Here is a 56,093-nt window from a genome sequence, read left to right as displayed (position 1 = left end):
CTCCCCTTAAAATTTAAACCCCAACCCCTTTAAATAACCTAGCCACCATGTTAGAACCCTACGCGTATTCTCAACATTCGTAGCTTTGTTATAAATCTTTTGTATCTCTCTTTGTGCATGAAAAAGGGTGCGTTCAATGCTATAAGGATCCAGCTTGTTCTCATGGATTTTTTCATAAGCGAAGGTTTCTAGTATCTTTCTAAAAGAGTGAAAAACTAGTCTATTCTTAGCTATTACGGGAGCATAGGTTTTAAGCGCTTTAACTAGAGTCATATCGCTTAGTACCTCTCCTTGCGTATTAGCAAAGCATAGCAAGCAGCTGCTATTATGAGCGTGTAACCTTTGCAGCCATTGCCCTACTTCTCTAGGAAGTCCTAGATGTTCATCTCCATTGCTTTTTACTTTATTCTCATCTTGCGGGAATAGTAAGTAGTATTCTCCGTCATCGCCTACTTTTAAATGCTCATGGGTTAAATTTCTTACGTTTGAGCTTCTTAGCCCCGTAAGCAGTCCAAAGATCAAAGCATTCTTGACGCCTATTTGGTGAGGATAGTTTATGATAAATTTAATAAGTACGGTTAAATCCAAGTCATCTTTTATATATGGGTATTCGCTACGGCGAGGTATATTATAAAAGTCCTTAAATACCTCTTCTGCAAATAATGGATTTTTAGAAATATCTCTTATACGAGCATATCTGAATAGTCTTTTAATAAGTTTGAATAAAATTTCTAAGGAAGCGTACTTCTCATTATCGTAATAATAATCCAGTATCGGCATAATATCCTTTTTGCTTATCTTGTTTATATCTTTGTCACAAATATCCCTTAAGGCCTTAAAGCTCATATCTCGTCTTTTAGAGGTTGCTAATGCAACATTGCCGTTATGTCTGCGAAACTGTCTATAAACGCTTGCTAGAGTATTTTTAGCAGGGATCAGCTTAGCAGAATCATCTATCATTAAACCTTTAAGAGTTTCTTTGGCTTCATTAAGACTTATCTCGTCTGCATTGCCTAAAGACTTAATCAGCTTTCCTCCCAAAGAATAGTGATAGTGCCTATGGATTGTTTGCTCTCCCTTTTTAGTAGATGAGCGGTAAAGTCTAACTGCTATATGCTCATCGATCATTTCTACCATAGTGTTTTTGCGATGAGGCAGGGAGAAATTTCTGATCACTTTATCGGGGTCCGTTTTAAAAGCCGGATCGTCTTTAATTTTAGAAAAAACTTTCATAACTACTTATCCTTTAAAAATTTAATATAGTTTCATAGGACAAATTATAAAAGCTTCCAAAGAGTTTAACAAGCTTAAGAGCTACTATACATTTTTTAATATATAGTAGTTTCTCTTAAACCGCCTGTATAATCTAGCGTTTTTAGTATTTGAAATTTTTTTGAAAAAATTTGAAAAAGCCGTAAAACAGGGCTTTCAAAAAAATCAAAAAACTAAAATTAGGGGGGAAATTTGGTGGATGGTGTCCTGCGTTGGATTCGAACCAACGACCCCCTCATTAAAAGTGAGATGCTCTACCTACTGAGCTAGCAAGACATCGTAAGAAGTGGCGCGACGAATGGGGCTCGAACCCACGACCTCCGCCGTGACAGGGCGGCATTCTAACCAGCTGAACTACCGTCGCACCAAAAATCGCACTCGCAGTGCAAGTGCCAAAGAAGTATGAAATCCAAGGATTTCAAAATGGTGGTCGCTGTAGGGATCGAACCTGCGACATCCACCTTGTAAGGGTGGCGCTCTACCAGCTGAGCTAAGCGACCGTTTGGGTTTAAAAAAGAAATGTAATTATATATCCAATACGATTAATTTTCACTTAAACAATGATGAAAAGACTGAAATTGTGCTATACTTGCGACATAAAATTTTATCAAAGGCTCGGTAAATTTAGATGAAAAAGTTGGTTTTCGCCCTGTTTTTAGCGCTTCAAGCCCCCGCCTACTCGCCGAACGAGATCGTAAACGCCATCGCCGCAGTAGCGCAAAACGAAGGTGTAAAGCCTGAAATTTTATACACTATCGTCAAAATCGAAAGCGACTTCGAGCCCTACACGATCTCCTTTTTGACGAACAAAGCAAACGCCGATTATTTCGCGAGCCTGCGCAATCAAAATATCCGCATCAAGACGAGCAACTACAGCCTAAATTCCAGCAAATGGGTCGTTACGATCATACCGGCAAACGAAATTTACGCCGTGCAGATCGCCAAGTACCTGTACGAGGACGGATTTAGCATAGACGTAGGGCTCGGGCAGCTAAACGCCGTAAATTTCAGCCAAAATGAGATCGATTATATATTCAACCCAATGTACAACCTCACCAAATGCGCCAAGATCCTGCGCAAATGCTGGAACGCCAAAAATAAAAATATAAAAGATACGATCGAGTGCTACAACTACGGCATGCGAAAACGCTACTCAAACCCTTACTACAAACGCTTTTACGAGCATTACGAGAAATTTTTCGGCAAGCCCTATTAAGAGTTAGTAAAATTTCGCTAAAATCGCGCAAATTTTAAAAAAGGATATTTCATGATACTGATCGCAGGACCCTGCGTGATCGAAAGCCGCGAGCTAATAATGCAAGTCGCGGAAAGTTTGCGCAAATTTAACGAAATGAGCGGGGTGGAATTTTACTTCAAAAGCAGCTTCGATAAAGCCAACCGCACCAGCATCTCAAGCTTCCGCGGCCCGGGGCTTGAGCGCGGCTGCGAAATTTTAGCCGAGGTAAAGGAAAAATTCGGCTATAAAATTTTAACCGATATCCACGAAAGCTACCAGGCAGAGCCCGTCGCGCGCGTCGCTGACGTGCTGCAGATACCCGCGTTTTTGTGCCGCCAAACCGATCTGCTCGTCGCCGCAGCCAGCACGCAAGCGGTAGTAAATATCAAAAAAGGTCAGTTTCTATCGCCGCAGGCGATGAAACACAGCGTCGAAAAGGTGCTGCAAACCCGCAGCGCGCGGGTTTATACTCCGCAAAGCGGCGCGGCATCTAGCGATACAAAGGCCGCTCAAAACAGCGCCTGCTCCGACGATGCCGAAATTCGCTGCGCGCAAAGCGGCGCCGAAAATGCAGCTAAAGGTATGGCGATGCCTTGTGCCGCACAAAGCGATAACAAAAGCGAAGCGCAAAGCGCCTTGCAGCCAAACCTCTCTCATGCTTTCAACGCGCAAGACGGCTCGATAAGTGCCTCGCAGCCGAGCGGCGAAGGGATGCACGATCTGGCGCGCCGCCACGGCGTTTGGCTTACCGAGCGCGGCAGTACCTTCGGCTACGGAAATTTGATCGTCGATATGCGCTCACTGCCGATTATGCGCGAGTTTGCGCCGGTCATTTTCGACGCGACGCACAGCGTGCAGATGCCTAGTATCGGCGCTACGAGCGGCGGCGACTCGCGCTTCGTGCCGTATCTCGCGCGAGCGGCGGCGGCCGTGGGCGTGGACGGCTTTTTTTACGAAACGCACCCTGATCCAGCCCACGCACTTTCGGATGGACCGAATATGCTAAATTTGCAGCAGCTAGAGCGCGTCGTAGCCCAGACGCTTGCAATTCAAAAAGCGCTCGGATTTTAAAATTTTAATATATTGGCAAAATTTGCTTTTTCTTGATGCCTATTGAAAGGCGGTTTGAAATTTTAACGCTCGCCGGACGAGGGTTAAAATTTTTATAATACACGCATGGTTCGCACCTAAAAATGTAAAAACATCTAAGCATAAATCGATAACTTATCGTGGCGCTTGATCATTGTCTGTTTTTGTCAAAGAATTCAAACTTTCAAGCTTATAAATTTTTAAGCCTTAAATTTAAAAATTTCATCCACCTCGATGCCTAAAATTTTTGAAATTTTATAAATATGCTCAAGGTTAAAATGCTTGTCGTAGCGGCAACTCTCGCAGTTTGAGTAAAACGCGACTGACTTTATATCCATACTTAGCGCCATATCCAGCTGGCTCATACCCTTGCTTTCGCGTAGTTTGCGGACGTTGGAGGAGATTTGCAGATAAAAATTTCGTATCTCGTCGCCGTCAAAAAAAGCTAAATTTTCACTCATTTTTTATCCTATGGGTAAAGTAAAAATTAAACTTTATTTGGATAAAATCCGCAAATCTATATCCTATAGGATAAGCAATTAGTAAATTTCTAGAGAAAGGAGAAGAAATGAGCGCCACTATAAATCAATATGAAAAGCTATTCGGCAAAATTGTTGAAGCTGTCGCAGGCCGAACTTGCGCTTGCTTTTGCTCATGCAGTTGTGGCATGTGCGTATGCTCGTGCCGCGGTCGCAGAAGTGAAAACGACAAAATTGCATGGGAAATATGCTAAAAATTTATCGGCGGACCAAAATCCGCCGATACTATTTCAAGGATTTTTATGATTTTTTCAAAATATGGCTTCGCCTTTCATGTAGGTAATGATGTAGCATTATATAACTCTTTAAGGATGAAGCCGATCTATTTAAGCGATAACAAATTTAAGAAAATAAAAGAGACCGTTGACAAAAACGTGAAATTATCACAAGATTTAAAATGCGAAATCGATGAATTGATAAAGTATAAAATTTTAGTCAAAGAGGGCGATGATGAAAAAATTTTAAATTTTGTAAAATCGGTTATTCCTCAGCCGCAAATAAACGTATGCTATTTTATTTTAAGCGAACAATGTAATCTGGCCTGTAAATATTGCTTTTTAGGCAACAATAATCAGGAAAAGAGAAAGCGCTTCAAAAAAGAAAATATGAGTAAGCAAACGGCAATGGATGGAATTTTATTTTTCATAAAACAGCTCGAAAGTGCAAATTTCGATGAAAATTCCAAGCCTACCATTTTATTTTACGGTGGCGAACCACTTTTAAATTTCGAAACACTTGTTTTTATAGTAAATAAAATTAACGAGCTTAAAAAGAGTTGTAAAGTTTTAGAAAAAGTTGAATTCGATTTGATTACAAACGGGCTCTTATTAAACAAACAAAGGCTTTTAAAGCTAAACGAACTTGGCGTAAATATCGGTATTTCGATAGACGGTTGTAATGACGAAACAAATAAAATGCGCGTGGATGTCGGCGGAAATTTTGTATTTGAAAAAATTATACAAAAACTTGATTTGGCAAAGTCGCTTGGGGTTCCAATTTCGCTTTCCATAACGCTTACGCAAGATAGTATCAAAAATAAAAACGATATGCTTGAGCTTGTCAAAAAATACAATATAAAAGGCTTTGGTTTTAATATTTTAATGTCGGATAAGAATATCTCGGATTTGCATTATCAAAAAACGAGTGAGTTTTTAATCGAAATGTTTAAAGAACTGCGCAAGCTTGGAATTTATGAAGATAGAATGATGAGAAAGGTAAAATCCTTTGCAAAATCAAGCGTTTATTTTTCAGATTGTGCAGCCACAAGCGGTGGACAGATTGTAATTGCGGCAAACGGAGATGTGGGAATTTGCCAAGGCTGTTTGTATGATAGAAAATATTTTGTAACGAATGTCTTGGATGAAAATTTTAATCCGACGACCAATGAAATTTGGCAAAGATTTCGCCATCTCTCGCCACCTGAAAAGGATGAATGTCAAGAATGTGAAGCTCTTGGCATTTGTGGTGGCGGCTGTCCGATAAGTGCGGCAAACGAAAAAGCAGGCAATACGATTGATTCTTTGGATAGGAGATTTTGTATTCACGCAAAAGAGAGTTTAAAATTTCTGATCTCAGACCTGCATAGGATCATAACAAAAGGCGAAAATAGCGAAATTTATGAAAAATGCGAAGTTGAGAAATTAACGAAATAGTGTTTTGCAAATAGTGAATATTTTATATATTTTAGCATTATGACGTCATTAATAACCTTTAAGAGCTTATAACAATTTAGGCATTTTATCTAAAATTTTGTTTTTGTCGCTATAATGCGGCTTCTTGACCTTTTCGTCTAGTGGCTCAGGACGTTGCATTCTCAGTGCGAAAACGCGTGGTTCAAATCCCGCAAGGGTCGCCATTATGGACTTTTATACAAGCCTCTTGATTTTAAACGATAAATTTATCTATGATTTTATCATGGACTTTCATACAGCCCATCAGATTTTAAATAATAAATTTTATCTGCGATTTTATCGATGAAGCTTTTATCGTGCGAGACGATGATCTCGCTTACGTCAAGCTCCGCCAAAATCCCCGCCACGCGCTCCTGCATCGCCTCATCAAGCGCCGTCGTAGGCTCGTCCAGTAGCAGTATCCTAGGCTCGCACACCAGCGCGCCCGCAAGCGCCACCAGCTTTTTCTCGCCGCCGCTTAGATGAAAGGGCACTCGCTCGCGCAGATGCTCTATTCCCAAGCGTCGCAGCGTCTCCAACGCCTTGCGCTCGATCTGCTCTTCGCTTAAAATTTCAAGCTTTTTTAGATGGTCGTTTTCGTTGCCCTGCCTTAAAATTTGCGCCTTACGACCAAAAAATTTAGAAAGAATTCCACGTCTTTGCTCCGCATTTTGTGCTCGTTTTAACCGCTCATTTTGCGCACGCAGGCTAAATGCGACGTCCTCAAACACGCTCGCGCACAAAAATTGATCGTCGCTGTTTTGAAATAAAAACCCGATCTCGTGGCGAAATTTTGCAAAATCCTCCACACACTCAAGCTTCTCGCCGAAAAGCTCGATCTCGCCCTCGCCCCATTGCCTTAGGCCGCCTAAAATTTGAAGCAGGCTCGTCTTGCCCTGCCCGTTCGCGCCCAAAATCGCCACTTTTTCCTTATGCCCTACGCTCAAATTTACGCCGCGAAAAATTTCTCGCTCGCCGTTTTTAGCGCTTATCCCATACGCCTTAAGCGAGCAGCTCATAAGATCGCTCCGATTTTAACAGATACGCACGCCAGCAAGAACGCCAAAAACGAGGCCTCCAAGACGCTCAAGCCCTCGCAACGTTCGTAAAATAGCCTACCGCAAAATCCTCGCGCGCTCATCACCAAGCTTAAATTTCTTGCTTGCTCAAGCGCCGAAATCGCTAAAATCCCGACTAAATTCGCATAAATTTTATAGGTGAAAATTCCGCTCGTCCCTACAAATCCGCGCATCCGCAAAAGAGCTTGCAGCCTCGCTAAATCCGAGCGTAAAAAATTTACGAATCGCCCGCAGCAATACACCAAAGAACTTAGCTTTTCGCCGAGCCCCAGCCCGTAAAATCCGCGCGCGAAAAAATATTCATCCTTGCCGTAAAATAGCAAAATCGCAAACGCCATTATCAAATTCGCGCGCAAAAATATCACGCCCGCAAGCTCGTAGTTGCCGACTATGGCGGGGCTTAACGCGCTTAAAATAGCAAAGATATTTAATACCGCAAGCCTTGTGCAGACCGTGCGCGCAATCGAAATTTTAAGCGCAAAAAGAAGTAGCGGCGGGGCAAAAAACGCTGCGTAAAGCTGTCCGCTAAGTCCGACGCCGAAGCTGAAGATGAAAAACGCGAGCAGTGATACGGCGGGACTCATTTGCGCGCTCTTTTCGCTAGCCACATTAAGCCAAAAAAGCCGAAAATCAAGGCCAAACAAAGCGCGATTTTAGGCGCCTCGGCGGACTGGCTTTGAAACGCCAGGCTCCTAATATCGCCCTTAGGACTTTCTTTTGGCAAGATGCTTCGCGAGACGGAATTTTCCAAAGGCTTTGAAGCGCTTGAAATTTTATCTTTAGATACACTGCCTTTCGGCGCAATATTTTCGGACGCGGAATTTTTAGCGGCGTTCGAATTTTGCGGCATAGGGTTTTTAGAAACGTCAGAATTTTGCGGCGTGGAATTTTCGGAGTCGCCGGAATTCTGTGGCGCAAAGTCCTCGGCGCTAAATTCCATCTGCGCGCCGTGCCCTGCACCTCCGTAAATTTGAATAGTAAAATTTTTAGCGGGTATTCGTATGCTCGCAAGTCCCTCTTTATCGGTCTTAGTCCGCAAAATTTCGCGCCCGTCCGCGCTAATTAAAACTTCACACTCCATGCAGGGAGAATTTTTATAAAAATAGCTATAAATCGCCACTCTATCGCCCTCTTGAGTCGCAAAAAGATGAAGCGCATGCGAAAATGCGAAGGAGCTCAAAACCGCTAAGAAAAATAGCGCTCTCATCGCCTCTGTCCGCCGTAAAATTTCGCAATAAAGCTAAGCGCAAAAAGAGTGATGATCCCTTCCAAAACAGCTAGGATCGCACCTTCGAGCGAGATGAGCGTCGCGATAGCAAAAAACTCCCGCCCGCTAATGAAAAGCACGAGATCAAGAAGCAGCATCGAGCAGACGATCGGCACGAAACCCGCTAAAAATAGATAAATTTTTTGCGTGCGCACTTTTAGCTCTTGCGCTTTTGCGGCGGCGGCAAAGAGCCCGCCCAAAACCGCCGGAAAGCCGATGACTGCGGTATTTACACCGAGCACGCTAAGCCCTCCGAAGCCGAAAAACACCCCTTGCAAAAACAGCGCGACGAAAATCGCCAAGATCGCGCGCGAGCCCAAAAACGCGCCCACGAGCCCGCTTAGCATCAGGTGCATGGAGCTGACGCCCACAGGCAGGTGTACAAAAGATGCGACGAAAAACAGCGCGCTAAAACATGCGATCCTAGGGATTTCAGCCTGCTTTACGCGCCATAAAATCGCCGCTACCGCAGGCGCCGTAACCGCCCAGCCGGCAAGCAGCACGGGCGCGCTCAAAACTCCTTCGCTAATGTGCACGGCTCGCCTCCTTTAAATCGCTCCCGCTTTTTAGACGCGCAAAAACGCGCGAGCTAGCTAAATTTAAGGCATTTGCGACCTTTGCGATAATCGCTTTGATTGCTATGGATCTTGCCTTTACAGCTTTAATCGCGGCAAAATTTGCGGCTTGCGTCCTGTTTGCGGCGGCTGTCAGCGCAAGACTCGGAGCGGCCTCGGAGCTGCTTGCAGAACCAGTAAATTTGATAAATTTTACAGCTCGCATGGCGCAAGAATTTTCGCTCGCTACTTTTGTAAGAGCGACAAGCGGATTTCGCGACGCAAAATTTAAGGCTCCGAGCAATCTCGGCGCGGTGCTTGCGCGGCAAAATAGGACCTGCGAAATTTTAAAAGGCAGGGCTTGCAAAATTTCAAAAAACGAAATTTTACGCGCCGATATTTTACGCTCGTAAATCCACGGGTATGGAATTTTACGTACCAAAGCTACTAAGAGCGGATTCCTACCGAGCAAAATTTTACACAGCAGAGCTTCGTTACTTAAAATTTTACTCGGCGGAATTTTGCCATTTAAAATTTTAACTGCAGAATTCGCTGGAAATTTTACACCCAAAAGCAAAACGCGCGAAAATAAAATTTCAAAGCCCTGCCAAAGCGTAAATTTAAATTTATCCGCAGCCGCGCAAATTTCGCCAGAAAAAAGAGATCTCACCGAGCCGCTCCCCTATTTTTTCAGCTCGTCCGCCTTGATCCAAAGCACGGCTCCCAGCTCATTTACGGGCTGCTCGCTTCCTTTGGCGGCTTCCTCCTCGCTAAGAGCCGCAAAGCCCCACCAACCGGCAACCGGCATCACAAAGCTAAACTCGCCCGCGCCGTTGGTTTTAACGACCTGCGTGACATGCGCCTCGCTAGGGGCTTTGTAGCCCTTATCGTTATATAGCTCGATCTCCACGTCCGCGCCTGGGACGGGCCTTCCGTGCAATAAAAAAACTCCGCTAAATATCTCGCCCGCATACAGCGCATAAGGCCGCACGAGCGGTACGATCTCCGCCTCTAGCCCGAGCGGCTTATCCCAGCCTTCGCCCGCGCCATAAGCATCGACGTAGGTTTTGGTGATATGGCGAATCATCTTGCGCTCGGCCGGCTCGGCATAGGGTTTCGGATCGAAATAAAACGCTAAAAGCGATGGCTTGTCAGCTTTAAATTCCGCCGCGAAATAGGAATTTTCACTCTTTTTCTGCTCTTTTAGGCTACCTAGGAGCGATTTTTTCTCGTCGTCAATAAAAACGCCGAATTCTGCGGGCTTTTGTAGATTCATAGACTCCTGTAAAAACGGATGGGAGAATTCCAAATTTAGCTTTAAAGTAGCATCTTTTTGATCCTCTACGATATTTTTATCCGTCGTAAGAACGCCGAAATGCGCGAACGCAAGGCTCGCCGCGAAAATTTCTAAAAAAGCAAATTTTGCCTTCATGTAATACCTTTCATAATAAAATATTACGGAATTGTATCACTTTTTTTCATCCGTATTGCTTAAATGTGGGTTTATTTTGAGTATTTAAAGCAAACTTTGGTTAAAATGTCGCAATTTAAATTACCAAAAAGAGGCAGAAAATGATAAATTTAAAACTTATCGAGACGAATTTCGACGAATTTAATAAAAAACTCATCGCCAAAAAAGTCCCGCCGCAAACCCTGCAATCGCTACTGGATGCCTACAACGAACTAAAATCCAAAAAGACGGAGTTAGAGAATCTTCAAGCCGTGCAAAATGCAAAGAGTAAGGAGCTCGGTCTCGCCGCGCGCGAAGGCAGGGACGTAGGCGCGCTAAAATCGCAGCTTGAGGAAAACAAGCAAAAGATCCAAAGCCTAAGCGAGCTCGTAAATGAGCGCGAGCAGAGCCTAGAAGCGATCGCCGCGTGCGTGCCGAATATCATCGACGACGACGTGCCGATCGGTGCGGACGAGAACGAAAACGTCTGTATCAAAAAGGTGCTGCAGCCGCGCACGTTCGACTTCGCGCCCAAGCAGCACTTCGAGCTCGGCGAGGCGCTGGGATGGCTTGATTTCGAGCGCGGCGTCAAACTTAGCGGTAGCCGCTTTACCGCGATCCGAGGTCTTGGCGCGAAACTGAATATGGCTCTCATCAATTACATGATCGAATTTAACAACTCACGCGGCTTCGAGCTCGTAAATATGCCGTTTTTGGTGCGTGATCAGATCCTCTACGGCACGGGTCAGCTGCCTAAATTTAAAGACGACCTCTACCGCGTAGACGACGAGGAGCAAAACCTCTACCTAATCCCTACGAGCGAGGTTACGGCGACGAATCTCTTTAATGATGAAATTCTGCGCAGCGAGGAGCTGCCGATCAAGCTCACCAGCTACAGCCACTGCTTTCGCAAGGAGGCGGGCTCGGCGGGACGCGATACGCGCGGCATGATCCGCCAGCACCAGTTCGAAAAAGTCGAGCTCGTCGCCATCACGCACCCAGAGGATAGCGCAAAGATGCTTGAGGAGATGATTTCATGCGCGAGCGATCTGCTAGCTAGCCTTGGCCTTCCGCACAGACACATGCTGCTTTGCAGCGGCGATCTTGGCTTTAGCGCCGCAAAGACCGTGGATTTGGAGGTTTGGCTACCGGGACAGAACCAATACAGAGAGATCAGCTCGATCAGCAACTGTCGCGATTTTCAGGCGCGCAGAGCCAAGATCCGCTTCAAAGACGGCAAGAAAAACAGCCTCGTTCACACGCTAAACGGCTCCTCGCTCGCGGTCGGCCGCACGCTGATCGCGGTGATGGAAAACTACCAGCGCAAGGACGGTAGCATCGAAATTCCGCGCGTTTTAGAAAAATATATGTAGGCGGCCCGTGCGAGAGCCTTACAAAAATCCAAATTCTAACGCCCGCTTCGCAGCCGCTGGATTTTGCGCGGAAAAATTTAGAAAGCGCGGCGTTGAATTTTTTGCGCTGCAAAACGCAGGATTTTTCGCAACAAAATTTGGTAGCACGAAATTTTGCAGCGCAGAGCCTAGGGCGCGCGATGCCAAGCTTCGCGATTTTAAATTTTGCAATGAAACGCTTCGTCATACGCGACAAATTCGGCAATCACGGCACTCGCATTTTAAATTTCACGACGAGAAATTTGATGGCGCAAAATTTGCAACCTGCGGAACAGGATTTTTAGGAGCGAACTTTCGCCGTATGGAATTCTGCAAATCAAAATTTAGGGCACGCGGCGTTAAATTTTATAAAGCTAGATTGCGCGAGACAGGTTTTTTAACTCGCGCTGCAGAATTGTACGGCACGAAATTTCACGAGATAAAGCTCCAGACGCCAAATTCAGAGCTTAAAATGAAATTTGGCGAAGTGAAATTTGGCGGGGTAAAATTCCGCGGCGGCGCGCTTTTTAAATTTATCGCCGCAAAAGGGCTGCGACGCAGTCCTAGCCTTTGTGCCGCACCGCAAAACGCGGGATTTTTTGAAATAAAATTTGGCGAAGCGAGATTTTGCGACGTGAAATTTCATAAAGCAAGATCGCGCCGCGCAAAATTTTATGCCGCGGAATTTACGGCGAAGAGCGAGAAATTTTACGGCGCGAAACGGCGCGGAGCGGGCGCGTGAAGATCGCGCTTTTCGGCGGCAGTTTCGATCCGCCGCACGCAGGACACGACGCCGCGGTAAGGGCGATTTTATCAAGCCTAAAGCCCGATTTGCTGGTCATAATGCCGTCGTTTCTAAACCCGTTTAAAAAGAGCTTTTCGGCGGCGCCGCAGCTGCGGCTAAAATGGTGCCGCACGCTGTGGGGCGACGCCCCGCACGTGGAGGTGAGCGATTATGAAATTTCGCAAAACCGCCCGGTACCCACGATACAAAGCGTGAAATTTCTGCTCGAAAAATACGGCGGAAACGACAAAATCACGTCCGAGACGGCAGTCGCGGCAAGCGAAACCCAAAGCACAGATAAAATTTCAAGCGCCGCCTCAAGCAGAGCGTCCGGCGCCGTCATGAGTGAAATTTCAAACTCCATAGGGGATAAAATTTCGAGCGCGAGCAAAATTCCGAGCGCTGCCCGAAATGAAATTTCAAGCGCCGCCACAGGCAAATTTTCAAGCGCAAGCGAAATTCCAAACGGCAATGCGAATTGTATGGCTGACGCAGGTAGCGCAAATTTCATGGGTAGCGCATATAATACAGGCGACACAGGCGATGCAAATTGCATGAATGTCGCAAATGACGTGCATGACGCGAGCGATGTGAGCAATGCAGATGAAGCAAGCAAAGCAAATAGTGCTAGCGACACGGATACAACACCAAAGCTCTACATCGTCGTGGGCGCCGACAACCTATCGGAGCTTCATAAATGGCGCGACTTTAGCGAGCTGCAGAAATTAGCGGAGTTTGCGGTGCTTACGAGGCCCGGTTATGAGATCCCGCGGCAATGGGCGAGCCTAAGGCGGATCGAGATTACCGTAGATGCAAGCTCAAGCGGTTTTAGGCGAGATTTCAAAGGCGAAATCCCGCCCAAGATCGCAGCAGAGGTCATAAAATTTTATAAAAGGAAAGATATGCAAGATCCAAAGCAAAGGGCGGAAAAGATCGCCGAAATTTTAAACGAAAAGAAAGCCGAAGACGTCCAGATCATCGATATGGAGGGGCGCGAATACATCGCAAAGCTCGTAGTTATCGCCACTATGCTGACCGCCCGCCACGCAGCCTCACTCATCGAGGAGCTAAAAAGCGTGCTCAAGCCGCTCGGCGAGGAGTTTTTGGCTATCGAAAGCGGCGATGAGTGGAGCGTCGTCGATCTCGGCGACATCATAGTCCATCTCATCAGCGAGACTTACCGCGCCAAATACAATATCGAGGACTTCCTCGACAAGCTCAAAAAAGAGCAATTTTAAGGAGGGAGCGTGCCGAGACAGACCTGGAGCAGCAAGCTCACATATATCTTAACCGTCGCAGGCGCCACGATCGGCTTTGGCTGCACGTGGCGGTTTCCGTATTTAGTCGGCGAAAATGGTGGTGGCGCCTATGTGCTCATATTTTGCATCGCGATGATCGTGCTTGGCATCCCGATGATCTTGGTAGAAAACGTCATCGGACGCCGTGCGCTAAGAAACTGCGTCGATGCCTTCACGGCGCCTAAAAAGGACGGCTCGCGCATAAAGCCGGCATGGAAAATCGTAGGCATCATGGGCGTAATCGGCGCGTTTGGAATTTTAGCCTACTATATGGTTCTCGGAGGCTGGGTGCTAACCTATATCGTAAACATCGTAAGCGGCAACTTCGACCTCTCCGCGCGGATCACAGACCCCGCATTTACGCAGAAATTCTACGCAGAGCATATCGAAAATAGCCCGCTTGGCGTCGGAGCTTACACGCTCGTTTTCATAGCGATCAACTGGTACATTTTGAAAAGCGGCATCATCGAGGGAATCGAAAAATTTGTAAAATTTCTAATGCCTGCGCTATTTTTGTGCTTCATCGCGGTAATCCTTACAAATTTAACGCTTGAGGGGGCAAAGGAAGGCGTGAAATTTTATCTCGGCGTCGATTTTGCCAAGATTACGCCCAAGCTTTTGATCGACGTTTTGGGTCAGGTCTTTTTCGCGCTCTCGCTCGGTTTCGGCGTGATGATCACGCTGTCGAGCTTTTTAAACAAAGACGAGAAGCTGATGCAAACAGCCACCATCACCGCAGTCGTAAACACGCTCATCGCCGTGCTTGCGGGCTTTATGATCTTCCCGTCGCTCTTTAGCGCGGGGCTTGAGCCGAGCAGCGGCTCGTCGCTGGTTTTCAAGAGCCTGCCGATTGCGTTTTCGCACATGCCGTTCGGCAACGCCGTTGCGGTGGTCTTTCTCTCGATCCTGCTCATCGCCGCGCTTACGACGTCGATCACGATCTATCAGGTAATCATAAATTTCGTCGAGGAGCGCTTCGGCTTTTCAACGTTAAAGGCGGTAAATTTAACGCTCGGCGGCGTCTTCGTGCTCGGCAACCTGCCCTGCATCCTCTCAAGCAGCGTGCTTGCGAACGTCAAAATTCTGGGGCGCTCGGTTTTTGACGCCTTCGACTTCGTAAGCGCGAACGTATTTTTCGTGCTAACGGCGCTTCTATGCTGCATCTACGTGGGCTGGGTGCTAAAAAAGGACGCGATCTACGAGCTCACCAACGAAGGCGATCTAAGCGCGCGGCTCGCAGGAGTTTGGTTTTTGTATGTCAAATTTATCCTGCCGCTTATCATCGCGGTGATCTTCGGGTACGGTATTTTCGGCTAAATTTAAAGCCGCGAGAGTTTTAAAATTTAAATTTGTCCGCGGCGCTGCGGCGGAATTTTAAAATTTCATTCGCTCTGTTACACACACTGCGGCATGAGTTTTTACGCGATGCGGCACACTGCGCCGCAGCTATAATATAAATTTAGCGCAAGCGCGTCCTATCCCCTGTAAGGCGTCGTCGGAGGTTGGGGCGAGCAGAGCGATACGGTGCTGCAGAAGCAGCGCCGTCTCTGCGAGAAGTGCGACCTCGCAACCGGGGCCCCTTCCCGCCCCATAGAAAGCTTGGACGCGTCTAGCGAAGCGGGCGTCGGAATTTTAAAATTTTATCTGCACGTGCCGTGTAAGCGTGATTATAATCGCAAAAAGGCGCGGCGGAATTTTAAAATTTTATTCGCCTCAGCGCAGCGCGTTAAATTTTAGAATTTTAAAATCTATCGCAGCGGCGCCGTATCGCGAGAGATAAAATTTAAAATTTAGCCGCAATTTAGGGGTTTGCAATGCTTCTATTTTTTCTTACGATCTTTCCGATATCGCTGATGCCGGGCATCAACATGACCTACGCGCTAAATCTCGGCATCGCGCGCGGCTATCTTAAGGCGCTGCCCGCGCTACTCGCGCAGGTGCTGGGCGTCACGCTCGTGGCGCTTGCGTGTATATTCGGCGTCGCGGGCATTCTGCTTGCGCACCCTGCGGCGCTTAGCGCGATTAAAATTTTAGGCGGCGCGTATATTTTTTATCTGGGCGTCGCGACCTTTTTAGCGCGCGGAAATTTTAAGCTGCAAAAACAAAAGCGCAGCGAAAATATCTTCCTACAAGGCTTTGTAGTCGCAGTCTCAAACCCCAAGGCGTGGATATTTTTCACCGCACTCTTTCCGCCGTTTTTGGACGCGGACAATCTTTTCGGCGCGCGCACCTTCGCCCTCGTCGCTACGCTGTGCGTAAGCGAAAGCATCTGCCTTAGCATCTACGCGCTGGGCGGAGCGGTGCTAAAAAATCTGCTGAAAACCCACCTGAAATACCTCGAAATTTTCTGCTCGGTGCTGATGTGCGCGATCGGGCTGTGGATGATTTTGGGCTAAAATTTTGATTAAATTTAGCGCCCGAGCTTTGATGGAATTTTATTAAATTTAAAAGATAGATTGAAAGCGATATCGCTGCGGCTAAATCTCAAGAAAAGCCTTAAAAATTTAGCCGCTAGCTCTGAATTAAAATTTTAAGCGATCGGTGGCGTGCAGCAAGCGCGGCGGCGATTATCGTCTAGGGTCCCTTGCGGTGCGTCTAAGCGATTTGCTGGCGGCGTTCACGTCCTCTGCAGCAAATCTGCGTCCATGGCGAACATGCGGCACGTTTAAGCGATTTCGGTGCTACGAATAGTGAGTACTGCCCTATTCGCGCCGTGTCCGCAGCTAATCCACAGCGAACCTATGAGCGCTTAAGAGAATTTCAGCTTTGTGTACTGCGCGAGCCCTATCCGCTCTACTCGGATTATGCGTTTAAACGGATTTTATCTCTGCGGGTAGCACCGCTTCCGTTTGTGCGTGCCCGCGCAATTTAAAATTTACGCAAGCGAAGCGCGACGGACCCAGATTTTTGTATCGCCGCGTGCGCTTAAATTTTAAAATTTAATCTCTGCCGTGAAGCTCGTCGATGTAAAATTTCACAGAGCCGAGACCCTCTTTTTTAGCCCATTCGTAGGCGCTTGAGACGAACTCCCAGTTGATGCCAGCGTAGAATTTTTCCAGATATTTCGGGCGCGCGTTGTGCTCATCGATGTAATACGCGTGCTCCCAAACGTCCACGACTAGAAGCGGCACGAGCCCTTCGGTCACCGGCGTGGCGGCGTTTTGGGTCGCTTTAATGCAAAGCTTGCCCGATTTCGGATCGTAAGCAAGCCACACCCAGCCCGAGCCGAAATGCGCCGTAGCCGCAGCCAGAAACTCGCTTTTAAAATCCGCGAAATTTTCCGCTAGCGCCGATTTTAGCTCTGCGGAAGGCTCGCTAGGTTTTGCGATGCAATCCCAGTAAAAATCGTGGTTGTAAACCTGCGCTGCGTTGTTGAAAAGCTCGCCGCTAGCAGCCGTTACGATCTCGTAAAGCCCCTTGCCCGCAAACTCGCCCGATTCGGTAAGTTTATTTAAATTCGCCACATAGGTCGCGTGGTGCTTGCCGTGGTGATAATCACAGGTTTGCTTGCTTACGACCGCGTTGTGCGCCGCATCGAACGGCAACTCTCTAAGTTTAAACATCTTCCTCTCCTTGAAATGAATTTTGAAGCGATTATAGCCTAAAATTTCTAAACGAATAATAAAATTTATTATTTAGGATTAATTTTAAGACGAATTTCAATCTAAGCTCACTCCTACTATAATCGCGTTTCAAATTTAAAATTTAGGCGGTTTATGAACACCAAAGCTTTGCTTTCATCCTCATCGGAGCGCTTTTTATGTGCGACCGGACGTACAGGCTTAAGCGCGCTGCCGGTGCGCACGAGCGGCTACTTACCGTCATCTGCGCGGTTGGGAGCTTTTTTATGTTTATGCTTGCTTTTAATACATAGCGTTGCGCTCGCATACGTTCTATACGCGGGACCGGCATGCTTTTTATCATCTTTCTTGAAACGATCGTCGCGCTAGAAGAGGACTCGGAGGTGAGTCTGCTTCGCATATTTTCATACTCACGCTAAGCCTATGAACGGCCATCGACACAATCGGTGCCGTGATCTTAGGCATATTCGTTCGCCGCGAGAAAATTTCTGCGCGCAAAGCACCTACTATTTCTCATAATTTCAAGCGCCGCGATGTTGAAATTAATTTAAAATTTTGGCGAATTTAGCTAAGCTTAGCGCTAAATTTGACGCAAAGGAAAATCATGAAAATCATCGAAGGTTCGCTTGCTCTTAAGGGCAGCGAAAAAATTCTAATCATTAACGCCCGCTTCAACCACATCATCACCGATCGCCTAGTCGAGGGGGCGCACGATGCGTTTTTGCGCCACGGCGGCAAGGAGGAAAATTTAAGCCTGATGCTGGTGCCGGGCGCTTTTGAGATCCCACTCGCGCTTGAAAAGGCGCTAAGCTCCAAGCTCTACGACGCCGTCGTCTGCCTAGGCGCGGTGATCCGCGGCTCTACTCCGCATTTTGACTACGTAAGCGCCGAGGTAAGCAAGGGCATCGCAAACACTATGCTAAAATACGGCGCACCCGTGACTTTCGGCGTGCTGACTACCGATAATATCGAGCAAGCGATCGAGCGTGCAGGCTCAAAGGCCGGCAATAAGGGCTTTGAAGCAATGAGCGGCGCGATCGAGCTTCTAAGTCTATTTCGCAACATAAAGGCGTAAAATGGCCACCAGACACCAAGCCAGGCTTGCTGCGATCTCGCTGCTTTACTCCCGGGATATGAACGGCGGCGGCGAGGACTTTGTGGACGAGTATCTGGAAGAAAAGCGCATTCGCAACGAGCAGCGCAACTGGACGCTGGCGCTTCTGCGCGGCGCTAGCGAAAATCTCGCCGCAGTCGATGCGCTGATAGATGAAAATTTAAAGGAATTCAAGCTCGCCGAAATTTCGGCTCTGGAGCGCGCGATACTGCGGCTCGGGGCGTATGAGCTGCGCTTTACGGACACCGATGCGGGCATCGTCATCAACGAAGCGATCAACTCCGCCAAGGAGCTTGGCATCTCGCCAAAATTTATAAACGGCGTGCTGGACGCGCTAAAAGATAGCCCCGTAAACATCGCGGCGGATAAAATTTCCAAGCCGACTGCGACGGCAAGCGTAAATCCCGAAGCAACCACGGAGGCAGTCAAAAATTTTAAGCCCACTGCGGCGAAAAGCTCCGCTATTTCAGACAGCAACGTTGTGGCGAAAAATTTCATCCCCGCAGACACGGACAGCGAGACGGAAAATTTTAATAAGGCAAAGCGGAGCAGTACGCCGAAAAATTATACGACAAGCAGAAACAGACCGTCTAAAAAGCCCGCTAATTTGAAAACTCGCAGTGCGCCCGCCAAAAAATCCGAATCCACCGCGAGCAAAAAATTTAAAACGGAGAGAAATTTCAAGACTGGAGATAAATTCAAGACAGAGAAAACTGGCAAAAATTTCAAAGCTGGCGAGCGAGGTAAAAATTTTAAGGCAGGCGAACGAAGCAAAGACGCCGCGCCAAAAAAAGAGGGCGCGGATAGAAATTTCAGAGTCGGCAAAAGCACAGCACCGAAAAAGGGCGTTGCGGGTAAAAATACTGCGCCGAAAAGTAGCGCTGGGCGCAAAAGCTCTATCGCGCCGAAAAAATCTGCTGGCGGCAGAGGCACCGTCTCAAAAAGACCAGCAGGCAACAAAGGCGCAGTGCGCGGCAAGGATAAACGGTGAGGCTCTGCGTCGCGCTTGATCTGGGCTCGAAGCAGCAGTGCTTACAGCTGGCGGAGCGGCTTGCGGACTTTTCGGATAAAATTTGGCTCAAAGTTGGACTGCGAACCTATTTGCGCGACGGAGCGGGATTTTTGGAGGAGCTAAAAAAGCTCGGAAATTTTAAAATTTTCCTCGATCTAAAGCTCTACGACATCCCAAATACGATGGCGGACGCCGCCGAGGAGATCGCTAAAATCGGCGTTGATATGATAAATGTGCACGCAAGTAGCGGCAAGCGCGCGATGGCAGCCGTGATGGAGCGACTGGATAGGCTAGCTTCGCGTCCATTAGTGCTTGCGGTCTCTGCGCTAACGAGCTTTGATCAGGCGGAATTCAGCTCGGTTTACGAGCAAAATTTGAGCGATGCCGTGCGCAAATTTAGCGTGGCGAGCTACGAAGCCGGGCTTGACGGCATGGTCTGCTCTGCGTTCGAAAGCCGCTTGATAAAGGACGCAACGAGCGCAGATTTTATCACGCTCTGCCCTGGTTTGCGGCCGTTTGGTGAGAGTGCGGGGGATCAAAAGAGAGTGGCGGATCTGGGCGTTGCGCGCGAGGCGGGAGCGGACTTTATCGTAGTCGGTCGCCCGATCTATCAAAGCGCCGATCCGCGCGAAATTTGCGAGCGGATTTTGGATCAAATTTAGCGCCGAAGCTTGCATAAAATTTGACGCAAGCTCGTTTTAAGCGGAATTTTCGCGCGCAAGAAATTTTAATTAAAATGCGCACAAAGGTGGCTCGGATGACGTCGAAGCGCCGTCGTCATCTTTTTACAAAATCCGTTGGAGTTTGAAACAAACGTATCAGATTTTTGCACTTGGCGCAAGGCGGAAGCGTAAATTTACTCCGTTTGGGATTAAAAACGTTTAAGCTTTACCGCGCCGAAGCCCCCTGCTAGCTCGCGGATAAAATTTCCGATAATGAGCGCGGCGGCGAGCGTCTTAGCACTAAAAAGAGGCGCGCATAAGCGCAGCGGCAGCCCGGCGGCGAGGTAAAATTTTAAAAATTTTTCGCGCCGCGTGGATAAAATTTTAAAACTTGCCTCGCACGAGTGAAATTTTAAAATTCCGCACTCTCAAGGGGTTTTAAAATTTTATCCAAATGGCGAGCCTGGCGAAATTTAAATAAAGATTGGGGTAAAATTTGAATAAAGGCGCGAGCGATTTTAAGAAAATCCCCTATGTCGGCGAGGCGACCGAGGCGGATCTGTTGGCGCTGCTTACGAGGATATCGCTTCGCTAAAAGACGCAGATCCAGATGAGATGTTTGAACGCACAAAGGCGCTCGGGCGCGGCAGCGACAGGTGCATCCTCTACGTTTACCGCATGGTTTGTTATTACGCCAGCACGCCCCATCCCGACAAAGCTAAGCTAAAATGGTGGCTTTGGAAGGATTAAATTTTCAAATTTGACCCGCGCAGGTCGTTTAAATTTGAGCGGATTTGCTAGCGATCGACGTGCTGTATTTGCGGCACGAAACGGTGCCTCACGGAAGTGCAAGCTAGCAAGTACAATGAACGGCGCAAATTTTATGCGCGAGCTTTGCGAACACAATGCGATAAAGTGACGCGAAGAGCGTAAATTTAACGGGCGCGGCGTAGCGGATAGTGCGAAGTACAAATATAGCCGCAATATGAAATTTTGATTTTATTCACAGGCACGCTTTGCGATGAAGCAGCCTGCACGAAATATAAAATCGCTCCGATTTCTGGCAAGCGCGCGCCAAGCCGTATACGCGTCGTAAATACAAAAACGGCGACAGTCGGTGTTTTTAGGCGCACACGGCGCGGCCTTTCACGACGGTGAGCGGTGGCGGCTGATATTTAATAATCACGCTATGGAGAAAATGAAATAGACGGCGCGAGTTTTGCTTTTTATGGTAAATTTTATGAACGCGGCGCAGATTCCCGCGCGAGCTCTACGAGCACAATGTAATAGAGCGGCGCGCAGAGCGTAAACTTAACGGGCGCCTTATGATGAGGGCGCCGCAAAGCGGAAGGACGGTAGGGATGAAATTTTTTGCTATTTTGATTTTATGCGCGAGCGCGCTTTTTGGCGAGACGATCAGCGCGAAATATGAGATTTCGTTCGGCGTTTTCGGCGCGGTCGGCAGCGCAAATACGCGGCTCGTGCGGCAGGGCGATCGCTACGAGATCGTCATGGATGCCGTTGCGCAGGGTGTCGCAGGCAGCTTAAGCGGGCAAAGGCGCGAGAGCTTCCGCTCGAAGGGGCGCGTCGTGGCGGGGCTTTTGGTACCCGATCTCTACGTCCACGAGGTCTCGCGCAAAAAGGGCAAAACGACGAAAAACGAGCGCAAAACCTACGCTTTCGACTACGCGCGCAAAACGATAAAATTTCAAAAGCTCAAGGGTACGGGCGGCGAGCTACAGCTCGTAAGCGACGAAATTTTGCCCTACTTCGCGACGAACGACCTGCTGAGTTTGTTTTTCAATTTCTCTAAGATCCCGCACTCGGGCGATAAGTTTTTCGTCCGAGCCGCGGGCGCAAAGAGCGCCGACGGAAGGATCGACATCGAAAGGCCGCGCGGAAGCGCCGCCGCAAATATCGCGAGCGAGCTCGGCATTGCGCCGCCTAGCGAGGCGGATACAAACTCCGGCGCAGCGGCAAGCGCAAGCTCTAGCGGAGCAGACACGAAAACCGGCACAACGGACGTAAATTTTAAAGGGCACGGCGCGAGCGCAGATAAGCAGGCTGCAGCGATCTACGTGGTTTTCATCAACCAGCCGATATTTTCGAGCAGCCGAGGCGAACTGCACCTAAGCCTAAACGAGCGCGGTTACGCCGATCGCGCCGTTTTGAAGGACGTGCTGCTCTTCGGCGACATCCGCGCGCGGCTCGTGGAATGAAAATTTTAACAATAGGCATTACTAAAAAATAAGTCCGTCTTTAAAATTTTTATAGCCTTAGGTCGCCCGCCATACCCCCCCCTCTCTCTCCCCGCCTAGACAGTAAAAGCATGTGTGAATTTTAGCGGACATTTTAGTGTAGATAAATTCGGTACCAAAATATACGAGTACAAAATTCAAAAATTCACTTCAGCAACTCATACTTAAGCATTTTCGGTCTAATTTTTTCTAGATTGTATCTTTCTAAAAGTATTTTTAATCTTGTTACTTTAGGGTATAAATTATGCTCGCGCCAAAGTTTACCAAATTCATCTTTATTATAGTATTCTAAATTTTTTAATCCGTTGATACTCGTTTCAGTGGATAAAAATTTATAAATTTCATAAATTTCAGTCGTTTTTCTTTTTTTATCTAGCTTTCTTTCAGCAACTTCCCAAAATTTAGAGTTACTATCACAAGCGTTGTATTGCGTGCAAAGTGCGAATAAAAGACAATCTTGTAAAAAATCCTCATCACTTTGATATTTTATTCCACCGTCGCTTGTTTTATACACAGTGTCTACAATGCGGTAATCTCTCGTTTCTCCCATAATTCCCGTTTCCGAAACCTTATCGCGAGAGGCACAAAATAACGGCAAAACTTTTAACAAATTTTCTTCGCTAACCCATTTTTTACTATATCTTTTTTCATCGGAATTTATACTTCCAGTAAGCCTTGGCGAAGCGAAAGAGAAATTACGCGCCTCTATTACACAAACCCCATTTTCTCTACCGTCATTCTGGTATAGCTCAGATATAGTTTTTTTAACCTTTTTTACTATAAAATCACTATCTATATCGTTTTTAAAATGTAGCTCATCATAAAATTTATCCTTATTACTCCAATGCAAAAGGGCTATCGCGCTTTCTACTACTGCATTAAAATATTTTTTATTACAAAGATAGCACTCTTTTACTTCTTTGTTGATTAAATTTCTAGATTTCCAAATTTTTATCGGTCCATAGTGAATGTATGCATAAGGCTCATAATATTTGAAAGTAGAAAAGCAAAATTGCTCATCAAGATCTTCGCCGCCGCCTGTATTGCTCATCTGCGTATGGACCCAAGTTTTTTGGTATTTTGATTTTATTCCGCCGCTTTTATTAGAATTTGTTTGAGCATAAGGCGGATTTTCAAGGAAAATAACCGCTAATCTTTTAACGCTATTCTTTTGTCTGTAATCATTGATAGCTCTTTTATACCAATCTACCCCCTCTTGCGATAAGGCATCTAGAACCTTAACGTTTGCCATACCGTTAAAACGAATATTTGCCGTCAAGGCCTCCGCTTCGTTTATTGTACCCAGTATCAAATGTGGATAAATTTCTTCATTAAATTGACTTTCTAAATTCCCGACACCGGCACAACGATCTATGATCACATAATCATCGAAGCCGTCTTTCTTAGAATTTCTTATCGCATTTAAAACATACTCCATAGAAATTTTAACGTATTTGGGCGGTGTAAAAAATGCACCTTCCATTTTTTGGACATATTTTTCATTCATTTTATCATTATTTAGTATTAGTCTATTTATATCATGCTTTTTATAATCAAACGGCTTAAACCAACCACTCATCCCCTTTTCTAAATATTCATATGCCTCTATCTTTGCGCTAACACCCATCATTTTATAAATATTTTGTATGACTTCTACCAAATCCACCTCCTCATCGGTCAGATCATACTCATATGTTTCTTTTTTATCGTCGAAATATTTTTTAAATTTACTGTGATCCAGATACCAATCAAATTTTTCTTGTAATTTACAATGGCAATCATATACTTCTACTAAAAACGTTTCAAGCTCTACATAAATACGATAATAAGGTATCGGCTCGCCATTTTGCTTCAAACGAGTTGGTATAATATCATAAAGTTCTTGATAAGCTTTTTTTGTTCCACCACCTTCACTATCGTTTAGCTTGCATTCAATAATGGTATTTCCTACGATACCGTCGCTTTGATCTTTATCCATACTTTCAGGACTTATGTCATAGCCTTGTTGAGCCAAAAAAACATAAAATACCCTTTGCCCCGCAACTTCTTGTTTAAGCATGGCATTTACTATGCCCTCTTTACTAAGACGTAAATAATTTTCTTTCATTATGCTATCTAAAACTTCTTTGTTCTTCTTTATACTCATTTTTATCCTTTTTTATAAATTTATAAATCGGATTTTAATCACTTTATTCTAATATAAAATCCAAGGTGTTTTTTCTCGCATCGCTGAGCTCATAACGGCGATCCTATCGGCTCCCGCGCGTAGGACGGAAGCGAAATTGTGCGGCGTTATGCCGCCTAGCGCGTAAATTTCGCCATCATAAAACCCACGCACGGCGCGGATCAAATTTAGCCCTTTCGGCGCAAGCCCCGCCTTGCAATCGGTCGCGAAGATGTGGCTCAGACATATCACGCTCGCGCCCAGCTCCAGCGCCTCGCGCGCCTCCGCCTCGCTGTGGCAGGAAGCGACCAATTTTTTGAAATTTGCGCGCAAAAACTCCGTGCCGCACACCGCGCTGAAGCTCCGCAAAACCCCGAGCGGCAGCCATAAATTTCTCTCGCCCACCCGCAGCGCAAAATCTGCAAAATTATGCACAAAGATCGCGGGCAGGCGCCTTGCACTCTCTGCACTCTGCGCGCCCTCCGCGCTCTGCGAACCTTCCGCCTCTTTCACGCTCTGTGAATTTTCTACGCCCTCTATACTTTCCGAGTTTTCTGTATACTGCGCGCTCCGTGAGCTCCCCGCATTTTTTGCACTATGCACATCATTCGCATTTTCTGCACTTTGCGCACCCTGCATACTTTCCGCATTTGCTGCACTCCGTGCGATCTCAACCGCGGGTTTTGTTTCGCATACGACGCCGCGAAGCGAAATCTCGCCAGGCGCGCTATCATTCGCGCAGTTTGCAGTGCCGGTAAAATTTTCAGACAAAATTTCATCTAAAACGCAAGCGGAATTTTTAGGCTGCATCACATCTGTAGCGACACCGTGCCCACGGGCCGCATCCGCGCAAAGCTCGTTCCTGCCGCCGCTCAAATGGAGCTTTTTTGGCAAAACTTCGTCTGCATCGCGCTCGCAGAGCAAAATTTTATCCGCGTAGGCCGCGCTCATGTCTAATTCGCCCTCAAGAGCTTGGATTTTGCCAAATTTAGCAGTGCAAGCTTCATCTGCAAAAATCACGTTTGCAAAAGCCTTATCCGCACAAAATCCGCTCTCGCAGGCGCGTAAAATTTTACCAAACAGCGCCGCATAGGCCGCTTCGTCTAAATCCTTTTCGCGCACGACGATCTCGCCTACGCCTGCCGCGGCAAGATCCGCTATGCGCGCGAGCAGCGCCGCCTCGCCGCCGCAGAGCGCACGATTTGTGATGATCGTAATGCGCGAAGCAAGCTCTAAATCTAGCATCCGCTCGCCCCCTTAAGCCCAAAATCCCAGCCCGTGGACGGCGTCGCACTCAAATTTAAAATTTCGCCTGCGATGCTAGGGATTAAAATTTTACTTGCTAGGGCGAGCGCCGAAACCCCCGCCGTCACGCCATATTTCAAAATTTCGCCCGCCGGAACAAGGACTGAAATTTCCGCCGCAGCGCTAAAACTCAAAGCGTTCGCCCGGCGCCTCGATTTTAGCGACCTTGCGTTGCCGCCGCATAAGAACCCGAAGCTCGCACCGTTTTTAAATTTAAAATTTGCGTCACCCGCGGGCTCGAAATTTGCGCTACCTTTAAATTTTAAATCCGCGTATGTGTTCCTAGGTCTTAAATTTACACGCGCATTTTGTAACTCAAAATTTCCCGCACCCGCTAATGCGGCGTAGAAAATTTTATCATCCGTCATGACGCCATAAATTTTATCTCGGCGTGCGGCGCTGCAAAATTCAGCGTCGTATTTTGCGCTGCAAATTTTACTTCTGCACTGGGCAGCACTAAATCCGCCCTCGAGCCTGACGCTGCAAATCTCGCGTCTAACGCCGTAAATTTCATCCACGCACGCGGCAGAATTTCGCGCCTCACACATAGATATACTCGCTCATCAGCGGCTGCAGCCCGCCTGCGCGGATCGCCTCGCAGACTTCGCTTACGCTGCGCGCGTCGCTGATCTCGAACTGCTCGTCGCCCCTCTGCTCGCTGTGTCCGCCGATACCCACGCTCACGCCCGCCGAAATTTTGCTCGCCGCGATCCTGATCGCGTTGTCGCGGAAGCCCGCCCTCTCGCGCGTAGAGATCGTGATCTGCGCACTTGGCAGCAGCAGCCGATACGCGCACATGACCTGCAGCAGCTCGCGCTCGCCGACGTCCTTCGGATTTATTTTGTCGTTGTTGATGATCGGGCGCAGGCGCGGCACCGAAAAGGAGATCTCGGCGCGCGGGTACTTGCGCTGAAGCAGCCACGCGTGCACGCCCGTGGCAAAGGCATCGCGGCGGAAGTCTCCGAGCCCCAAAAGCGCCGCGAAGCCCACACCGCGCATACCGCCTCTAATCGCGCGCTCTTGGGCTGCGAAGCGATACGCAAAAACGCGCTTGTTACCCGCAAGATGCAGCTGTGCGTAGCGCACGGGATCGTAGGTTTCTTGAAAAACGGTGACGAAATCGACGCCGCAAGCGTGCAAATGGGCGTAGTCGGCGGAGTTTAGCGGATAAATTTCGACGCCGATCACCTTAAAATACTGCCGCGCGAGCTCGCAGGCGCGCCCGATGTAGCGCACGGGGCTGTTTTTCTCGCTCTCGCCCGTGAGGATTAAAATTTCTTCTAACCCGCTCGCCGCTATCGCCTCAAACTCCGCCTTTAGCTGCGCCTCATCGAGCCTTGCGCGCGCGATTTTGTTTTTGCAGTTAAAGCCGCAGTAAACGCACAGATTGTCGCAGTAGTTTGAGATGTAAATCGGCGTGAAAACGGCGATGTTGCTGCCAAAATGCGCCGCTTTTTCGCGCGCTGCGGCTTGCGCGATCTGCTCCAAATGCTCGCCCGCGCGCACGCTAAGTAGCGCGGCGAAATCGCGCAGACTTCTATTTTTCGCGCCGATCGCTCTTTGCACGTCCGCCTCGCTCGCCTCCTCGCAAAAGCCCTCGCGCAGAGCAAGCGTGCGCTGCATTATCTCGCTTCCGATATCCTCCATGCCCGCTAGATAGCCGGTTCCCATCATCTTTTAAATTTTCCTTTTAAATTTTATTAAATTCTATGCGGCACGCTTTTGCGTGTAAATTTACGCGCCGCAAAGTTTCTTTTCGTTTGGTTTAGGAGCGCATTTTAGCAGGATTTCGGTAAAAAAAAAATTTAAAACGGAATGCCCCCGTTCGCATTTTAAATTTTAGTGATTATTAAAAGACGAAAGAATATACTTTTGCAAAATTTTAAGGAGAAGTAATGAAAAAAATCATCTTGGGTTTAGCTCTGTTGGGATCTTTGGCTTTTGGCATAACTTTTAGCAAAGAGCAAGTTAAACAATTTGAGCAAAATTGCGAAGCGGGTGATTTTGAGGCTTGCAGTTACGCCGGTGCTCTTTATAAAGATCCGACTGAATTTGGCAGAAACGCATCCGATAGGGACTATAAAAAAGTGCTTTATTATTACAAAAAAGCTTGCGACGGAAACGATTATGCTGCTTGCTCGGATTTGGGAGCAATGTATTTTAGCGGCAAAGGAGTAAAAAAAGATTATAAAAAGGCTGTCGAGCTATTCGATAAAGCTTGCAATGGCGGACTTGTGGACGGCTGCAACAATTTAGGTCGTATGTATGCGCATGGCAAAGGGGTAAAAAGAGATATGACACGGGCTATGGAATATACCGGAAGAGCTTGCGATGCGGGGAGCTGGGTAGCGTGCGGGAATTTTGCTTCAGTCCTTGAAGCCGATGGCGACAAAGCAAGGGTGGCGCAATACTATCAAAAAGCCTGCGAAATGGGCAAAAAGGATCAGCCGCTATTCGACTATGAAAAAGACTATTTACGAGAATACTGCGATAAATACGACATACTAAAATAGCCCGCTGATCAATCGGGTTTCTCTCGATCGGGCTGCTTTCAGCCCGATTAAATTTTAAAATTTGATCGCCGAGCTTGCCGCGCATTGTACCGCTGCCAAATTATACTTTTCGCCACTACACTTTAAGATGCCTAGCGAAGTGCGGAATTTAGGTCGTTCGGCATAGGGCTTAACAAAGTGTGCTGAGATTTAACTCACATGGCGCAAATTTGCACGGCGCGAAATTTTAAAATTCCACGCCGCATCTATCGGCTGCCACGCCGAGCTTGCGCAATATGTATCTGTACAAACCCAAGAAAAGCGAATTGGGTACAAAAAACACGGCTCGCGCAACCAAGCGCGGTTAAAATTTTAACCGCTAGCGCAAAAATCCCGTTAGCGGCGAGCTTGCGCTGGCCGTTTTGCAAACGGCACCGAGCCCCGCCAGGTAGGCATCGCGCCCCGCCTGCACGCCGAGCGCAAACGCCCGAGCCATCAGCGCCAGATCCCCGCTCGTGGCGATCGCCGTATTTACCATCACCGCAGCACAGCCCATCTGCATCGCCTCGCAGGCCTCGCTAGGCGCGCCGAGCCCCGCATCTACGATGATCGGAACGTCGATTTCGCCCAGCAAAATTTCGATCATCCCGCGCATCATCAGCCCGCGATTAGAGCCTATTGGCGCAGCCAGAGGCATCACGGCGGCAGCCCCTGCGCTTATCAGATCGCGAGCGACGCACAGATCGGCGTGCATGTAGGCAAGCGGCACGAAGCCCTCGCGCGCTAGGGCTTCGCAGGCTTTGATCGTCTCGGCGTTGTCGGGCAGAAGATATTTGCTGTCGCCTATGATCTCGATCTTTACGAAGTCGCCGCAGCCCAGCTCGCGCGCGAGCCGTGCGATCCGCAGCGCCTCCTCGGCGTTTCGCGCGCCGCTGGTATTCGGCAGCAGCGTGACGCCGCGAGGGATGAAATCCAAGATATTGCGGCTCTTGCTTTCGTTCACGCGGCGCAGCGCAAGCGTGACGATCTCACAGCCCGCGTGCCGCACGCAGGCGTCGATCATCGCGTGATCGAACTTACCAGAGCCCATTATCAGGCGCGAGCTAAACTCCCTGCCGCCTAAGATCAGCTTATCGTCCATTCTATCCTCTTTAGTTTAAATTTTCGTTTTATGCGCAGCGCAAATGACACATATCGGCGCTCGCAGTGCATTATATACAGCGCGAGATTGCGGCACAGATGTGCGCCTTGCTTCTATCGCTATTTTTACGCGCTGCACGACGCCGCGCCCGAGCTTTAAAATTTCCTGTCAAAATTTTACGCCACGACACAAAATTTTAAAATTTCACGCGCAGACTGCGGCTCGCTTCGCTGCGCGGAATTTTAAATCCTACGTTCAAAAGTAGTTCGCTCGCGCCGAATAAATTTTAAAATTCTACTTACCCGCGAGCTGCGCACGACAAATGGTTTAAATTTCGTCGTTTAAATTTAGATCTCGCGGCTAAATTTACGCGGCGCGCGGTAAATTTCACGCCGTCTTAAAAACGCGCGCTGTATACCCGCCGAAACGCTCGCCGCTTCTCAAAAATAATCGCGCGAGGCCTTTAAATTCAGCGGCAATGCAAGCGCGTAAATTTAGAAACTCCAAAGCGCACGATTAGCGGCCAGGCCTAGCCCTCCTCGCCTAAAATCAGCCTAAGCGCGACGTTTGCCTGATGTGCGGCGCAGATCGCCACGCGCGGCGCGAGCAGCCCCACGCCCTGAGCCGCGGCGCTTTTGCGGTCGCCGCATACGAAGACGTTTTTGCCGAGCCGCGTCGTGCGGATCTCGTTGGCGTCGCCGCTGCCAGCCATACCGCTAGCGCAGATCAAAAAGCGATCCGTTCCGCCGAGCGCATCGAAAATCATCGCTTTCGCCGCCGCGTTGTCGAAGCACTCGCAAATTATACGCTCGTTTTTTAAAATTTCGGCTACGTTTTGCGCGGTAAGTCGCTCGTTTAAGGTTCGTACGCGCACGAACGGGTTTATGCGCGCGATTTTTTCGCACAAAGCGTCCGTTTTGGGCTTGTAGAGATCACCGATCTCGTACTGCTGGCGGTTGAGGTTGGTCGGCTCGACGACGTCGAAGTCGATCAAAAAGAGCTCGCTCACGCCTGCGCGCGCAAGCAGGATCGCGACGTTTGAGCCGAGCCCGCCGAGCCCGCAGATCGCCACGCGCGAGCCTTGTAGCGCCTCGTTTACGGCGGGGGCGTTGCGAGCAAACATCAGCTCGCGAAGCTCCTGCGGCGCCAGCTCCGCACCGCGCGCGAGCAAAAAAAGCTCATCGCCAGCTTTCAGCTCGCAATTCTGCGTGCTCGCATAGCCGTTTATCACGGCGATCTCGCCGCTAAATTTAACCTCGCGCTTCAGCCCCTCAAGATCGCTCGCGCCCGTCTCGTAAGCTTTGCCGTTTAATTTTATCTGCATTTTGATCCTAAATTTTATCTTTTTGCCGTTTAAATTTATCGCGCAAATTTAAACTTGCGCGCGGCGCCTTGCATCTGCGCGAACATAGCGCGCATTGATGCGGTATTGCGGCGCGATTGCGACAGAAATCTGCGCGGCTACTACGCACCGCACAAACGCTTGGCACGAGCTGCGATGCACGCGGGGCGCACCGAGCGCATCGCACGCGATTTTGATCTGCAAATTTCATCCTGCTTTTAACGCGTAATGTTTCAAGCCTACTGCGCGCATTGCGTTCAGCTAATACGGCGCCATCGTAGGGCCTCTGTACGAAAACACAGAACAAGCCAAATCCGCTAAATTTAGCGCATTAACCCAACTTATCGGTTAAATTTAAATTCGCGAAGCGCTAGAGCGATCCGCCAAACTTAAAAGCCGCTAAACGCCTGAATAAACCGCGCTGCGGCTAAATTTAAAATTTCAAGCCCGACCGACGAAAAAGCGGCACGCAGCAGCATACGTTGCAGCGTACATGGCGGCAGAAATCTCGGGGTAAATTTTAAACCCCGCACCCAAATCCCGCAACTTCGGCGTAAATTTTAAAGCCATGCTCAAGCCTACGGCGCCGATGCAGTTTTAAAACCCACATCCTGCTGCCGCGGCTGGCGACGCAAATTAACGTTCGGCTACCGCAATAAAAATTTAAACTCTATCGCCGCGGAGCGAATTTTAAAACTTCTGCGTTTCGCCGCCGCGGCTTAGTTCGCTTACAAAATTTAAAGCTCGCCGCAGGCGCCAGACTACCGCGGCTTCCTCATAAATTTAAAAATCCCAAACACCGCTATGTCTCCGCTCCGCCGTATCGCTTAAAATTTTAACGACGCACGTGCAAATTTAAGCCTCCGTCGTCGTATCGCCGTACCGATTAAAATTTAGCGGCCTCCGAACAGATTTAAAACTCGGTCGCCGTAATTTTTAACGCAATTCAAAGCTCCGATCTCAGCCGCCGCCTACGAACTCGACGATCTCATATTTTTTGCCGCTTGAGATCTGCGTGCGCTCCCACGCCTCTTTTTTTAAAATTTCGCCGTCGCGCTCGAGCGCCACTAGGCGCAGATCGTGTCCGCGCCGGCGTAGAAACTCGCTCACGCTCATATCCTGCGCGAGCTGCAGAGGCTCGCCGTTTACGCAGATCTCAATCATCGCTCGCCCCCAAGCTCTCGCGATACTCCTCGTAAGTGCCCCTAAAATCGACGATTTCGCCGTCTCCTTTGAGGTGCAAAATTCTATTTGCAAACGCGTCGATGAGCTCGCGGTCATGGCTCACGCAGATCGCGCAGCCCGCGAAGTTATACAGCGCTTCGCCGAGCGCGATGATCGCCTCAAGATCGAGGTGGTTGTTGGGCTCATCAAGCACCAGTAGGTTCGGGCGTTGCAGCATTAGCTTGCTTAGCATCACGCGGTGCTTCTCGCCGCCGCTTAGGCTACCCACGCTTTTCTCCTGCTCCGCGCCGCTAAAAAGCATGCGCCCAAGGCATTTGCGAATTTCATCCAGATCCCTATTCTGCGGGCTTTGTAGATATTCGTAGAGCTTGAGCTCGCCTGAAATTTTATTATTCGTATCCTGCGCGAAGTACCCGGGCTCGATCGTGGCGCCCATGTGAACCTTGCCGCGCTGCGGCGCGAGCTCGCCCATGATGATCTTGCAAAGCGTGCTTTTGCCCACGCCGTTTCGACCGATGATGCCGATCTTATCGCCGTGAGCGAGCTTGAGATTAAAATTTTTTAAAATTTCAATCTCGCCGAAGCTCATATCTACGCCGCTTAGCTCTAAAATTTCATTACCGATCTCGCGCGCGGGTTTAAATAAAATGCTAGGCTCCCTGCGCGAAGAGGTCGCAAGCTCGCTAAGATCGAGCTTATCGAGCTGTTTTTGGCGGCTCGTGGCCTGCTTCGCCTTACTTGCGTTGGCGCTGAAGCGAGCGATAAATTTTTCAAGCTCCGCCTTTTCTTTGAGCTTTTTCTCGCGCTCAAACTGCGCCTGCTTGGCGATGAGATTGGACGCTATGAACCAATCGTCGTAATTGCCGCTAAATTCGCGCACCCGCCTAAAGTCCACGTCGAGGATGTCCGTGCAGACGCGATTTAAGAAGTGGCGGTCGTGGCTGATGACTACGAGCGTACCTGTGTGGCGATTTAGCTCAAACTCAAGCCACGAAATGGCGTCGATATCGAGGTTGTTCGTAGGCTCGTCCAAAAACAGCACGTCGGGGCGCGGGAAGAGCACCTGTGCGAGAAGAACCTTAAATTTATCGCTCGTCTCGATCTCACTCATCTTTTTATCGAAGTCGTTCAGCCCCAGCGAGCTTAAAATTTTCTCGATCCGCGTTTCGTACTCGTAGGCGGGATCCTCCTCCGCACAGATCATCTCAAGCTCGCCTAGGCGCTCGTTTATCTCGTCGTTAAACTCGCCCGCTTCGTAAAGCTGCGTCTTTTCGCGCACGGCGTCATAGAGGCGCTTGTTGCCGTAAAGCACGGCGTCTTTGACGCTGAAGCTTTCAAAGGCGAATTGATCCTGCCCCAAAACGCCGATTTTAAGCCCGCTTTCAATCAAAATTTCGCCGCTGCTAGATTCGATCTGCCCGCTTAAAATTTTAAGCAGCGTCGATTTGCCCGCGCCGTTTGCGCCGATGAGACCGTAGCGCCTGCCCTTATCGAGGCTCAAATTTACGTTTTCAAAAAGTAGCTGTTTGCCAAAGCGCATCGTTAGATCTTTGATTTCAACCATATTTTTCCTTTTAAATTTCTCTTTGCGTTGCCTTGCGCGCGGGCTTCTGCTAAGTTTTGCGCACAAATTTCATCTCGCGGTTTATTGCAGCTTTTGCGCCGCGCGGAGCTGCGATAAATTTCTCCTATTGTAGCTTAAAATTCTGAAATTTCGCCGAAGGAGCGCGGACGGGCACGATTAAATTTAGACCGCCAAAGCTAGAGCAATTTAAATTTTAGCCGCTGTAATCGCTATCGCGAGTGATGATGAGCGTGTAGTTCGGATACGCGGCACGTACCTGCTTGCAGACCGCGCGAAACGTCGCCTCCATGTCGGGCGCTGCGAAATCGACGATAACGTCGAAGCTGATCGAGTGTTTTGGCTCGTCGAGATAAAATCCATGTATCTGCGAAACGAACTCGTGCGATAGCGCCATCTGCTTGATATGTTCGCGGATCTCGGTGGCGCGCGGATCGTTTTTATTAAACGCGTAAATTCCTACGGTGTCTAGGATGATATTAAATTTCGCAAAAACGGCGTTTTGGATGCGGCGTGTAAGAGCGTCGATCTGCGCTGCGGTCGTGTCCTCTGCGACCTCGATGTGGATGCTACCGACCATCTTATCGGGCCCGTAGTCATGAAACATCAGATCATACGCGCCGATGACGCCCTCAAAGCCGCGCACGACGTCGTAAATTTCATTCGTCAGCTCCAGACTCGGGCGCGAACCCAAAAGCTTGCTGATCGTATCGCGCAGAATTTCATACGCCGTTTTGATTAAAAGCGCCGAAATTATCGCGCCCAGATACGCCTCCAAGCTCAGCCCGAAAATAAGCGAAATCAAAGCCGCTACGAGGGTGGCTAGCGATACGAGCGCGTCGTATTTGGCGTCCACGCCGCTAGCGATGAGCGAGTCGGAATTTACGCGCTCGCCCGTCTTTTGCGTATAGAGCCCCAGGCTAAATTTCGCCGCGACCGCCACGGCGATGATGGCGAGCGAAACCGCATTATAATTCGCCGTTTGCGGATGGATGATCTTTTTGATCGATTCAACGAGCGAGACGCCGCCGGTGTAGAGGATGATGACGGCGATTACGATCGCGCTTAGATACTCGATCCTGCCGTGTCCGAAAGGGTGCGCGCGATCGGGCTGCTTGCTAGCAAGATGCACGCCCACGATCGTAATGACGGATGAAAGTGCGTCGCTTAGGTTGTTTACGGCATCAAGCACGATCGCGATCGAGCCCGAAATCAGCCCCACGACGCCCTTAAATGCCGCTAAAATTACATTTGAAACGATACCGATCACACCGGTGCGAACGATAATTTTATCTCTGCTATACGCCGCTTGAGGTACTTCCATTATTTATTTCCTTTGAAATTTTATTCCAAGCCGCAATCGCTGCGCGTATAGGCCAGATCGGCGATTTTTTCGCCGCTTTGCAGAAATTCTCGTACGCCTATGCGATTTAGACCGCCCGCTTTCATCATCGCGCAGACGTCCTTTTGCCTGTTGGCGCGCAAAATGCTTTCAAAATTTTGCTTGATTTTGGGATCTACTTTGTCCCAAATTTCATTTTTTAGAATCGTGGGAATTACAAATTTATCGCCCTCGCATGTAGCCGCGCCCAACTCCATATTTTTAGTCGCGGGGTGACTGTGCCCATTTACGGCGTCCGCCAAAGCTTTGCAGCGCTCGGCATCTCCCCCAAGCGCCGCAGTGCAGATAAATACGCCAAACAGGGCGAGTATAAATTTTTTCATTTTTATCTCCTTATTTTTATTTGAAATCTATCATATTAAAATTTTAAATTCAATCTATTTTTAAAATTTAAGAACCCTCTGCGCGGCAAAAATCCGCGAGCCGCCAAAATTACTTACATTAAAATAGCGGCGTAAATTCCATAAATCACCGCTAGAAATTTTCTAAATCGCGGCAAAAATTCTTTAAATTCCGCGTGAAATTCTATGAGTAGAAATTTTGCGACGGATCGCATGCGCTCGCTCAAAGCGGCGTGCGGCGAGATCGTCCGTATCTTTTTCAAACTCGCCGTTTAAGTTATAGATTTAACGCAGCTTAAAAAAGCTCCAGCCGATCTGCGCCCGCCGTTTAAATTTATAAATTTAATGCAGTTCCGCGTTGAGTTTGATCGCACGCTTGCTAATGCTTGCCGTAATCTGTCCGCTTTGGCTGTTTTGTCGGAAGTGCAGTCCGCTAAGCCCGGCAAGCTCAAGCCCTTTATAAATTTCACGATCGAACGCAAAGCCTGGATTTAGCGCTGCTAGCGCCTCGCGATCCTTTTGTGCGATAAAAACCTTCGTGCCCTCAAGTACCGCAATACCGGCATCCACGATGCAGCGGTCGCCTAGCGGAATGCCCGTGACGGAGTTTGCGCCCAGCAAGCAGTGCTTCCCGATGCTCACAGCATTGCCGTTGGTGCCGCTTAGCACGCCCAAAATCGACGCGCCGCCGCCTATATCGCTGCCCTCGCCCACGACGACCGAGCTGCTGACGCGCCCCTCGATCATAACGCTGCCGATCGTGCCTGCGTTGAAATTCACATACGCAGCGCCCGGCATCACGGTCGTACCCGCGGCGATATGCGCACCCAAACGCACCTTCGCGTCATCTAAAATCCGAACGTTTTGCGGCGGTACGACGTGGCTTAGGTAGCGCGGAAATTTATCGACGCTGATGATACGCGGATAGCGGCCTTGCATTTTTAAATGGATTTCGTTTTCACGCAGCCACCAAAGCTCGATCGGGCGAGCGTTTTCGTCCCATGCGACATTCGGAAGCACGCTAAATGCGCCGTCTAGATTGAGCGTGCGCGGCTCGCAGAGATTTAGCGAAAGCGCATAAAGCTTAAGATAGACGCTCTCGACGCTTTTTGGCGCGGCATCCTCAAAGATAAAACTAGCGCAAAAGCTCGCGTGCTCGTCCGATTTCATCGCCTCTTTAACCGCGAGCAGCACCTGTAGGTTTTTGTGCGCGCCCTCTTTGGCGTCTAGCTGTAGAAATTTTAAAGCCTCGATCGCCTTTTTTAGGGCTTTATGAGTCAGCGGAAGGACGCACTCACTACCGCTAAAATCCACGACCTCGCCGCATTCGGTTAGAGCATGGATTAGCACTGCTGCGCTTACTAGCCCATCTTTAAAATTTACGTGCGCGTAATTCACGCTTAGGCTTTTATGCTCCTCCGCGCACCCCTTAAATACGCGCCCGACCGCCCACATGATCGGATCGCGATAGCCTTTGGCTGCTCGCACGCCCTGTATAAGCTCATTCAACTCCTCTATCGTTTTAAATTCTTTAGACATTCTTACTCCTAAAATTAATTAAAAATATCGTTTATTTTACCGCCTTTTAGGCACTTTTCACGATCGATTTCGATTTGTTTTTTGAGCTCGGCGTCCTTGGCAAACACGCTTTCATCCACCAAAGTACTCGGCAAATTTATCATAATCGCGTCGTGAGAGCCGCTAAAACCGCTTAAATTTTGTCCAAAATCTTTTTTAATGAGCTCGTTTTTGCTACTTATATCTCCGCCATCGCAGTGAAAGTCCGATCCGCCGCCAACACAATCGCATCTTATTTTGGTATTATCATCGTATACACGATTCACCAAATAAACGTTTTCTTTCAAATTTATACTGCTTATCGGATTAAAAACGAGTACGGCTAGAATTTTATTATTATGCGGATTTGACACCTCCCAGCGTACGGCACGATATGAACTTAGCATCACTACAAGCGGCTTTTTCGATTTTTCTAGCGCGACGACTACTTTATTATCATTCACATCACTTTCGTAAATGGCAGCTAGCCATATATCGAAATTTTGACCTTTTAGCTTAGCAGCTACCTCGCTTTGTTTATAAAAATTTGGCTCATCCTTAAAATCCACCAAAAGGCTAGTGGTATGCCAATTGTTGGCGAACCAAACCTCGATCTTGTGGCGCCCTTTACTAAATTTATGTACGACGGCTTTGTTTCTAGCATTTTCGGAGTCGTATATCTGCTCGCCGTCTATCGCAATACGTAAATTCGCCCAACTAAAATCCGCCAAAATCATCTGTTGCACATCCTGCTTGAAGTCGAAATTCCCGACCCAATAGGCGATAAATTTTTCGGAAGGTATTTTGTGGAACTTGTCGTAAGCGAAATTTAAATTTATATTTTCGACCGTTTCCGAGAAAACGACGGTTTTCGGATCGTCTTTATTTAGGTAAAAAGCCAAAAACTTATCCGCTGGAATCTGCTTGCCCGCCGTGATCTCACTCGCCCATTTTTGTGTGTCGTTAGCGTTTGCACAAGCAAGAAATACGCAAAAAGCCAGTAAAAATACTCTTAAAATTTTCATTTTTTCCTCCAAATTTTAAATTCCATCCTATCTAAACACATCATCCATCGGCGTACTTTCGCATTTCTTGCGGTCCGCTTCTACCGAGAGTAGGCGAGCTTTGCTTTCGTCTAAAATTTTTGGTGTAATAACAAGCCCCGGCAAATCTAAGGAATTTACGGCGTGCTTGCCGGCAAACGCCCCTAGGCCTCTGCCAAATATCCCGTTTACGCGCCCGTTCATATCATAAATCTCGCTGCCGTCGCAGTGAAAGACATTGCCGGAGATGCACTCGCATTTAAGCCCATCCGCAGCCTCTGTGTATCTGTAATCCTCGACGTAAAGCGCACCGCTTACACCACGGACGCTACTAATGGGATTGTAAATTAACACGGCTAGAATTTCATTCTTTTGCGGATTTGAGATCTCCCACTCCACGGCGCGATATGAGCTAAGCAGCAGCACGATGGGCTTATCGGATTTGGCTAAATTTAGCTTGACGCGATTATTCATCTGCGCGCTTTCGTAGATCGCGCCCAGCCAGAGATCGTAGTCCTTATCCGCAGGGATCTTAGCTACGGCGTCCTTTTGACGATAAAAGGGCTCTACATCTTTAAAATCTACGAAAAGCTCACTGGAATGCGCGTCATTTAAAAACCACGCTTCGATCTTGTGCTTGCCCTTGCTAAATTTATACGTAAGCGGGCGCTTTTGATTGCTAGATGTCCCACCCAGCACGTCCGTGCCATCCACGGCGATTACCAGCGTAGACCAGCCGTAATCTCCTAGCACCATCTTTTCGATATCGGCGTCAAAATTAAACTCGCCGACCCAATACGCCATAAGATTTGGAGATGGAATTTCATGGAAGGAATTTCCTTCGTAATTGACGCTGATGCGATCGACATTTTCGGAGAAAACCACTTTCTTAGGCTCATCTTTATTCAGATAAAACGCCAAAAACTTATCCTGCGGGATCTGCGCATCCGCAGTAATCTCTTTCGCCCATTTTTGCATATTGCTCTCTTGTGCGAACGCCGCAAATGCAAGCACCAAAATAATTAAAAACCTCATTACCGACCTTTCTTATTTCGTATAAAAGTAAAATCCCTAGGCTTAGGGATTTTGCCGCCTTGGCTCCACAGCTTATACGAATAAAATTCCAGCTGCTTAAATTTCAGCTGCGCGAGAAATTTCCTTGCCGCGACCGCTACGGATAAAATTCCACTCCAAATAAGCTTTACAGAGGCTTTCGCAGATAAACTCCACCGCCATAAGGCCCGGCGAAATAAAATTTAAACTAGCACAATGCTGCGGCTACCACTAAAAAGCTAGACGCGATAAAATTTCAAGCCAGAAATTCATCGCTAAAGCCCCATCTTAAAATTTTAAAACAAAGTTTTAGCGATAAATTTTGCATTTTGAAATTCTACGGCAAAGCTTTATGCTTAAAATTTTACATTTAAAACTCCAAGGCAGAATTCTACGGCAAATTTTACCTCACTGAATTGCGCGTTTGGAATTTAATTTTCGCCGTTAAATTCTGCGCTTAGAATTTTATCTGAACCCTCACGCAACGGAGATTGGTAAAATTGTAGCTCGAAATTTCAAGCTTTAAAATTTAATGCTACAACCTCTGCACGAAATTCTATATACAAAAATTTTACTGGCGCCATAAAATTTCGCGGCAAAATCGCAGTGGAATTTTAACGCAGAATTTCGAGCTACAAAACTCAGCGTGAAATTCCGAGCCGCGAAACCCGCGTAAAATTTTGTCCGCTAAATTTACGGGCAAAATTCTATGACAGATTCGTATACCGGAATTTTGCGAGCATTATAAAATTTGCAGCAAAATTAGGCGTAAAATTCCAAACTATTAAATTCCGCGTTGAATTTCAATCTGCAAAATTCACGAGAAATTCCACGCGAAATTTGACGCCGCGCCCGCCAAAGTCCTAATTCGAGCAAGCGCTCTTGCCGTCCATCACCGGCTGGATCGCGGAGTTATCCGCCAGCTCCTCGCGGTCGATCTTCTCGATCTTTTCCCACAGCTTGCGCGCGGCATCTTCGTAGCGCTTTGCGCTTAAAGAACCTGGCGCATAGAAGCTTACCGGCTTGCCGCTGTCGCCGCCCTCGCGGATAGCGATCTCGATCGGGATCTCGCCGATTACCTCGGTGTTGTATCGCTGCGCCAGCTTTTGCGCGCCGCCGCGGCCGAAGATATCGTACTCCTTGCCGTTATCAGGGCAGATGAAGCCGCTCATATTCTCGATAAGACCTGCGATGGGGATGTGGAGCTTTTCGAACATATCAAGCCCGCGTGCGCTGTCGTCCAGCGCGACCGTCTGCGGCGTCGTAACGCACACGCCCGCCGTCACCGGCACGCTCTGAGCGAGCGTAAGCTGCGCATCGCCCGTACCCGGAGGCATATCCAAAAACAGCACGTCCAGGTCGCTCCACGCCACGTCTTTTAGCAGCTGCTCGATCGCTTTCATTATCATCGAGCCGCGCCAGATGAGGCTCGCGCCCTCCTCCATTAGCACGCCCATGCTCATCATCTCCACGCCGTGGCTTAAGATCGGCTTTAGCTTCTGGCCTACGACGCTTGCTTGCGTTTTATCTTCGCCCAACATTCGCGGCAAATTCGGCCCGTAAATATCGGCATCCAAAATCCCCACTCTCTTGCCGAGCTTTGCCGTGCTGATGGCTAAATTTAGCGTCGTCGTGCTCTTGCCTACGCCGCCCTTGCCGCTGCTGATCATCACGAAATGCTTGATCTGCGGCGCGATATTTTTGCCGCTGCGAGAGTTGCTCTTTTCCTCGGCGATCTTGGGCTGTTTGATTAAAATTTCCACGTCCGCGCCGAGTGCCTTTTGCACCGCCGATCTGAGCTCTGCGGCGATCTCCGGCTTAGCGCTTGGGATTTCGATCCCTACGAAAATTCTATCGCCGATCTCGACCTCTTTTACAAATCCAAAATCCACGATGCTTTTAGAAAAGCCCGGATAGATCACGCTTTTAAGTAAATTTAAGACTTCGTCTTTACTCATTCTTTCTCCTTATTTTCGGTTAAATTTCTACTGATTTTATATGCGCAAAATTTCGGCCCGCACATCGAGCAAAACTCCGCGCCCTTGTAAATTTCATCGCCCAGGCTCTCGTCGTGCAGTTCGCGCGCATGCGCAGGATCGAAGCTAAGCTCAAACTGCCTGTTCCAATCAAAATTATACCTCGCATCGCTCATCTCGTGATCGCGCTCTATCGCGCCCGCTTTGCCCAGCGCGACGTCCGCGGCGTGAGCGGCGATTTTATGCGCGATGATGCCCTCTCTGACGTCTTTTGCATTGGGAAGCCCCAGATGCTCCTTCGGCGTTACGTAGCAGAGCATGCTGGCGCCGCAATACGCAGCCATAGTCCCGCCGATAGCTGAGCTGATGTGATCGTAGCCCGCGCCGATGTCGGTCGGAAGCGGCCCCAGCACGTAAAATGGCGCGTCGCGGCAGAGCTTGCGCTCTAGCTGCATATTAAGCTCAATCTCGTTAAACGGGATATGCCCCGGCCCCTCGATCATCACCTGCACGTTTTTTTCATTCGCGCGCAGGGCTAGCTCGCCTAAAATTTCAAGCTCGCTAAGCTGCGCCCTATCGGTCGCGTCGTATAAGCAACCCGGACGCAAGCCGTCGCCTAGAGATAGCGATACGTCGTAGGCGGCGCAGATATCGCAAATTTCATCAAACGCTTCGTAGAAGGGGTTTTGCTTATGAAATTTCATCATCCACGACGCTATCAGCGAACCGCCTCTGCTTACGATGCCCATCTTGCGACGGGAGAGCAGCGGCATAAACTCGAGCTTAAAGCCCGCGTGGATCGTGAAATAATCCACTCCCTGCCGCGCCTGCTTCTCGATCGTGCTAAGAATAGCGCTCGTTTTTAAATTTTTAATATCGCCCAGCTCATGGATCATCTGATAGATCGGCACCGTGCCTATGGGTACGGACGAGCGCTCGATTATCGCGGCGCGGATCTCGTCCAAATCGCCGCCCGTGCTTAGATCCATCACCGTATCGGCGCCGTACTTTAAGCAGACCTCAAGCTTTTCCAGTTCGCCCTCAATATCGCTCGTCGTACCCGAGGAGCCGATGTTGGCGTTGATCTTGCACCGTAGCGCACGTCCGATGCCGATAGGTTTTAGGCTTTTGTGATTAACGTTTGCGGGGATGATCGCTCTTCCTTGCGCGAGCAGATCGCACAAGACCCGCACGTCCATGCGCTCGCTTTGCGCGACCTCTCTCATCTGCGGCGTCAGCTCGCCCTTTTTTGCAAAATAGATCTGCGTTACGCAGCTTTCGGTCATTTTCGCCTCGTTTCTTAAAAATGCGCGTATAATATAACAAATTTCATTAATCCTTACTTTTCTTTCATCGTTTATTTTCGTAACGCAGGCTGAAATTTTACCGCCGCGCCGCGTAAATTTACGCCTAAGTTTAAGATATTTCAGCGCGCAAGCCGCGATTAATTTTGCTTTCATTTTTAATACGTATAATTTCGTAACAAAATTTCAAGGATAAAATTTGAAAGATATATCGCTGATTTTGCTCGCCGCGGGCGATTCGAGCAGGTTTGAACTCCCCGTCAAAAAGCAGTGGTTACGCGTGGACGAGCTGCCGCTTTGGCAATATGTTGCGCAAAATATCGCACGGACGCATCCATTTAAAAAAATCGTAATCGCCGTAAACGAGGAGGACGTGAGCTATTGCGAGCGCCTCTATGCGTGCAGCTTGGCCTCGGCGCGCGGCGAAAACTCGGAGTGCGACACGAGCGAGTATAAATTTCAAAGAAAGCAAGGCGAGATCGGATGCGGCGCAGATGATCTAAACGACGCAAGCAAGCCGCGGGGCGCGGAAAATTTTAAAGCTCAAGTCGGATGCAACGCAGATGAATGCGGCTCTGCAAATTTAAAATTTCACTTCGCCCCCGGCGGCGCAAATCGCCAAAACTCGCTAAAAAACGCGCTGCGGCTCGTAGATAGCGAGCTCGTGCTCGTAAGCGACGTAGCCCGCGCGCAAATTTCGCCAGGGCTGATCTCCTCGCTGATACGAAATTTAGGCGGCGCGGACTGTATCAGCCCCTATCTTGGCGTAAACGACACGACCTACCTCGGCGAGGACGTAGTGAAGAGGGAGGAGCTGCGCCTCATCCAAACGCCGCAGCTTTCGCGCACGGTGCTGCTTAAAAAGGCACTTGATGGAAGCGAAATTTTTACCGACGACAGCGCGGCGATCGGCAGCGCGGGCGGACGATTGGAATTTATAAAAGGCGAAGCGGGCGCGCTTAAGATCACGCGCGCAAGCGATCTGGCGGCGCTAAATTTAAAACCCTGCTCGCACGATATTTTTTGCGGTACGGGTTACGACGTGCATGCGCTTGAAAAAGGCGCGGGCATCGTGCTTGGCGGCGTGCAAATTCCATGCGAGTTCGCACTGATCGCGCACAGCGACGGCGACGTAGCGATCCACGCCCTAATCGACGCTATTTGCGGCGCGGCGATGCTGGGCGACATCGGCGAGCTCTTCCCTGACAGCGACGCTAAATTTAAAGGTGCGGATAGCAAGGAGCTGTTACGAAAGGTAATGCGGCGCGTCAGGGGCTACGGCTACGAGCTCGTAAATGCCGATATTACAATCATCGCGCAGCGCCCGAAGATCGGCATTTACAAAGCGCAGATGCAGGAGGTTTTAAGCGAAATTTTAAACTGCGCGCGCGTCAATGTCAAAGCGACTACTACCGAAGGGCTGGGATTTACGGGCAGAAGCGAAGGCATCGCCGCGCAGGCTGCGGTAAGCTTGAAATTTTACAACTGGCAAAAGCACGCAGCAAAGGTGCGGGGCGCATGAAAATTTTAATAATCGAAAGCGAAAGCTATCTTGCTCAAAGTATCGCAAACAAGCTGGGCGCGCTGGGGCATGAATGCACTAACGTGGCGAGTTTGGCGGCCGCAGCGGGCCTTGCAGAGGAGTTTGAGGCAGTACTGCTCTCTACGAGCTGGAGCGGCGCGAGTTTTTATCCGCTGATCGAGAAATTTAGGCGCTCGATCATAATTTTAATGGTCGCTTACGTCGATAGCGAAACAGTGCTAAGCCCCGTAAAAGCGGGCGCTACGGATTATATCCAAAAGCCATTTATGATAGAGGAGCTCATCAAAAAGATCGAGCACTACGCGCAGTTTCGCTCGCTAAAATCACAAAACGAAGCCTACGAAGCGTTGCTTAAAGAGATCTCTCTTTCGTGCGAAATACCGCCCGCGCGTTTAGCGCAGATAAAATTTCCGCTTCTTTTGCGCGGCGATGCGGCAGCGCGAGCTGCGGCGGTATTTAAGATCGCGCTTGCGCTAAAATCGCGCCTTAAAATTTTATCCGCACAAGACCCTGAGCCGCTAGAACGCGGCGCGGAGATTTTTTACGCACCAGATTTTGATAGCCTAAGCGGCGCACAGAAGGAAAAATTTATAAGCAAAACCAAATCCATGCGCCTAATTGCCGGATCCATCGGCGCGCAAAAGGGCTTTAACGACGAAATTACGCTTGGCAACAGCAAAGAACGCAGTGAAATTTTAAGCATCGAAGAATACGTAAAGCTCACGATCGTAGCGCACCAAGACGAGTATTTCGACTCCGATCTGGCGGCGGCACTTGGGATTTCTCGAAAATCGCTTTGGGAGAAAAGGAAAAAATATGGCATCGCAAGAAAAAAATAGCCGCGCGCATCCGGTACGGATCGCAGGCGAGACAGAAATTTCACGCGATACCGGCAATTTGCACGAAATAAAACCGCTTGAAAGCGAAGGAATTTCAAATAGCACAAAAATTCTAAACGCCGCAAAAGCTTCGAGCGACGCGGCGCTAAATTTTTTAAAGGCAAAGCAAAATTTAAAAGCAAAGCGCAATTTAAAAACGGTGCGAAATTTAAAAGCGTCAAGGGCTGGCGATGCTAGAAAAGATGAGATGCAAGCTAAGGGAGCGGCATGGAATTTAAAGGCAGAGCAAGCCGGAAGCGAGAGCAAAGGCGCAAATAATAGTGCAACGCAAATCCGCAAGATAGAGATCTCGCGCTCCGACCTAAACGTCCTGAGCCTGCTCGCAAACGGCGCTTTCGGCAAGAGCTGCGAGCTACTGCGCCCAAGCAAGCTTAGCATCTGCGGTATAAATTTCGTTTTTTCCTGCGCGGACGCAAAAAAGGGCGATATTTTGGAGCTTTATCTTAGCAAGGACGGCATAGCTGAACGCACCGAAAATTTGCTTAGCGGCAGTAGCGGTGCGTATTTGCTAGCTAAAGAATCGCGCAACTTACAGGATGGAGTTTCTGCCGCGGCGCAAAACGAGCAGAGTTTTGCGAAAAGCGGCACGGATTTTGCGCGCACTGCAAGTGCGCAAAGCGCTATAAACGCCACAAGCGAGGACTTAGACCATATAGAAAGCCTTGCTGCGAGCTACGATCAAATTTTTACTTGCAGCGCAGATGTAAAATCTGCAAACAATGCCGCTTTGGATTTGGCGAAAAGCTCTAGTGAAAATTCTGCGGTAAATTCCGCGCAGAGCTTTGCCGAAAATTCCGCACTCAATCGCGTTTGCAGCGCAGATGCAAAATCCGTAGCAAATTCGGCGGGAAATTTTATCTCAAATTCCACCGAAAATTTCATCAAAAATCCCGCTGCAAATCCCGCCTATTGCGAGCTTGTCGCGCGCATAGACGTTAGCGACGTTTATGCCCCAAGCGCAAGCGAGATTGCAGGCTCGGTATTTCAAAACGCGTACGCAGAGCAAACTGCGGTGCAGGGGTGCATCACACTGCTAAAAAATGGGCTTGCAGAGCAAATCGCGCGCATAAAAAAAGTCGCAAGCTCGCTTGCCGCGCCTAAAATTTCAGCGTTTTTTACCTGCGCCGATCCGATCCACCGCGTGCATGAGCGGCTGATTAGGCATATGATCGACAAAGCGGATTTCGTGGTGATTTTTTTGACCGGCACGAGCAGCGCGGATGCCCTGCCCTACGAGCTACGCAAAAAAACACTAAGCTATTTACTGCAAAATTTTTTGGTCGCGCAACGCGCTATGATGATCGATCTGGGCTCGCTTGCGATTTTTGACGACAAGCCCGCACTGCAGTGCGCGATCGCAAAAAATTTAGGTATAAACAAAATAATTTTTGGGCAAAATCACGCAAATATGGAGCTATTTTTCGAAGGAGGCGGCGTGCATTCGGTGCTGGACGAGTATCAAAAGCGCGGCGAAATCGAGATTTTGCTGATGCCCGAATACGTCTATTGCGAGAAGTGTAAGGTGCTAGTAAGCACCAAAAACTGCCCTCACGGCGCTCATCATCACGTGCATTACCGCACGCAAAATCTAAAAGCACTGCTGCGCGCGGGGATTTTGCCGCCCGCGATTTTTATGCGTAAAGAGATCTCGGCGATGATTTTAAGCGAGCTTTTTCCCGCGCGATTTTCGGATCTACAAAAGCTCTACGACGAGCTTTTTCCAAACAGCGGGATCTTGCAGAGCCACGGCGAGAGCGAGTTTTACGAGCAGCTGATGCAGCTGTATCAAACCAGCGCGCTAAAGACGTAGCGTTTGAGGGCGTAACGCAAAAAATGACGTGGAATTTGCGGCATCTAGGCGAAAGTAAAATTTCGTGGTGTTAGAATTTACGGCGGCTAGACGTAAAGTAAAATTTCATAGTGCGGGAAGAAAGGACTGTGCGGAATTTTATAGCATAAAGAGCGGCGAATGCAGATTTGGCGTAAAATTTTGCGGTACAATGAAACTAAATTGTTAGAGCATTAGCAGCGGTACGATAAAACGAGCTTTAAATTTTAAAGTCTTGGCTTCGTAGCAAATTTATAACGGCGCAGTAAAATTTTGCGGCGAAGCGGATTTAAAATTTTAAGGCGCGATGGATATGTAAAGCAGCACGGCAAATCTAAATTTTAAGTTTTCGACAAGCGAACCTAAAATTTTAAAATTAAGCAGTTGCTGCAAGTTACAGCGCAAAACTCGGATGCAGCGCAACGACTGCTCGCCCACGCAAAATGCCGTGCGTTTGCGGACGGGTTTGAAATCTCCGCGCAGGCGAGCAAAATTTTAAAATTTTTACGCAAATGAGTAGAATTTTAAAATTCCTACATTAGTGAGCAAAATTCGTGGCGAGTAGAACTGATTTCGTGTAGGCGGGCGAAATTTAAATTCTATATGTACGAACGAAATTTAAAATTTTCGCGCGAGCAGATGCTCTAATTAAAATAAGCGGTAAAATTTTAAAAAGCAAAATTTAAAAGGACAGTTATGGATAAAATTTTCGTTACATTTTTCGGCGCAGGGCTGCTAAAACCCGCACCCGGCACCTGGGGCAGCATCGCAGGCTGGATAGTGGGGCTGGTGGTCTTGATGCTGGCGGGCGAGGTGACGCTGTTTTTGTGCGCCGGTCTCGTTTTTTTCGTCTCGCTTAAGATCGTAAGCGATTACGAAAGGCGGGTAGGCGCACACGATAACAGCGAGATCGTCATCGACGAGGTCGTGGGGGTGTGGATCGCGATGTGCGTCGCCGCGCCCGCGGGCGAGATCTTTTCGCTGCCGCTACGAGAGCTGATCGCGGGCTTTGAGAGCAGCAGGATATCGATCCTTTCGATGATTTTGGCGCTGCTGTTTTTCAGGGCGTTTGACATCCGCAAACCCTCGATCATCGGGCGCGTGGATCGCGACGTACCAGGCGGGCTCGGCGTGATGCTAGATGACGTGCTGGCGGGCTTTTTCGCGGGGCTTGGGGTTTTGATAGTTATCTCTTTAGGGGTCAAGCTCGGCGCCGCGGGATTGATTTTTTAAGCTTTTAAGGCGCGATTGTAGCGAACACGGCGCGATTGCGGGCGCTATCGAGCACCGAAATTTTAAAAACCGCATCTTAAGCGGGGCTTATGAAATTAGTGCAAATTTTAACTTCTAAGGCGTGAGTCCGCTTGGAATTTAAAATTTAAGCGGTATTTATTCGCGCAGCCTGCAAATAAAGCAGGCGTAAAATTTTAAAATTTTGCAAGAGGCGGCGATAAAATTTGCGTGGTCTTAAATTTTAAATTTCGCAGCTTGCAGAATTCTACGGCGTGAAAATTTTAATACGCAAATTTCACGGCGCATGCAATTGCGATACAGAATTTCGTAGCAAGAATTTTGCAGTCTGACGCGCAAAATTTCTACGATACAGAATTTTAAAACAAAGCGGCAGGCACAGCTCGCGCGTAAAATTTTAAAATTTATTGCTAATTGCAGGCAGTCTAGCGGGGCGTGCTATTAAATTCCAGCAATATTTATGGTTTTGCTTGTAACATTGCCGCAAATGCGGGTATCGACGCAAAAAATTTAAAGGAACGAAAAATGCAAAAGAGCGCGATTGAGACACGCGGCATTCCCGCCGCCGTTTGGGGGAGCCGCTCGAAAAAGGTTTATATCTACGCTCACGGGCAAGGCGGAAGCAAAGATGATGCGGAACTTTTAGCTTCCGTCGTTTGCGAGCAAGGCTGGCAGGTAATTAGCTTTGATCTGTCCGAGCACGGACAGAGGCGGCACGAGCCCGCTTCTTGCGATCCGCGGCGCGCTATTTTAGAATTTCGCGAAATTTTATCGTATGCAAAGAAGCGCTGGGACGAGGTCGCGCTGTTTGCCGTTAGCCTAGGGGCATGGCTCGGCCTGCAAAGCTTCCGCGACGAAAAGCTTAGCGACTGCCTCTTCGTCTCGCCGATACTTGATATGAAATATGTTATTTCAAATATTATGCGTAGGGCCGGTATCAGCCAGGAACGATTGAAGCAAGAGCGGATGATTTTGACCCCTGCTAGGCAACCGCTTTTTTGGGAATATTGGAGTTTTGTTTTGAACAATCCGATCACTAAGTGGAAAACGCCCAGTAGAATTCTATATGCAGAAAACGACGATATGACGCCTCTGAAGATCGTCAAAAATTTTGCGCAACAATTTGGCTGCACCTTAAGCGTTATGAAAAACGGCGAGCATTGGTTTCATACGCCGCAGCAGCTAGATTATTTGCGTAGTTGGATCAAATTGGCGGTTGAGAATCGGCGATAAAATTCTATGAGAGATTTTAAAACTCACGCCCAAGCCCGCACCGATAAAATTCCGCGCGTCTTCGGGGTGCAAATTTCATAAATTTAAGATGATCTTGATATTTTGCTTTAATACGCTTGTTTTATGAGGCGCTTTTCGTAAATCTCAGCTCGCATCGCGTCACGCGAGGGGCATAGCTTCAAAGCACCCATTTCATAAATTTAACCGCAATAGCATAAATCATGACCGATATGAATTACAAACTAAAATATGATTAAAATTTAGCCGATAAGCTGTCAATATAAATGTAAAAATGCCAATTTTAAAGCTAAATTTTAAAAAATACCTATAAAGATGAATTCTTGAAATATTAGCATGTTTTTGGCACGAGGTGCGAGCCAATGACAGCTTATCGCACTTCACTAGCACTATCGCGCTTTTGCTACACGGACGCTTTACGAACCCATAGCAGTCGCGCGATTAAATTTTAAAAATTATTTGCCTATCCTAAAGCCATTTAACTTCATATAAGTCGTATCTTTATGAAATGCTTCGCATCGCTCCCTGTTGCGATTGATATTCGAGGTCTCGAAAAAATATCCATCACTATCTTGACGTAAGGTGATCGTCGCGCAAAAGATCATATCGTTTTTGAGTTTCGGTCCTACGCCGTAATCAAAGGATTGATTTAAAGTGACGGTTTTTTCTAGATCACTATCACTAAACTGTCTGGAGCCCGTCATGCTCTTTAGCTCGCGAAAATTTCCTTGATTTAAGTAGTCGCGTTGTATATCTTTAAATACGCCTTCAAGCTCGACTGCATAAGCTTTTACTAAAACCTCATCCTTAGCACCGCTTAATTTAGGATATATTATTTTTACTATCACGAAGATTATAATAGCTAAAAATATTATTCCGCTTACGCCGCCGCCCACTGCTGCACCTTTTCTCATTTTCATCATTTTACTCCTTCGTCGATGTCCTTTACCAAGGCATCTATTTTTTTATTAAGCATAAAATTTTCATAGCTTTTTTGGATATAGGCTTCAAGCAGTTCGCCCGCATCCAGATGATCGCTGCCGCGAGTTAAAATCCGCCAGTCCCTGCCGAAGACCTTCGCAAAGTCATCATCCAGGCTTATCGCGTATTTTTTCGTCAAAGACTTACTCGTCAGCTGAACTGAAATTTCTTTCATTTCTCGCCTAAATTGTCGCCTGCCAAAATATCGTCGATCTGCTTGCTTAGATCCTCATCGCTCATCTTGCGATACGCCAGATCGTTTTCAAGCGTGCCAAGCTGCATTCCCAAAGCCTCGTTTTGCGCCTTGACCGTCGCTAGCTCGGTACGTAGCTTTTCGTTTTCGTCTCTAGCCTCGATGTATCGTCTAATCAGCTCTGCTACTTTATTGCTTAAGCCCTCGACCTTTTTCTCTTCGTCAAAGATTGATTCCATTATTTCGCCTTTTCTGATATAATTTAAATGAAAATATTACCCAATTTTGGCTTTAAAAAAGGAAAAATTTTGCAAAATTTTAAAATCGAGAGCAAATTCTCTCCGAGCGAGGATCAAGAAAAAGCGATCGAAGGCATCGTCGCGGGCTTTAAAAGCGGCAACAAATACCAAACCCTTCTCGGAGTTACCGGCTCGGGCAAAACTTTTACTATGGCAAATATTATTAAACGCCTCGGAATTCCCGCACTCGTAATGACGCATAATAAATCTCTCGCAGCGCAGCTTTATAGCGAATTTAAGGGCTTTTTCCCACAAAATCACGTCGAGTACTTCATCAGCTACTACGATTATTATCAGCCTGAGGCTTACATCCCCAGGCAGGATCTTTTTATAGAAAAAGACAGCGACGTAAACCAAGAGCTCGAGCGCTTGCGACTAAGCGCCACGGCGAGCTTGCTAAGCTTCGACGACGTCATCACAGTAGCGTCGGTTTCGGCAAACTACGGCTTGGGCGATCCCGCCGAATACAAAGGCATGGTACTGTTTTTTGAGATCGGATCAAAATTTAGTACTAAATTTTTACTTCGCAAGCTCGTCGATATGGGCTACAAACGCAACGACGATTTTTTTGATCGCGGGAATTTTCGCGTAAACGGCGATGTGATCGACATCTACCCCGCGTATTTTAACGACGAGGCGTTTAGGATCGAGTTTTTCGGCGACGAGATAGAGGCGATGTATCATCTGGACGTGCTCGAAAACAAAAAGACGCAAAGCGCCAAAAAATTTATCCTTTATCCGACTAGCCAGTTCATCGTGGGCGAGCAGCGCCTGAAATCGACGATCAAAGGGATCGAGGATGAGCTTGAACAGAGGCTAAAATTTTTCGAGGACGCGGGCAAGCTCGTCGAGGCGCAGCGGCTGAAAGGGCGAGTGGAGTTTGATCTTGAGATGCTGGGCGCTACGGGGATGTGCAAGGGGATCGAAAACTACGCGCGCTATCTGACAGGTCAAAAGCCGGGCGAGACGCCCTATTCGCTCTTTGATTACTACGAGAGCAAGGGCAAGGACTACCTCGTCATCGTCGATGAAAGCCACGTGAGCCTGCCGCAGTTTCGCGGGATGTTCGCAGGAGATCGCAGCCGCAAAGAAACGCTCGTAGAATACGGCTTCCGCCTGCCATCAGCACTTGATAACCGCCCGCTGATGTTTGATGAGTTTATCAATAAAAAGGCTAAATTTCTATTCGTCTCTGCAACGCCAAATGATTACGAGCTAGATCTTAGCCGCGGAGCCGTATATGAGCAGATACTGCGCCCTACGGGACTACTCGATCCGCAGATTATCTTAAAAGATAGCGACAACCAGGTCGAAATTTTACACGATATGGCAAAGGAGGTCATCGCACGCGGCGAGCGGATCTTAGTAACCGTACTAACCAAAAAGATGGCGGAGGAGCTGAGCAAATACTATTTGGAGCTTGGTCTTAAGGTCAAATATATGCACTCGGACATCGACGCAATCGAGCGCAACGAGCTCATCCGCGGCCTTCGCAGCGGCGAATACGATATGCTAATCGGTATAAATCTGCTCCGCGAGGGGCTCGATCTGCCCGAAGTAAGCCTTATCGCGATCATGGATGCCGATAAGGAGGGCTTTTTGCGCTCGCGCACGAGCCTCATTCAGACGATGGGGCGAGCCGCGCGAAATGTGCACGGGCAGGTCGTGATGTTTTGCAAAAAGATCACCGCCTCGATGCAAGAGGCGATCGACATCACCCAAAAACGTCGCAAATTTCAAGATGAATACAACCGCGCCCACGGCATAACCCCGCATTCTGCGAGCCGCAATATCGAGGAGAGCCTAAAGATCGAGGACGGCACCGAAATTTTAAGAAAGGGTGCTAATCTCGAAAAAATGCCAGCCGCCGAGCGCGCCAAGATCGTAAAGGAGCTTCGCAAGCAGATGCTCGACGCCGCAGCCGCGCTGGAGTTTGAAAAGGCCGCAGCGCTGCGCGATGAGATCGCAAAGCTTAGGAAGCTGTAAATCGCGAGACTCGAAACGCCTTGAAATTTCGTCGTGAAATTTGCACGTGAAATTCCACCTGGCAGAGCGTAAAATTTGCGCGCGTGACACAGAGCGAAATTTGCGCGCCAAATGCCGTCCATGCAGAGCATTAAATTTGCACGATATGCGCGGCAAATGCCGCGAAACAGAGCGTAAATTTGGGCGTGATGCGATATGGCGAGTTTTGAAATTTAATCATTAAATTTAAATAATTCGCGCAGGAATGCCGCAAGGTGAAATTTTAAAATTTACTCATTAAATTTTAGATAGTTTGAGGCGGATTGCTGCGAGAGCGGTTTTAAAATTTGTTCGTTAAATTTTAGGGTGGTTTGCGCGCGAAATTTATACATCGATTTTTCTCGTTTTCTCGCGAAAAATTTTACTCCGCCCCCCTACCGCGCTGGACGCGCGATCCGTAAATCTATGCGCCGAGCTTTTTGTTTCAACTCGCTTTCGATCCGCAATTTACGAGCCCGATTTACAGCAGTCGCACTACCCCACTCTATACCACCGCGCGCTTTTTACGCGCCGTTGTGCGCGGATACTTTCAAAATTTTACGTAGAATTCTAAACCTGCCTGCACCTACATTCGCGCCGCCGTTATAAACGCTCGCTTTGAGGGCACGAACGAAATATTTGCGCGACACAGCGCGGGAAATGAAATTTAGCCGCTACAGTGCGCCACAAAATTTCAAAAACGACAACGAGCCGCAATTTAAATTTATCCGCGAGAGTGCGCCGATTTTCGCGCTGTATAAATTTTAAAATCGCCTCTAAATTTAAAATTTTATCCGCAGTTAATACTCTCTGCTAAGCTCTAAATTTTCCACGCGCAGCGGTCTTTCACCCTCGAAAATCACCCCGATGCCGAAAGGCTCGCAAATATCAAGCACGCCCTCGGCAAATCTCATCAGCCACTGCGTATCGCGCGCGTAAAACGTGCATTGCGGCAACCCAAACGGCAGATCGCAAACGGGCACGTCAAGCAGTCTAAGCTCATCCTCGCCCAAACGATACTCGCGCCTAAGCTCGTCTCGCAGGAAGACAAGAGCGTCTTTTACGTACCGATCGATGTCTCGGGCGATCCGCCGAGCAAGCGAAATCGTCTCATCGTCCACATCCGCCGTATCTGCAGACACGAGGCAAAACAGCACCTCGCCGAAGCTTTCGCTTTTTAACGCCAGTTCCGCGTACCAAATAAAGCCCTCGTCCGTCGCGACTTTTTCAAGCTCGCCAAATTCCCAAGCCATTTTTTGCATTTTATCTCCGCCTCTATTTTCGCGTCATCTTTTAAAATTTTGATGCCACACCCGTTTTTTGCGCGCTGTGTTTAATCCCCGCCGAAATAGAATTTGGCTCGCTTCTTAAGCGGACGAGCAATGATAACGAAACAGGTTGCTTTTAAATTTTAAAATTTCAATGCAAGCCGTTTTAAAATTTAAAATTTCAAAAGACCCGCCGCTGTCCGTCTTGCACGGCAATGAAATTTTAACGCCGCGTCTTGCGGGGAGATTTTAAAATTTAGCGCGCCGTAGAGACAGCACGCCGTAAAATTTAAAAGCGAAATTCCGCGCCGAAATTTTAATTCAAAATTCCACGCCCGCAAACGCAAAATTTAGAGCTTATCTCGGCCGCGACGCCGTAAAATTTTACTCGCTAAATTTTACGAATTTTGCGCGCTTTTAAATCCGCAAATTTAATACGCCTTTACGAGCCGTAAATTTTTTAGATATATGACGCCGTCAAAAACGCCGCCTCCATTCGGCGCAGGCCAAGAAATGGCAATTCTTTTCGGCTCCCTGTCATATTCGGGCGAGCAACGATTCTTGGAGCAGTCTATTTTAAATACCTCTTTATCGTTGCTATTAAAATCCGTCTGGGTAGAATTTTTAGGAATTTCCAGCGTGTGGATTATGCGATACGGCTCGCCCTCTTTTGTGCGGGCGGACGTTATTTTTATTAGCGTGTCTGCGCTGTCGTCCGAAGTCCTATAAACCCCGTCTTGCCCCAAGCCCGCCAGCTCGAATTTTTTCTCTTTGCTATAAAATGCCGAAATTATGGAGCAGCCGCTTAAAAGCAAAGCTGCCGCAAATAACGCAAACGCTCTCATTTTTCCTCCTTAAGCGGGTTAAATTTAGTTTTTAAAACTATGAATAGGTGCCGGTATCTGGCCGCCGCGGGCGATGAAGTCGGCCGATGAGTTTTTATTTACGCTCATCACGGGCGCGCTACCGAGTAACCCGCCAAATTCGAGCGTGTCGCCCTCTTTACCTTTTGGAATGATGCGCACGGCGGTCGTTTTTTGATTTATCACGCCGATCGCGGCCTCGTCGGCTATGATCGCGGCGATCGTCTGCTCGGGCGTATCCTGCGGGATCGCGATCATATCGAGCCCCACCGAGCAGATCGCGGTCATCGCTTCGAGCTTTTCTAAATTTAACGATCCTGCGCGCACCGCGGCTATCATGCCCTCGTCTTCGGAGACAGGGATAAACGCGCCGCTAAGCCCGCCTACTTGGTTGCACGCCATCACGCCGCCCTTTTTGACTGCGTCGTTTAGTAGTGCAAGCGCAGCCGTCGTGCCGTGCGTGCCGACCCGCTCCAGCCCCATCTCCTCAAGCACGCGCGCGACCGAATCGCCCACCGCCGGAGTCGGAGCTAGCGAGAGATCGACGATGCCAAATTTCACGCCCAGCCGCTCGGACGCCATTTGACCGACGAGCTGTCCGATGCGCGTGATCTTAAACGCAGTCTTTTTCACGGTCTCGGCGACCACGTCAAAGCTCGCCCCGCGCACCTTCTCAAGTGCGCGTTTTACGACGCCCGGGCCGCTAACGCCCACGTTTATGACGACTTCGGCCTCGCCCACGCCGTGAAATGCGCCCGCCATAAAGGGATTATCCTCGACGGCGTTGGCAAACACGACGAGTTTGGCGGCGCCAAGATCGGAAAGCCGCGCGGTTTCTTTGATCACGCGCCCCATATCGGCGACCGCGCTCATATTTATGCCAGTTTTGGTCGAGCCGATATTTACCGACGAGCAGACCTTCTGCGTCGCGGCGAGTGCGGCAGGGATGGAATCGATTAAAATTTTATCGCCCTTTGCGTAGCCCTTTTGCACGAGCGCTGAAAAGCCGCCGATAAAGTCGATGCCGACCTTTTTGGCCGCCTCGTCCATCGCTTTAGCAAGCGGCACGTAGCTCACGGCATCCGTCGCTGCGCCGATGATGGCGATAGGCGTTACGCAAACGCGCTTATTTACAATCGGGATACCGAGCTCGGCTGAAATTTCATTGCCGACCTTTACCAGATCGCGCGCCTTGTCGGTGATCTTGGCGTAAATTTTCTCCGCCGCCTTGTCGATGTCCGGATCAATGCAGTCAAGCAGGCTGATGCCCATCGTGATCGTGCGGATGTCGAAATTTTGCTCCTCGATCATCGCGATCGTTTCGGTTACGTTTTTGATGTCCATTTGCGCGCCTTAGATGTTGTGCATGGCATCAAAGATCGCCGAGCTTTGGATGTTGATCTTTACTTTTAGCTTTTCGCCTAGCTCGTTTAGCTCCCCCTTTAGAGCCGTGAAGTCCTGCTTTTCCTCACTGGAAACCACCGCCATCATCGTGAAAAACTCATCCAAAACCGTCTGGCTGATGTCGTCTATGTTTAGCCCAAGCTGCGCGAGCTTAGCCGAAACGCC

General features: G+C 48.4%; 50 protein-coding genes, 4 tRNA genes and 4 pseudogenes. 23 read left to right on the top strand and 35 right to left on the bottom strand.

Annotation, left to right across the window (positions count from 1 at the left end):
* Window positions 1–6: 6 nt before the first annotated feature.
* The 4 genes from Q0224_RS01785 to Q0224_RS01770 form a co-directional block, all read right to left on the bottom strand.
* Window positions 7–1,233, bottom strand: a complete 1,227-nt coding sequence (locus Q0224_RS01785; RefSeq protein ID WP_297948643.1) for a tyrosine-type recombinase/integrase — start codon at window positions 1,231–1,233, stop codon at window positions 7–9.
* Window positions 1,234–1,472: 239 nt separating this feature from the next.
* Window positions 1,473–1,548, bottom strand: a tRNA-Lys gene (locus tag Q0224_RS01780).
* 11 nt (window positions 1,549–1,559) lie between these two features.
* Window positions 1,560–1,636, bottom strand: a tRNA-Asp gene (locus Q0224_RS01775).
* Between the two features lie 60 nt (window positions 1,637–1,696).
* Window positions 1,697–1,772, bottom strand: a tRNA-Val gene (locus tag Q0224_RS01770).
* A gap of 128 nt (window positions 1,773–1,900) precedes the next feature.
* Between Q0224_RS01770 and Q0224_RS01765 the strand changes: the two genes are divergently transcribed.
* From Q0224_RS01765 to Q0224_RS01755, 3 genes and pseudogenes are all read left to right on the top strand, one after another.
* Entirely contained in the window at window positions 1,901–2,488 is a 588-nt protein-coding gene (locus tag Q0224_RS01765) for a transglycosylase SLT domain-containing protein (protein ID WP_297900672.1), read from the top strand.
* Between the two features lie 51 nt (window positions 2,489–2,539).
* Window positions 2,540–2,950: pseudogene (locus Q0224_RS01760) on the top strand (3-deoxy-8-phosphooctulonate synthase); the annotation flags it as partial.
* Between the two features lie 273 nt (window positions 2,951–3,223).
* A pseudogene (locus tag Q0224_RS01755) lies at window positions 3,224–3,580 on the top strand (3-deoxy-8-phosphooctulonate synthase); the annotation flags it as partial.
* A gap of 218 nt (window positions 3,581–3,798) precedes the next feature.
* Here the strand turns inward: Q0224_RS01755 and Q0224_RS01750 are convergent.
* Complete coding sequence (locus Q0224_RS01750; protein WP_297948640.1) at window positions 3,799–4,059, bottom strand: helix-turn-helix transcriptional regulator; 261 nt, start codon at window positions 4,057–4,059, stop codon at window positions 3,799–3,801.
* A 320-nt stretch (window positions 4,060–4,379) separates the two neighbouring features.
* Between Q0224_RS01750 and Q0224_RS01745 the strand changes: the two genes are divergently transcribed.
* Both Q0224_RS01745 and Q0224_RS01740 read left to right on the top strand, forming a co-directional pair.
* On the top strand, window positions 4,380–5,789 hold the full coding sequence (locus Q0224_RS01745) for a FibroRumin system radical SAM peptide maturase (RefSeq protein WP_297948638.1): 1,410 nt from the start codon (window positions 4,380–4,382) through the stop codon (window positions 5,787–5,789).
* A gap of 126 nt (window positions 5,790–5,915) precedes the next feature.
* A tRNA-Glu gene (locus tag Q0224_RS01740) sits at window positions 5,916–5,992 on the top strand.
* A gap of 57 nt (window positions 5,993–6,049) precedes the next feature.
* On the opposite strand, the gene Q0224_RS01735 is transcribed toward Q0224_RS01740, so the two are convergent.
* From Q0224_RS01735 to Q0224_RS01710, 6 genes are read right to left on the bottom strand one after another with little or no spacing between them, the layout of a single operon-like run.
* Window positions 6,050–6,826, bottom strand: coding sequence for an ABC transporter ATP-binding protein (locus tag Q0224_RS01735; protein ID WP_297948636.1), 777 nt, complete (start codon window positions 6,824–6,826; stop codon window positions 6,050–6,052).
* Window positions 6,823–7,470, bottom strand: coding sequence for a hypothetical protein (locus tag Q0224_RS01730; protein ID WP_297948634.1), 648 nt, complete (start codon window positions 7,468–7,470; stop codon window positions 6,823–6,825). Before Q0224_RS01730 ends, Q0224_RS01735 begins: the two co-directional genes overlap by 4 nt.
* Window positions 7,467–8,093: a hypothetical protein gene (locus Q0224_RS01725; protein WP_297948632.1), complete on the bottom strand. Its 627-nt coding sequence runs from the start codon at window positions 8,091–8,093 to the stop codon at window positions 7,467–7,469. Before Q0224_RS01725 ends, Q0224_RS01730 begins: the two co-directional genes overlap by 4 nt.
* Window positions 8,090–8,689 (bottom strand): cobalt transporter CbiM, encoded by a 600-nt coding sequence (cbiM, locus tag Q0224_RS01720; RefSeq protein ID WP_297948630.1) that lies wholly within the window; start codon window positions 8,687–8,689, stop codon window positions 8,090–8,092. Before cbiM ends, Q0224_RS01725 begins: the two co-directional genes overlap by 4 nt.
* Window positions 8,679–9,377, bottom strand: coding sequence for a hypothetical protein (locus tag Q0224_RS01715; protein WP_297948628.1), 699 nt, complete (start codon window positions 9,375–9,377; stop codon window positions 8,679–8,681). The genes cbiM and Q0224_RS01715 overlap by 11 nt, the downstream gene beginning before the upstream one ends.
* A 12-nt stretch (window positions 9,378–9,389) precedes the next feature.
* On the bottom strand, window positions 9,390–10,139 hold the full coding sequence (locus Q0224_RS01710) for a DUF4198 domain-containing protein (protein ID WP_297948627.1): 750 nt from the start codon (window positions 10,137–10,139) through the stop codon (window positions 9,390–9,392).
* Between the two features lie 140 nt (window positions 10,140–10,279).
* On the opposite strand from Q0224_RS01710, the gene serS reads away from it, so the two are divergent.
* The 6 genes from serS to Q0224_RS01680 all read left to right on the top strand — a co-directional run bounded on the left by serS (window position 10,280) and on the right by Q0224_RS01680 (window position 16,026).
* Window positions 10,280–11,530 (top strand): serine--tRNA ligase, encoded by a 1,251-nt coding sequence (serS, locus tag Q0224_RS01705; protein WP_297948626.1) that lies wholly within the window; start codon window positions 10,280–10,282, stop codon window positions 11,528–11,530.
* A 92-nt stretch (window positions 11,531–11,622) separates the two neighbouring features.
* The gene (locus Q0224_RS01700; RefSeq protein ID WP_297948625.1) at window positions 11,623–11,853 is read left to right on the top strand and encodes a hypothetical protein; all 231 of its coding nucleotides are present in this window, start codon (window positions 11,623–11,625) and stop codon (window positions 11,851–11,853) included.
* A 17-nt stretch (window positions 11,854–11,870) separates the two neighbouring features.
* Complete coding sequence (locus Q0224_RS01695; protein WP_297948624.1) at window positions 11,871–12,290, top strand: hypothetical protein; 420 nt, start codon at window positions 11,871–11,873, stop codon at window positions 12,288–12,290.
* The gene (rsfS, locus tag Q0224_RS01690) at window positions 12,287–13,570 is read left to right on the top strand and encodes a ribosome silencing factor (protein WP_297948623.1); all 1,284 of its coding nucleotides are present in this window, start codon (window positions 12,287–12,289) and stop codon (window positions 13,568–13,570) included. Before Q0224_RS01695 ends, rsfS begins: the two co-directional genes overlap by 4 nt.
* Before the next feature lie 9 nt (window positions 13,571–13,579).
* Window positions 13,580–14,947: a sodium-dependent transporter gene (locus tag Q0224_RS01685; protein WP_297948621.1), complete on the top strand. Its 1,368-nt coding sequence runs from the start codon at window positions 13,580–13,582 to the stop codon at window positions 14,945–14,947.
* A gap of 497 nt (window positions 14,948–15,444) precedes the next feature.
* The gene (locus Q0224_RS01680) at window positions 15,445–16,026 is read left to right on the top strand and encodes a LysE family translocator (RefSeq protein ID WP_050715070.1); all 582 of its coding nucleotides are present in this window, start codon (window positions 15,445–15,447) and stop codon (window positions 16,024–16,026) included.
* Window positions 16,027–16,569: 543 nt separating this feature from the next.
* Here the strand turns inward: Q0224_RS01680 and sodB are convergent.
* Window positions 16,570–17,193 (bottom strand): superoxide dismutase [Fe], encoded by a 624-nt coding sequence (gene sodB, locus Q0224_RS01675; protein WP_297948619.1) that lies wholly within the window; start codon window positions 17,191–17,193, stop codon window positions 16,570–16,572.
* A gap of 622 nt (window positions 17,194–17,815) precedes the next feature.
* Between sodB and ribH the strand changes: the two genes are divergently transcribed.
* The 5 genes and pseudogenes from ribH (at window position 17,816) to Q0224_RS01650 (ending at window position 22,218) form a co-directional block, all read left to right on the top strand.
* Window positions 17,816–18,286: a 6,7-dimethyl-8-ribityllumazine synthase gene (gene ribH, locus Q0224_RS01670; protein ID WP_295152917.1), complete on the top strand. Its 471-nt coding sequence runs from the start codon at window positions 17,816–17,818 to the stop codon at window positions 18,284–18,286.
* Window position 18,287: 1 nt separating this feature from the next.
* Window positions 18,288–18,662 (top strand): annotated as a pseudogene (gene nusB / locus Q0224_RS01665) (transcription antitermination factor NusB); the annotation flags it as partial.
* 650 nt (window positions 18,663–19,312) lie between these two features.
* Window positions 19,313–19,999, top strand: a complete 687-nt coding sequence (gene pyrF / locus Q0224_RS01660; protein ID WP_366939493.1) for an orotidine-5'-phosphate decarboxylase — start codon at window positions 19,313–19,315, stop codon at window positions 19,997–19,999.
* 496 nt (window positions 20,000–20,495) lie between these two features.
* Window positions 20,496–20,749: pseudogene (locus Q0224_RS01655) on the top strand (helix-hairpin-helix domain-containing protein).
* 611 nt (window positions 20,750–21,360) lie between these two features.
* Window positions 21,361–22,218, top strand: a complete 858-nt coding sequence (locus Q0224_RS01650; protein WP_297948617.1) for a DUF3108 domain-containing protein — start codon at window positions 21,361–21,363, stop codon at window positions 22,216–22,218.
* 184 nt (window positions 22,219–22,402) lie between these two features.
* On the opposite strand, the gene Q0224_RS01645 is transcribed toward Q0224_RS01650, so the two are convergent.
* From Q0224_RS01645 to thiH, 4 genes are read right to left on the bottom strand one after another with little or no spacing between them, the layout of a single operon-like run.
* Complete coding sequence (locus Q0224_RS01645; RefSeq protein WP_297948615.1) at window positions 22,403–24,403, bottom strand: hypothetical protein; 2,001 nt, start codon at window positions 24,401–24,403, stop codon at window positions 22,403–22,405.
* Between the two features lie 48 nt (window positions 24,404–24,451).
* Entirely contained in the window at window positions 24,452–25,666 is a 1,215-nt protein-coding gene (locus Q0224_RS01640; protein ID WP_297948612.1) for a thiamine phosphate synthase, read from the bottom strand.
* On the bottom strand, window positions 25,660–26,274 hold the full coding sequence (locus Q0224_RS01635) for a hypothetical protein (RefSeq protein WP_297948609.1): 615 nt from the start codon (window positions 26,272–26,274) through the stop codon (window positions 25,660–25,662). The genes Q0224_RS01640 and Q0224_RS01635 overlap by 7 nt, the downstream gene beginning before the upstream one ends.
* Window positions 26,267–27,400: a 2-iminoacetate synthase ThiH gene (gene thiH, locus Q0224_RS01630; protein ID WP_297948606.1), complete on the bottom strand. Its 1,134-nt coding sequence runs from the start codon at window positions 27,398–27,400 to the stop codon at window positions 26,267–26,269. The genes Q0224_RS01635 and thiH overlap by 8 nt, the downstream gene beginning before the upstream one ends.
* A gap of 221 nt (window positions 27,401–27,621) precedes the next feature.
* Here thiH and Q0224_RS01625 point away from each other — a divergent pair, with 221 nt between their 5' ends.
* Window positions 27,622–28,239: a tetratricopeptide repeat protein gene (locus Q0224_RS01625; protein WP_297948603.1), complete on the top strand. Its 618-nt coding sequence runs from the start codon at window positions 27,622–27,624 to the stop codon at window positions 28,237–28,239.
* A gap of 358 nt (window positions 28,240–28,597) precedes the next feature.
* Here Q0224_RS01625 and Q0224_RS01620 read toward each other — a convergent pair whose 3' ends face one another.
* The 12 genes from Q0224_RS01620 to thiC form a co-directional block, all read right to left on the bottom strand.
* Entirely contained in the window at window positions 28,598–29,359 is a 762-nt protein-coding gene (locus Q0224_RS01620; RefSeq protein WP_297948600.1) for a thiazole synthase, read from the bottom strand.
* Window positions 29,360–29,888: 529 nt separating this feature from the next.
* Window positions 29,889–30,683: a sulfur carrier protein ThiS adenylyltransferase ThiF gene (gene thiF / locus Q0224_RS01615; protein WP_297948597.1), complete on the bottom strand. Its 795-nt coding sequence runs from the start codon at window positions 30,681–30,683 to the stop codon at window positions 29,889–29,891.
* 978 nt (window positions 30,684–31,661) lie between these two features.
* Window positions 31,662–31,865, bottom strand: a complete 204-nt coding sequence (thiS, locus tag Q0224_RS01610; protein WP_177388158.1) for a sulfur carrier protein ThiS — start codon at window positions 31,863–31,865, stop codon at window positions 31,662–31,664.
* Entirely contained in the window at window positions 31,858–33,450 is a 1,593-nt protein-coding gene (locus Q0224_RS01605; RefSeq protein ID WP_297948594.1) for an ABC-F family ATP-binding cassette domain-containing protein, read from the bottom strand. Before Q0224_RS01605 ends, thiS begins: the two co-directional genes overlap by 8 nt.
* Window positions 33,451–33,664: 214 nt before the next feature.
* Complete coding sequence (locus Q0224_RS01600; protein WP_297948592.1) at window positions 33,665–34,792, bottom strand: cation diffusion facilitator family transporter; 1,128 nt, start codon at window positions 34,790–34,792, stop codon at window positions 33,665–33,667.
* 20 nt (window positions 34,793–34,812) lie between these two features.
* Entirely contained in the window at window positions 34,813–35,193 is a 381-nt protein-coding gene (locus tag Q0224_RS01595; RefSeq protein WP_297948589.1) for a hypothetical protein, read from the bottom strand.
* Between the two features lie 113 nt (window positions 35,194–35,306).
* Window positions 35,307–35,474 (bottom strand): hypothetical protein, encoded by a 168-nt coding sequence (locus Q0224_RS01590; protein WP_297948586.1) that lies wholly within the window; start codon window positions 35,472–35,474, stop codon window positions 35,307–35,309.
* 79 nt (window positions 35,475–35,553) lie between these two features.
* Window positions 35,554–36,750, bottom strand: coding sequence for a tetrahydrodipicolinate N-succinyltransferase N-terminal domain-containing protein (locus Q0224_RS01585; protein WP_297948583.1), 1,197 nt, complete (start codon window positions 36,748–36,750; stop codon window positions 35,554–35,556).
* A gap of 14 nt (window positions 36,751–36,764) precedes the next feature.
* Window positions 36,765–37,793, bottom strand: a complete 1,029-nt coding sequence (locus tag Q0224_RS01580; protein WP_297880751.1) for a hypothetical protein — start codon at window positions 37,791–37,793, stop codon at window positions 36,765–36,767.
* A gap of 27 nt (window positions 37,794–37,820) precedes the next feature.
* Window positions 37,821–38,846 (bottom strand): hypothetical protein, encoded by a 1,026-nt coding sequence (locus Q0224_RS01575; RefSeq protein ID WP_297948580.1) that lies wholly within the window; start codon window positions 38,844–38,846, stop codon window positions 37,821–37,823.
* A gap of 881 nt (window positions 38,847–39,727) precedes the next feature.
* Window positions 39,728–40,822 carry an Mrp/NBP35 family ATP-binding protein gene (locus Q0224_RS01570; protein WP_297948577.1) on the bottom strand — a complete coding sequence of 365 codons (1,095 nt, stop codon included), beginning with the start codon at window positions 40,820–40,822 and terminating at the stop codon, window positions 39,728–39,730.
* A complete protein-coding gene (gene thiC / locus Q0224_RS01565; protein ID WP_297948574.1) occupies window positions 40,819–42,126 on the bottom strand; it encodes a phosphomethylpyrimidine synthase ThiC in 1,308 nt (435 codons plus the stop codon). The genes Q0224_RS01570 and thiC overlap by 4 nt, the downstream gene beginning before the upstream one ends.
* 217 nt (window positions 42,127–42,343) lie before the next feature.
* Here thiC and ispF point away from each other — a divergent pair, with 217 nt between their 5' ends.
* The 5 genes from ispF to Q0224_RS01540 all read left to right on the top strand — a co-directional run bounded on the left by ispF (window position 42,344) and on the right by Q0224_RS01540 (window position 48,898).
* Window positions 42,344–43,666 (top strand): 2-C-methyl-D-erythritol 2,4-cyclodiphosphate synthase, encoded by a 1,323-nt coding sequence (ispF, locus tag Q0224_RS01560; protein WP_297948571.1) that lies wholly within the window; start codon window positions 42,344–42,346, stop codon window positions 43,664–43,666.
* On the top strand, window positions 43,663–44,526 hold the full coding sequence (locus tag Q0224_RS01555; protein WP_297948569.1) for a response regulator: 864 nt from the start codon (window positions 43,663–43,665) through the stop codon (window positions 44,524–44,526). Before ispF ends, Q0224_RS01555 begins: the two co-directional genes overlap by 4 nt.
* On the top strand, window positions 44,504–46,396 hold the full coding sequence (locus Q0224_RS01550) for a hypothetical protein (RefSeq protein ID WP_297948567.1): 1,893 nt from the start codon (window positions 44,504–44,506) through the stop codon (window positions 46,394–46,396). Before Q0224_RS01555 ends, Q0224_RS01550 begins: the two co-directional genes overlap by 23 nt.
* Before the next feature lie 714 nt (window positions 46,397–47,110).
* On the top strand, window positions 47,111–47,647 hold the full coding sequence (locus Q0224_RS01545; RefSeq protein WP_297948565.1) for a phosphatidylglycerophosphatase A: 537 nt from the start codon (window positions 47,111–47,113) through the stop codon (window positions 47,645–47,647).
* Between the two features lie 543 nt (window positions 47,648–48,190).
* Complete coding sequence (locus Q0224_RS01540; protein WP_297948562.1) at window positions 48,191–48,898, top strand: alpha/beta hydrolase; 708 nt, start codon at window positions 48,191–48,193, stop codon at window positions 48,896–48,898.
* Between the two features lie 473 nt (window positions 48,899–49,371).
* Here Q0224_RS01540 and Q0224_RS01535 read toward each other — a convergent pair whose 3' ends face one another.
* Genes Q0224_RS01535 through Q0224_RS01525 form a run of 3 tightly spaced genes read right to left on the bottom strand, consistent with a single transcriptional unit; the run spans window position 49,372 to window position 50,329 of the window.
* Window positions 49,372–49,839: a hypothetical protein gene (locus Q0224_RS01535; RefSeq protein WP_177388005.1), complete on the bottom strand. Its 468-nt coding sequence runs from the start codon at window positions 49,837–49,839 to the stop codon at window positions 49,372–49,374.
* Window positions 49,836–50,072, bottom strand: a complete 237-nt coding sequence (locus tag Q0224_RS01530) for a hypothetical protein (protein WP_005871317.1) — start codon at window positions 50,070–50,072, stop codon at window positions 49,836–49,838. The genes Q0224_RS01535 and Q0224_RS01530 overlap by 4 nt, the downstream gene beginning before the upstream one ends.
* Window positions 50,069–50,329 carry a hypothetical protein gene (locus Q0224_RS01525; RefSeq protein WP_297948559.1) on the bottom strand — a complete coding sequence of 87 codons (261 nt, stop codon included), beginning with the start codon at window positions 50,327–50,329 and terminating at the stop codon, window positions 50,069–50,071. The genes Q0224_RS01530 and Q0224_RS01525 overlap by 4 nt, the downstream gene beginning before the upstream one ends.
* Window positions 50,330–50,398: 69 nt before the next feature.
* Between Q0224_RS01525 and uvrB the strand changes: the two genes are divergently transcribed.
* Window positions 50,399–52,375: an excinuclease ABC subunit UvrB gene (gene uvrB / locus Q0224_RS01520; RefSeq protein WP_297948556.1), complete on the top strand. Its 1,977-nt coding sequence runs from the start codon at window positions 50,399–50,401 to the stop codon at window positions 52,373–52,375.
* 818 nt (window positions 52,376–53,193) lie between these two features.
* Here uvrB and Q0224_RS01515 read toward each other — a convergent pair.
* The 4 genes from Q0224_RS01515 to Q0224_RS01500 all read right to left on the bottom strand — a co-directional run.
* Window positions 53,194–53,655 carry a hypothetical protein gene (locus Q0224_RS01515; RefSeq protein ID WP_297948553.1) on the bottom strand — a complete coding sequence of 154 codons (462 nt, stop codon included), beginning with the start codon at window positions 53,653–53,655 and terminating at the stop codon, window positions 53,194–53,196.
* 437 nt (window positions 53,656–54,092) lie between these two features.
* On the bottom strand, window positions 54,093–54,506 hold the full coding sequence (locus Q0224_RS01510; protein ID WP_297948550.1) for a hypothetical protein: 414 nt from the start codon (window positions 54,504–54,506) through the stop codon (window positions 54,093–54,095).
* A gap of 24 nt (window positions 54,507–54,530) precedes the next feature.
* Window positions 54,531–55,868: a PFL family protein gene (locus tag Q0224_RS01505; protein ID WP_297948547.1), complete on the bottom strand. Its 1,338-nt coding sequence runs from the start codon at window positions 55,866–55,868 to the stop codon at window positions 54,531–54,533.
* Window positions 55,869–55,877: 9 nt separating this feature from the next.
* On the bottom strand, window positions 55,878–56,093 hold a 216-nt coding region (locus Q0224_RS01500), incomplete at its 5' end, for an ACT domain-containing protein (RefSeq protein WP_297948544.1).

Source organism: uncultured Campylobacter sp. (assembly GCF_938002845.1).
Lineage (GTDB): Bacteria > Campylobacterota > Campylobacteria > Campylobacterales > Campylobacteraceae > Campylobacter_B.
Note: the sequence above shows the minus strand (reverse complement) of the source record. Positions and strands in the feature narration are given on the sequence as shown.

Bases quoted from the DNA above. Each gene is read 5' to 3' on its own strand.
- Q0224_RS01545 (WP_297948565.1), top strand. From the start codon at position 47,111: ATGGATAAAATTTTCGTTACATTTTTCGGCGCAGGGCTGCTAAAACCC.
- serS (WP_297948626.1), top strand. From the start codon at position 10,280: ATGATAAATTTAAAACTTATCGAGACGAATTTCGACGAATTTAATAAA.
- Q0224_RS01730 (WP_297948634.1), bottom strand. From the start codon at position 7,470: ATGAGTCCCGCCGTATCACTGCTCGCGTTTTTCATCTTCAGCTTCGGC.
- Q0224_RS01580 (WP_297880751.1), bottom strand. From the start codon at position 37,793: ATGAAAATTTTAAGAGTATTTTTACTGGCTTTTTGCGTATTTCTTGCT.
- ribH (WP_295152917.1), top strand. From the start codon at position 17,816: ATGAAAATCATCGAAGGTTCGCTTGCTCTTAAGGGCAGCGAAAAAATT.
- Q0224_RS01540 (WP_297948562.1), top strand. From the start codon at position 48,191: ATGCAAAAGAGCGCGATTGAGACACGCGGCATTCCCGCCGCCGTTTGG.
- Q0224_RS01535 (WP_177388005.1), bottom strand. From the start codon at position 49,839: ATGATGAAAATGAGAAAAGGTGCAGCAGTGGGCGGCGGCGTAAGCGGA.
- Q0224_RS01605 (WP_297948594.1), bottom strand. From the start codon at position 33,450: ATGGTTGAAATCAAAGATCTAACGATGCGCTTTGGCAAACAGCTACTT.
- Q0224_RS01515 (WP_297948553.1), bottom strand. From the start codon at position 53,655: ATGCAAAAAATGGCTTGGGAATTTGGCGAGCTTGAAAAAGTCGCGACG.
- Q0224_RS01785 (WP_297948643.1), bottom strand. From the start codon at position 1,233: ATGAAAGTTTTTTCTAAAATTAAAGACGATCCGGCTTTTAAAACGGAC.
- Q0224_RS01530 (WP_005871317.1), bottom strand. From the start codon at position 50,072: ATGAAAGAAATTTCAGTTCAGCTGACGAGTAAGTCTTTGACGAAAAAA.
- thiC (WP_297948574.1), bottom strand. From the start codon at position 42,126: ATGACCGAAAGCTGCGTAACGCAGATCTATTTTGCAAAAAAGGGCGAG.
- Q0224_RS01725 (WP_297948632.1), bottom strand. From the start codon at position 8,093: ATGAGAGCGCTATTTTTCTTAGCGGTTTTGAGCTCCTTCGCATTTTCG.
- Q0224_RS01600 (WP_297948592.1), bottom strand. From the start codon at position 34,792: ATGGAAGTACCTCAAGCGGCGTATAGCAGAGATAAAATTATCGTTCGC.
- sodB (WP_297948619.1), bottom strand. From the start codon at position 17,193: ATGTTTAAACTTAGAGAGTTGCCGTTCGATGCGGCGCACAACGCGGTC.
- Q0224_RS01585 (WP_297948583.1), bottom strand. From the start codon at position 36,750: ATGTCTAAAGAATTTAAAACGATAGAGGAGTTGAATGAGCTTATACAG.
- Q0224_RS01595 (WP_297948589.1), bottom strand. From the start codon at position 35,193: ATGAAAAAATTTATACTCGCCCTGTTTGGCGTATTTATCTGCACTGCG.
- Q0224_RS01505 (WP_297948547.1), bottom strand. From the start codon at position 55,868: ATGGACATCAAAAACGTAACCGAAACGATCGCGATGATCGAGGAGCAA.
- Q0224_RS01640 (WP_297948612.1), bottom strand. From the start codon at position 25,666: ATGCTAGATTTAGAGCTTGCTTCGCGCATTACGATCATCACAAATCGT.
- Q0224_RS01575 (WP_297948580.1), bottom strand. From the start codon at position 38,846: ATGAGGTTTTTAATTATTTTGGTGCTTGCATTTGCGGCGTTCGCACAA.
- Q0224_RS01525 (WP_297948559.1), bottom strand. From the start codon at position 50,329: ATGGAATCAATCTTTGACGAAGAGAAAAAGGTCGAGGGCTTAAGCAAT.
- Q0224_RS01650 (WP_297948617.1), top strand. From the start codon at position 21,361: ATGAAATTTTTTGCTATTTTGATTTTATGCGCGAGCGCGCTTTTTGGC.
- Q0224_RS01680 (WP_050715070.1), top strand. From the start codon at position 15,445: ATGCTTCTATTTTTTCTTACGATCTTTCCGATATCGCTGATGCCGGGC.
- Q0224_RS01620 (WP_297948600.1), bottom strand. From the start codon at position 29,359: ATGGACGATAAGCTGATCTTAGGCGGCAGGGAGTTTAGCTCGCGCCTG.
- Q0224_RS01645 (WP_297948615.1), bottom strand. From the start codon at position 24,403: ATGAGTATAAAGAAGAACAAAGAAGTTTTAGATAGCATAATGAAAGAA.
- Q0224_RS01625 (WP_297948603.1), top strand. From the start codon at position 27,622: ATGAAAAAAATCATCTTGGGTTTAGCTCTGTTGGGATCTTTGGCTTTT.
- Q0224_RS01550 (WP_297948567.1), top strand. From the start codon at position 44,504: ATGGCATCGCAAGAAAAAAATAGCCGCGCGCATCCGGTACGGATCGCA.
- Q0224_RS01695 (WP_297948624.1), top strand. From the start codon at position 11,871: ATGGAATTCTGCAAATCAAAATTTAGGGCACGCGGCGTTAAATTTTAT.
- Q0224_RS01510 (WP_297948550.1), bottom strand. From the start codon at position 54,506: ATGAGAGCGTTTGCGTTATTTGCGGCAGCTTTGCTTTTAAGCGGCTGC.
- Q0224_RS01750 (WP_297948640.1), bottom strand. From the start codon at position 4,059: ATGAGTGAAAATTTAGCTTTTTTTGACGGCGACGAGATACGAAATTTT.
- thiS (WP_177388158.1), bottom strand. From the start codon at position 31,865: ATGATTGAGATCTGCGTAAACGGCGAGCCTCTGCAGCTCGCGCAGGAT.
- Q0224_RS01710 (WP_297948627.1), bottom strand. From the start codon at position 10,139: ATGAAGGCAAAATTTGCTTTTTTAGAAATTTTCGCGGCGAGCCTTGCG.
- Q0224_RS01765 (WP_297900672.1), top strand. From the start codon at position 1,901: ATGAAAAAGTTGGTTTTCGCCCTGTTTTTAGCGCTTCAAGCCCCCGCC.
- Q0224_RS01745 (WP_297948638.1), top strand. From the start codon at position 4,380: ATGATTTTTTCAAAATATGGCTTCGCCTTTCATGTAGGTAATGATGTA.
- Q0224_RS01635 (WP_297948609.1), bottom strand. From the start codon at position 26,274: ATGTGTGAGGCGCGAAATTCTGCCGCGTGCGTGGATGAAATTTACGGC.
- Q0224_RS01555 (WP_297948569.1), top strand. From the start codon at position 43,663: ATGAAAATTTTAATAATCGAAAGCGAAAGCTATCTTGCTCAAAGTATC.
- Q0224_RS01570 (WP_297948577.1), bottom strand. From the start codon at position 40,822: ATGAGTAAAGACGAAGTCTTAAATTTACTTAAAAGCGTGATCTATCCG.
- thiF (WP_297948597.1), bottom strand. From the start codon at position 30,683: ATGCAGATAAAATTAAACGGCAAAGCTTACGAGACGGGCGCGAGCGAT.
- thiH (WP_297948606.1), bottom strand. From the start codon at position 27,400: ATGATGGGAACCGGCTATCTAGCGGGCATGGAGGATATCGGAAGCGAG.
- Q0224_RS01735 (WP_297948636.1), bottom strand. From the start codon at position 6,826: ATGAGCTGCTCGCTTAAGGCGTATGGGATAAGCGCTAAAAACGGCGAG.